52 protein-coding genes (2 of these 52 running past the window's edge) are annotated in these 57,671 nt (G+C 59.7%); 43 read left to right on the top strand and 9 right to left on the bottom strand.

Annotated elements, in window-relative coordinates:
* From MWL89_RS15670 to purB, 9 genes are all read left to right on the top strand, one after another.
* On the top strand, positions 1–84 hold the 3' portion of the coding sequence (locus tag MWL89_RS15670) for a hemolysin family protein (RefSeq protein WP_244387300.1). It extends 1,293 nt beyond the left edge of the window; 84 of the gene's 1,377 nt are visible here — the last part of the coding sequence; its start codon lies off the left edge, out of view; it ends in the stop codon at positions 82–84.
* A 74-nt stretch (positions 85–158) separates the two neighbouring features.
* Positions 159–1,271, top strand: a complete 1,113-nt coding sequence (locus tag MWL89_RS15665) for a PspC domain-containing protein (protein ID WP_244387298.1) — start codon at positions 159–161, stop codon at positions 1,269–1,271.
* Between the two features lie 9 nt (positions 1,272–1,280).
* Positions 1,281–1,709: a PspC domain-containing protein gene (locus MWL89_RS15660; RefSeq protein ID WP_244387296.1), complete on the top strand. Its 429-nt coding sequence runs from the start codon at positions 1,281–1,283 to the stop codon at positions 1,707–1,709.
* Between the two features lie 108 nt (positions 1,710–1,817).
* Positions 1,818–2,144 (top strand): PadR family transcriptional regulator, encoded by a 327-nt coding sequence (locus tag MWL89_RS15655; protein ID WP_244387295.1) that lies wholly within the window; start codon positions 1,818–1,820, stop codon positions 2,142–2,144.
* Complete coding sequence (locus MWL89_RS15650) at positions 2,141–2,500, top strand: DUF1048 domain-containing protein (RefSeq protein ID WP_244387294.1); 360 nt, start codon at positions 2,141–2,143, stop codon at positions 2,498–2,500. Before MWL89_RS15655 ends, MWL89_RS15650 begins: the two co-directional genes overlap by 4 nt.
* A gap of 457 nt (positions 2,501–2,957) precedes the next feature.
* Entirely contained in the window at positions 2,958–3,710 is a 753-nt protein-coding gene (locus tag MWL89_RS15645) for a CMP-2-keto-3-deoxyoctulosonic acid synthetase (protein WP_102380239.1), read from the top strand.
* Between the two features lie 141 nt (positions 3,711–3,851).
* Positions 3,852–4,526 carry a potassium channel family protein gene (locus MWL89_RS15640; protein ID WP_279611972.1) on the top strand — a complete coding sequence of 225 codons (675 nt, stop codon included), beginning with the start codon at positions 3,852–3,854 and terminating at the stop codon, positions 4,524–4,526.
* Positions 4,527–4,536: 10 nt separating this feature from the next.
* Positions 4,537–5,208 (top strand): potassium channel family protein, encoded by a 672-nt coding sequence (locus MWL89_RS15635; protein WP_102380237.1) that lies wholly within the window; start codon positions 4,537–4,539, stop codon positions 5,206–5,208.
* A gap of 144 nt (positions 5,209–5,352) precedes the next feature.
* Positions 5,353–6,696: an adenylosuccinate lyase gene (gene purB / locus MWL89_RS15630; protein WP_244387293.1), complete on the top strand. Its 1,344-nt coding sequence runs from the start codon at positions 5,353–5,355 to the stop codon at positions 6,694–6,696.
* A 152-nt stretch (positions 6,697–6,848) separates the two neighbouring features.
* On the opposite strand, the gene MWL89_RS15625 is transcribed toward purB, so the two are convergent.
* The 3 genes from MWL89_RS15625 to MWL89_RS15615 all read right to left on the bottom strand — a co-directional run bounded on the left by MWL89_RS15625 (position 6,849) and on the right by MWL89_RS15615 (position 9,781).
* The gene (locus MWL89_RS15625; protein WP_244387292.1) at positions 6,849–7,277 is read right to left on the bottom strand and encodes an RrF2 family transcriptional regulator; all 429 of its coding nucleotides are present in this window, start codon (positions 7,275–7,277) and stop codon (positions 6,849–6,851) included.
* A 300-nt stretch (positions 7,278–7,577) separates the two neighbouring features.
* Complete coding sequence (locus tag MWL89_RS15620; RefSeq protein ID WP_244387291.1) at positions 7,578–8,318, bottom strand: class I SAM-dependent methyltransferase; 741 nt, start codon at positions 8,316–8,318, stop codon at positions 7,578–7,580.
* A gap of 68 nt (positions 8,319–8,386) precedes the next feature.
* Positions 8,387–9,781: a twin-arginine translocation signal domain-containing protein gene (locus MWL89_RS15615; RefSeq protein ID WP_244387289.1), complete on the bottom strand. Its 1,395-nt coding sequence runs from the start codon at positions 9,779–9,781 to the stop codon at positions 8,387–8,389.
* A gap of 236 nt (positions 9,782–10,017) precedes the next feature.
* On the opposite strand from MWL89_RS15615, the gene MWL89_RS15610 reads away from it, so the two are divergent.
* The 8 genes from MWL89_RS15610 to MWL89_RS15575 all read left to right on the top strand — a co-directional run bounded on the left by MWL89_RS15610 (position 10,018) and on the right by MWL89_RS15575 (position 21,095).
* Positions 10,018–10,728, top strand: a complete 711-nt coding sequence (locus MWL89_RS15610; RefSeq protein ID WP_102380233.1) for a response regulator transcription factor — start codon at positions 10,018–10,020, stop codon at positions 10,726–10,728.
* Between the two features lie 11 nt (positions 10,729–10,739).
* Positions 10,740–12,422, top strand: coding sequence for a HAMP domain-containing sensor histidine kinase (locus MWL89_RS15605; protein WP_244387287.1), 1,683 nt, complete (start codon positions 10,740–10,742; stop codon positions 12,420–12,422).
* A gap of 88 nt (positions 12,423–12,510) precedes the next feature.
* Positions 12,511–13,383: a phosphoribosylaminoimidazolesuccinocarboxamide synthase gene (locus MWL89_RS15600; protein ID WP_244387285.1), complete on the top strand. Its 873-nt coding sequence runs from the start codon at positions 12,511–12,513 to the stop codon at positions 13,381–13,383.
* A gap of 100 nt (positions 13,384–13,483) precedes the next feature.
* Complete coding sequence (locus MWL89_RS15595) at positions 13,484–14,194, top strand: hypothetical protein (RefSeq protein ID WP_244387283.1); 711 nt, start codon at positions 13,484–13,486, stop codon at positions 14,192–14,194.
* A gap of 123 nt (positions 14,195–14,317) precedes the next feature.
* Positions 14,318–18,037: a phosphoribosylformylglycinamidine synthase gene (locus MWL89_RS15590; RefSeq protein ID WP_244387280.1), complete on the top strand. Its 3,720-nt coding sequence runs from the start codon at positions 14,318–14,320 to the stop codon at positions 18,035–18,037.
* A 145-nt stretch (positions 18,038–18,182) separates the two neighbouring features.
* Entirely contained in the window at positions 18,183–19,301 is a 1,119-nt protein-coding gene (locus MWL89_RS15585; protein WP_244387278.1) for an SLC13 family permease, read from the top strand.
* 149 nt (positions 19,302–19,450) lie between these two features.
* Entirely contained in the window at positions 19,451–20,110 is a 660-nt protein-coding gene (locus MWL89_RS15580) for a DUF6323 family protein (protein WP_102380229.1), read from the top strand.
* On the top strand, positions 20,073–21,095 hold the full coding sequence (locus MWL89_RS15575; RefSeq protein ID WP_244387276.1) for a DUF6179 domain-containing protein: 1,023 nt from the start codon (positions 20,073–20,075) through the stop codon (positions 21,093–21,095). Before MWL89_RS15580 ends, MWL89_RS15575 begins: the two co-directional genes overlap by 38 nt.
* Before the next feature lie 36 nt (positions 21,096–21,131).
* Here the strand turns inward: MWL89_RS15575 and MWL89_RS15570 are convergent, their stop codons facing one another.
* Positions 21,132–22,292 carry an Mbeg1-like protein gene (locus MWL89_RS15570; protein WP_102380441.1) on the bottom strand — a complete coding sequence of 387 codons (1,161 nt, stop codon included), beginning with the start codon at positions 22,290–22,292 and terminating at the stop codon, positions 21,132–21,134.
* Positions 22,293–22,943: 651 nt separating this feature from the next.
* Here MWL89_RS15570 and MWL89_RS15565 point away from each other — a divergent pair.
* The 14 genes from MWL89_RS15565 (at position 22,944) to MWL89_RS15500 (ending at position 36,646) form a co-directional block, all read left to right on the top strand.
* Entirely contained in the window at positions 22,944–24,041 is a 1,098-nt protein-coding gene (locus MWL89_RS15565; RefSeq protein WP_244387274.1) for a phosphate/phosphite/phosphonate ABC transporter substrate-binding protein, read from the top strand.
* Positions 24,042–24,151: 110 nt separating this feature from the next.
* On the top strand, positions 24,152–24,985 hold the full coding sequence (gene phnC, locus MWL89_RS15560) for a phosphonate ABC transporter ATP-binding protein (RefSeq protein WP_244387272.1): 834 nt from the start codon (positions 24,152–24,154) through the stop codon (positions 24,983–24,985).
* Positions 24,985–25,779, top strand: coding sequence for an ABC transporter permease subunit (locus tag MWL89_RS15555; protein ID WP_244387270.1), 795 nt, complete (start codon positions 24,985–24,987; stop codon positions 25,777–25,779). The genes phnC and MWL89_RS15555 overlap by 1 nt, the downstream gene beginning before the upstream one ends.
* Positions 25,776–26,765: a PhnE/PtxC family ABC transporter permease gene (locus MWL89_RS15550; RefSeq protein ID WP_244387268.1), complete on the top strand. Its 990-nt coding sequence runs from the start codon at positions 25,776–25,778 to the stop codon at positions 26,763–26,765. The genes MWL89_RS15555 and MWL89_RS15550 overlap by 4 nt, the downstream gene beginning before the upstream one ends.
* Positions 26,766–26,852: 87 nt before the next feature.
* Positions 26,853–27,287: a phosphonate C-P lyase system protein PhnG gene (phnG, locus tag MWL89_RS15545; protein WP_102380221.1), complete on the top strand. Its 435-nt coding sequence runs from the start codon at positions 26,853–26,855 to the stop codon at positions 27,285–27,287.
* The gene (phnH, locus tag MWL89_RS15540) at positions 27,287–27,937 is read left to right on the top strand and encodes a phosphonate C-P lyase system protein PhnH (RefSeq protein WP_244387266.1); all 651 of its coding nucleotides are present in this window, start codon (positions 27,287–27,289) and stop codon (positions 27,935–27,937) included. Before phnG ends, phnH begins: the two co-directional genes overlap by 1 nt.
* On the top strand, positions 27,937–29,133 hold the full coding sequence (locus tag MWL89_RS15535) for a carbon-phosphorus lyase complex subunit PhnI (RefSeq protein ID WP_244387265.1): 1,197 nt from the start codon (positions 27,937–27,939) through the stop codon (positions 29,131–29,133). The genes phnH and MWL89_RS15535 overlap by 1 nt, the downstream gene beginning before the upstream one ends.
* 8 nt (positions 29,134–29,141) lie before the next feature.
* A complete protein-coding gene (locus tag MWL89_RS15530) occupies positions 29,142–30,005 on the top strand; it encodes an alpha-D-ribose 1-methylphosphonate 5-phosphate C-P-lyase PhnJ (RefSeq protein WP_102380218.1) in 864 nt (287 codons plus the stop codon).
* Positions 29,992–30,966 carry an ATP-binding cassette domain-containing protein gene (locus MWL89_RS15525; protein ID WP_244387263.1) on the top strand — a complete coding sequence of 325 codons (975 nt, stop codon included), beginning with the start codon at positions 29,992–29,994 and terminating at the stop codon, positions 30,964–30,966. Before MWL89_RS15530 ends, MWL89_RS15525 begins: the two co-directional genes overlap by 14 nt.
* A gap of 134 nt (positions 30,967–31,100) precedes the next feature.
* Complete coding sequence (locus tag MWL89_RS15520) at positions 31,101–32,648, top strand: alpha-D-ribose 1-methylphosphonate 5-triphosphate diphosphatase (RefSeq protein ID WP_244387261.1); 1,548 nt, start codon at positions 31,101–31,103, stop codon at positions 32,646–32,648.
* Complete coding sequence (locus MWL89_RS15515; RefSeq protein ID WP_244387259.1) at positions 32,645–33,415, top strand: phosphonate C-P lyase system protein PhnL; 771 nt, start codon at positions 32,645–32,647, stop codon at positions 33,413–33,415. The genes MWL89_RS15520 and MWL89_RS15515 overlap by 4 nt, the downstream gene beginning before the upstream one ends.
* On the top strand, positions 33,412–34,335 hold the full coding sequence (locus MWL89_RS15510; RefSeq protein WP_244387257.1) for a PHP domain-containing protein: 924 nt from the start codon (positions 33,412–33,414) through the stop codon (positions 34,333–34,335). Before MWL89_RS15515 ends, MWL89_RS15510 begins: the two co-directional genes overlap by 4 nt.
* A 206-nt stretch (positions 34,336–34,541) precedes the next feature.
* On the top strand, positions 34,542–35,330 hold the full coding sequence (locus MWL89_RS15505; RefSeq protein ID WP_102380215.1) for an exodeoxyribonuclease III: 789 nt from the start codon (positions 34,542–34,544) through the stop codon (positions 35,328–35,330).
* Positions 35,331–35,533: 203 nt separating this feature from the next.
* Positions 35,534–36,646, top strand: a complete 1,113-nt coding sequence (locus MWL89_RS15500; protein ID WP_244387255.1) for a hypothetical protein — start codon at positions 35,534–35,536, stop codon at positions 36,644–36,646.
* An 88-nt stretch (positions 36,647–36,734) separates the two neighbouring features.
* Here the strand turns inward: MWL89_RS15500 and MWL89_RS15495 are convergent, their stop codons facing one another.
* Positions 36,735–38,675 (bottom strand): FAD-binding protein, encoded by a 1,941-nt coding sequence (locus MWL89_RS15495; protein ID WP_244387253.1) that lies wholly within the window; start codon positions 38,673–38,675, stop codon positions 36,735–36,737.
* A 251-nt stretch (positions 38,676–38,926) separates the two neighbouring features.
* On the opposite strand from MWL89_RS15495, the gene MWL89_RS15490 reads away from it, so the two are divergent.
* The gene (locus MWL89_RS15490) at positions 38,927–40,387 is read left to right on the top strand and encodes a helix-turn-helix transcriptional regulator (protein WP_244387251.1); all 1,461 of its coding nucleotides are present in this window, start codon (positions 38,927–38,929) and stop codon (positions 40,385–40,387) included.
* A 5-nt stretch (positions 40,388–40,392) separates the two neighbouring features.
* Here MWL89_RS15490 and MWL89_RS15485 read toward each other — a convergent pair whose 3' ends face one another.
* Positions 40,393–41,607 carry a molybdopterin molybdotransferase MoeA gene (locus tag MWL89_RS15485; protein WP_244387248.1) on the bottom strand — a complete coding sequence of 405 codons (1,215 nt, stop codon included), beginning with the start codon at positions 41,605–41,607 and terminating at the stop codon, positions 40,393–40,395.
* Positions 41,608–41,948: 341 nt separating this feature from the next.
* Between MWL89_RS15485 and MWL89_RS15480 the strand changes: the two genes are divergently transcribed.
* The 7 genes from MWL89_RS15480 to MWL89_RS15450 all read left to right on the top strand — a co-directional run bounded on the left by MWL89_RS15480 (position 41,949) and on the right by MWL89_RS15450 (position 49,602).
* Positions 41,949–42,989 carry a FecCD family ABC transporter permease gene (locus MWL89_RS15480; protein ID WP_244387245.1) on the top strand — a complete coding sequence of 347 codons (1,041 nt, stop codon included), beginning with the start codon at positions 41,949–41,951 and terminating at the stop codon, positions 42,987–42,989.
* Positions 42,986–43,858: an ABC transporter ATP-binding protein gene (locus tag MWL89_RS15475; protein WP_102380437.1), complete on the top strand. Its 873-nt coding sequence runs from the start codon at positions 42,986–42,988 to the stop codon at positions 43,856–43,858. The genes MWL89_RS15480 and MWL89_RS15475 overlap by 4 nt, the downstream gene beginning before the upstream one ends.
* Before the next feature lie 79 nt (positions 43,859–43,937).
* On the top strand, positions 43,938–45,059 hold the full coding sequence (locus MWL89_RS15470; RefSeq protein ID WP_244387243.1) for an ABC transporter substrate-binding protein: 1,122 nt from the start codon (positions 43,938–43,940) through the stop codon (positions 45,057–45,059).
* 70 nt (positions 45,060–45,129) lie between these two features.
* A complete protein-coding gene (locus MWL89_RS15465; protein WP_244387241.1) occupies positions 45,130–46,530 on the top strand; it encodes a nitrogenase component 1 in 1,401 nt (466 codons plus the stop codon).
* Complete coding sequence (locus tag MWL89_RS15460) at positions 46,527–47,915, top strand: nitrogenase component 1 (protein WP_244387240.1); 1,389 nt, start codon at positions 46,527–46,529, stop codon at positions 47,913–47,915. The genes MWL89_RS15465 and MWL89_RS15460 overlap by 4 nt, the downstream gene beginning before the upstream one ends.
* A gap of 66 nt (positions 47,916–47,981) precedes the next feature.
* Positions 47,982–48,836 carry a nitrogenase iron protein gene (gene nifH / locus MWL89_RS15455; protein ID WP_102380210.1) on the top strand — a complete coding sequence of 285 codons (855 nt, stop codon included), beginning with the start codon at positions 47,982–47,984 and terminating at the stop codon, positions 48,834–48,836.
* A gap of 82 nt (positions 48,837–48,918) precedes the next feature.
* Positions 48,919–49,602 (top strand): peptidylprolyl isomerase, encoded by a 684-nt coding sequence (locus MWL89_RS15450; protein WP_102380209.1) that lies wholly within the window; start codon positions 48,919–48,921, stop codon positions 49,600–49,602.
* Between the two features lie 115 nt (positions 49,603–49,717).
* On the opposite strand, the gene MWL89_RS15445 is transcribed toward MWL89_RS15450, so the two are convergent.
* Positions 49,718–51,271, bottom strand: coding sequence for a helix-turn-helix transcriptional regulator (locus MWL89_RS15445; protein WP_244387234.1), 1,554 nt, complete (start codon positions 51,269–51,271; stop codon positions 49,718–49,720).
* A gap of 350 nt (positions 51,272–51,621) precedes the next feature.
* Here MWL89_RS15445 and MWL89_RS15440 point away from each other — a divergent pair, with 350 nt between their 5' ends.
* Both MWL89_RS15440 and MWL89_RS15435 read left to right on the top strand, forming a co-directional pair.
* On the top strand, positions 51,622–53,292 hold the full coding sequence (locus tag MWL89_RS15440; RefSeq protein ID WP_244387231.1) for an FAD-binding protein: 1,671 nt from the start codon (positions 51,622–51,624) through the stop codon (positions 53,290–53,292).
* A 107-nt stretch (positions 53,293–53,399) separates the two neighbouring features.
* Complete coding sequence (locus MWL89_RS15435) at positions 53,400–54,065, top strand: cytochrome c3 family protein (protein WP_102380206.1); 666 nt, start codon at positions 53,400–53,402, stop codon at positions 54,063–54,065.
* 246 nt (positions 54,066–54,311) lie between these two features.
* Here the strand turns inward: MWL89_RS15435 and MWL89_RS15430 are convergent, their stop codons facing one another.
* Positions 54,312–56,147, bottom strand: coding sequence for a diguanylate cyclase domain-containing protein (locus MWL89_RS15430; RefSeq protein WP_244387229.1), 1,836 nt, complete (start codon positions 56,145–56,147; stop codon positions 54,312–54,314).
* A 231-nt stretch (positions 56,148–56,378) separates the two neighbouring features.
* Between MWL89_RS15430 and folE the strand changes: the two genes are divergently transcribed.
* Both folE and MWL89_RS15420 read left to right on the top strand, forming a co-directional pair.
* On the top strand, positions 56,379–56,954 hold the full coding sequence (gene folE, locus MWL89_RS15425) for a GTP cyclohydrolase I FolE (RefSeq protein ID WP_102380205.1): 576 nt from the start codon (positions 56,379–56,381) through the stop codon (positions 56,952–56,954).
* Between the two features lie 103 nt (positions 56,955–57,057).
* The gene (locus tag MWL89_RS15420; RefSeq protein WP_102380204.1) at positions 57,058–57,327 is read left to right on the top strand and encodes an ACT domain-containing protein; all 270 of its coding nucleotides are present in this window, start codon (positions 57,058–57,060) and stop codon (positions 57,325–57,327) included.
* 61 nt (positions 57,328–57,388) lie between these two features.
* Here MWL89_RS15420 and MWL89_RS15415 read toward each other — a convergent pair whose 3' ends face one another.
* Positions 57,389–57,671: the end of a helix-turn-helix transcriptional regulator gene (locus MWL89_RS15415; protein ID WP_244387227.1), read on the bottom strand. 1,187 nt of this gene lie beyond the right edge of the window; the window shows 283 of its 1,470 coding nt (coding positions 1,188–1,470); the start codon falls outside the window, past its right edge — the gene reads right to left on this strand; its stop codon occupies positions 57,389–57,391.

The following is a 57,671-nucleotide window of genomic DNA, read 5'->3' as shown; positions in this document are numbered from 1 at the left end:
GTGGATGCGGGGCCTGGCGAGTCAGCCTGCCAGGATGGCAAGAAGGCCGAGTCTGGCGACGAGGCCGTGAACCGTACCGAGTAGGGGGATGCTTCGCTTTCCAACGTTAAGGCGGCGATGCACCTTGAGGCCGCAAGACGGGGAAAGGAGGCTGTGCGGTGGCCGAGAAACGATTCTACCGTTCGCGCGATGCGCTGATAGGCGGCGTATGCGCGGGTATTGCCGAGTACTTCGACATCGATCCCGTCGTCGTGCGCATCCTTGCCGTGGTGCTTACCTTTGCAACCGCCGGGATGTTCGCCATTGCCTACATCGCCCTGTGGTTCATCCTCCCCCTTGCGCCCGATCCTGCCGAGCCGGTTGACGTGCAGCCCGAATCCGTCCATTCCGATACGTACGGACCCATCGATTACGAAGCGGCGAAGCGCAAAGCGCAAAGCGAGCATCGGGAGGCCGGTTCTGCTGCCCCGTTCTCGTCGGCAGGAAGCGCGCCGTTTGGCCCTTATCCGAATGCAGGCGCTCCTTTCACGGGTGCGGGACACGTGCCTCCCGAGCCGCCGCGACCGTACGCCGATGCGCATCAGACGCCTTCCGGCCAATCGGTTCCCCATGCAGCGCAGGCGCCGCATGTTTCGCAGCCTGCCTACACGGCTCAAACGCCGGGTTCGACCCAATCGGCGTATGCGGCCTATACGGCTCAGGCGCCCTATGGCGCGCCGTCTCCCTCATCCCCGCAGGGGTCTCCGACTGTCGCTGCCCAGCAGCCCGCGGAGCCGGTGTCGAAAAAATCGGTGCGAGCGGCCCTGTGGTTCGGGTTTCTCTGCCTGTTCATCGGATTCGCAGCAATTCTGAGCCAGTTCATCGAAGACGTATCCTGGTGGCAGTTTTGGCCGTTGCTCCTCATCATCGTCGGCATCGGCAACGTTGTCATACCCGCGCCGAGGGGCAAGCGCATGGGGCAGTTCGTCAGCGGCCTCATGACGATATCGATAGGCGTCGTGCTTTTATCCATGTCGCTTCATGCGATCAGCTATGCGAGTTTCGCTCCGATGATCGAGAATCTATGGCCTTTGCTCGTCATGATGGTCGGGTTCTTCATCATTTCGGGCGCGGTGAAAAACCCTCTTTTCGAGCTTCTGGCGGGTCTTTGCTTCGTGGCTTTCTGCGCTATCGGGCTTATGTGGTTCACCGTTCCGGGAACCACAGAGTTCATGACCATCGCGTTGCCGTTCAAGGAAGCCGTGATCATCGACGTCAATCCGTGGACGTAGGCGGTTGCGATGAACAAGTTCTCCCGGTATCCGAAATCTGCGCAGATCGCCATCATCGTGGGGGCGGCGTGCGTTCTGTTCGGCGTATGGAGGCTGTTCGGCGTCGCTTTCGGCTACGGCTGGTGGAATGCTCTGCAGCGCATGGTGGGTACGGTGTTTTCGTATCTGTGGCCCATCGCGCTCATTTGCGCGGGGCTCTATCTTGTGTGGGCTGCAAAATCCGGGCGCCTCAAAGGGGTTACGAACATCGATTGGAGAAAGCCGTTCGGACGTAGCGTTACCGATAAACGTATTGCCGGGGTGTGCGGCGGCATCGCGCAGTTCCTCGGTATCGATTCCACCATCGTACGGGTGCTCGTGGTTATCCTGTTCGTCATATCGCCCGCGTTTACCGTGCTCGCCTACATCGTGGCGGCTATCTTCATTCCAAGGCTTTAGCCGAAGTTCCCTCGTTTTCTCTTGACAGATTGACTACTCTGTGATGCTATATACTAGTACTAAGTAATACTGCATATCAGTCATACAGACTAGCAGGAGGTGAACGCAGTGCAAAATCTGACGGAAATGCTGAAAGGCGTACTGGAAGGCTGCGTCCTCGAGATCATCGGCCGTGAGGAAACCTATGGCTACGAGATCACGAAGAAGCTCAACGCGCTCGGCTTCTCCGATGTTGTCGAAGGTACGGTGTACACCATTTTGCTCCGGCTTGAGAAAAACGAACTGGTGCATACAGAGAAGAAACCTTCCGAGATGGGGCCTCCGCGCAAATTCTACACGCTCAGCGATACGGGTCGTGAAGAAGTACAGCGCTTTTGGCAAAAATGGGACTTCGTCTCGTCGAAGATCAACGAGCTGAAAGAAGGACGATCATGAGAAACCCCGTAGCTTATTTCAAGCAAGTAGCGCAGGAGAAGCGCGAATACCGTGAGGCCATGGATCGCGTGAAAGCGCTGCCCGAAGACTACCGCTACGTATACGACAAGATTCAACACTACATGTGGAGTCACGTGGCCGGCGACGGCATGGATATGACCGTAGTGCTCGCCGACTTGGTGGATCTGTTCGAGCAGGGCGCGGCAGAAGGCAAGGGCGTGCTGGAAGTGACGGGCGAAGATGTGGCCGCGTTCTGCGACGATCTGCTCGTCAACGCGAAAACCTATGCGGGCACGAAGCAGGATGCGCTGAACAACGCCATCAAGAAGAAGCTCGAACGGGTCGACGGTAACTGACGGTTCTGCAATCTGCGCGCTTCGGCCGAATGGCGAAAACGCAGATAACGGAAACGCCATCAGCCCGATCTCGGCATGCCGCTTGCTAAGATCGGGCTATTTTCGAATCGCGCGATGCTCAGGTCTGGTCGATGGGTTGGCAAAGTGCGATCAAAGCGAAAATATAGGATATTAAGCACCATAATTCGTTCGCGTTTTCCGTATGGGGGCGACCCTGCATTTATAGAACAAACGGTGGAGGAGCCTCCACATCTCGGCTCCGAAAACTTGGCTGTGCCGTTCGTTTTGGAGTAGAATACGACAAGTCAAAACAGCATAGAGGCTTCTCGACAGCAAACTCCCCCTTACAATTTACTACGCTGTCACCGCTCAGGCGGTTTAGTTTTGCGCCGTAAAACGAAAGGCTTTGAGGGCTTTGGCACTGAAACGATATAATAAATCGCGTAGGCGCACTGCAGTGTTTGCTGGTTCAGCGGCATGCGTAGTGGTGACCCTGTGCATTACGATTGGGATCGGCACATCGTTCGCCGGTGCCGGCGGCGTCAACACCGCTGGCTTCGGTGCAAGCGGTGCGGCTGCTTCCGAAGATGCCTCGCAAACCGAGTCGCTCGGCGCTGCCAGCGATACCGGCGTTCGCGAGAGCTCCCAGCTTTCCAATTCCGCCCAGCGCGATATCACTAAGGGCATCGAGACCATCGAGGCCAAGGAAGAGGCGGACCGCATTGCCGCCGAAGAAGCTGCTCGCGCCGAGGAAGAAGCCAAGATTCAGGCTGCGGCCGAGAAGCGCGCCGAACAGGAAGCCAACAATCCCCCCGCTATCGATTTGAGCGAAGTCGATTTCACCGTCGGCAAAGAAGCGTTCATTGAAGAATGGACCGCCCGGATCGATGCGTATCTCGCAGGTTCCCCCTTAGCCGGCCAGGGCGTCACGTTCGCTACGGCGGCATGGGACAACGGCGTCGACCCGCGCTGGTCGCCCGCCATCTCCAACACCGAAAGCTCGAAGGGCGCTGTGTGCTTCCTTCCGTATAACGCGTGGGGCTGGGGCGACAAGTCCTTCTCCAGCTGGGAAGAAGCTATCAACACCCACGTATCGGGTCTTGCGGCCGGCTACGGGCAGACCATCACGTACTGGGCGGCCAAAAAGTACTGTCCGCCGAACTACGATCATTGGTTCGAAAGCACGCTTTCCGAAATGCAGAGCATCTAACAACAGCTCCACAAACGAAACAAACAAGCCCGCTTTCGCGGGCTTTTGTATATCCTATACTGGATGCATGGTCAAAGCGCCTGCGGATGGGCGCGACGGCCGTAGGCGCACGGCACCGGACGGCATCGTCGGAGCCGCGCAATCGAAAGGACGGAAATGAGCAATGTCATCGTCGTCGGGTGCGGCCGCGTCGGCTCGCAGCTTGCGAACATGCTGTCCGACAACGGCAGCAACGTTTGCGTGATCGACCGCAATCCCGATGCGTTTGCAAATTTGGGGCGCAATTTCAACGGCTCGGTGCTGCAGGGCATCGGGTTCGACGAGGAAACGCTTCTCAAGGCGGGTATCGAGGAGTGCGATGTTGTGGCGGCTGTGACCCAGCTCGACAACACGAACCTCATGGTGGCCGAAGTTGCGGGACGCCTTTTCGGCGTACCGCACGTTATTGCCCGCCTGTACAACCCCGACCACGAGCGCGCCTACATGCAGCTCGGCATCGATTACGTATGCGGAACCTCGCTTGTGGCCGAAGACGTGTTCTCGAAAGTGGTTGCGGGGCATGGTAGCCACCTCGATACGTTCGGAGAATTCGAAGTGCTGCGGTTTTCTCTGAATCTCAACGGCTTGGGAAAGAAGACGATACGCGTTTCGGAAATGGAACGCGATCACGACGTGCGCATAATCGCTTTCGAGCGCGGCGACGGCTCTGCCAGTTCGATTCCCACGCGCGATAGCATCCTCTACCACGGCGATACGGTGCTTGCCTGCGTTCGCCATGAGCTAATCGAGTCGTTCTCCCAGTACATTCAGGATTAGGAGCCTTTCCATGTATATCGTGATCGTAGGAGGCGGCAAGGTGGGCGAGTATCTCGCCACGGTTTTGCTGCAGAGCGGAAACGATGTGGCGGTCATCGACGAGAACCTGCAGACGGCCGACCGCCTTTCGGTGACCCTGCAAGGCCGTTACCTGGTTATCCACGGCGATGGATGCGATTCGAAGTATCAGGAAGACGCGGGAATCCGTAAAGCCGACATCTTCGTTGCGACCACCGGGCAAGACGACGATAACCTTGTATCGTGCGAGATCGCTCAGCGCGTGTTCAACGTGCCGCGCTGCATCGCCCGCGTAAACAGCCCGAAGAACCTTCGCATTTTCCGCGAGGTGGGGATCGAATGCGTTTCCTCGACCACGCTCATCGCAAACCTCATCGAAGAGGAGGCGCTGCTCGGTAGCGTGAGCATCGCCTCGTCGTTGTCGCATGGCAACGTCATGCTTTCCGAGATCGCCGTGCCGCGCATGAAATACCACAGCAACGACGAGGGCATCGCCGTGGAGGATATACCGCTTCCGCAAGGCAGCCTCATCGCCGCCGTGTCGACGCCCGACGATGTGATGGTCGCAGTGCCGGGCACGCTTCTGTACCCCGGGGATAAGGCCATCGTCGTGGCGGACAGCGATATCGTCGACGAAGTCAGAATGGTGTTCAAAACCCTGTAGCGGTGCATGGTAGCCGGCGTTGCGCCGCTGCATGTACCGTTGGCGGAGGTCTGTCAAGCCGTCTGGGACGTTCGTGGAAATCTTCCGCGCCGACGGGCAAACGGGTATTCTGTATCAGGTTGGATCCGCAGGAAAGGGCAATACATGATTGGTCGTTACACGCGTCCTGAAATGGGCGCCATCTGGTCGATGCACAACAAGTTTTCCATCTGGAAGGAGATCGAGGTTCTGGCGTGCGAAGCGCAGGCCGAGCTCGGCGCATCCGGCATCACGAAGGAGGAAGCCGCGTGGATTCGCGAGCATGCCGATTTCACCGTGGAGCGTATCGACGAGATCGAGAAGGTGACGAACCACGATGTCATCGCCTTCACGACGAACATGGCCGAGCACATCGATGCCGACATCGAGCAGGGAGCCGAGCCGCCGAGCCGCTGGGTGCACTACGGCATGACCTCGTCCGACTTGGGCGATACCGCGCTGTCCTATCAGATAACCCAGGCGATCGACATCATCATCGCCGACGTGAAGCAGCTGGGCGAAACCTGCAAGCGGCGCGCTTTCGAATTTCAGAACACGCTCTGCGTGGGACGCACGCACGGCATCCATGCCGAACCGATGACGTTCGGCATGAAGTTCGGCAGTTGGGCATGGGCTTTGAAGCGTGCGCTGACGCGCATGGAGGAGGCCCGCGCCGTTGCGGCGTGCGGAGCCATCTCCGGAGCCGTGGGCACCTATTCGAGCATCGATCCGTTCGTTGAGGAGTACGTGTGCGAGAAGCTCGGCCTTGTGCCTGATCCCCTTTCCACCCAGGTGCTCGCCCGCGATCGCCACGCTCAGGTCATGGCGGCGCTCGCCGTGACGGCTTCGACGCTCGAATCCATCGCCATGCAGGTGCGTCTGCTCCAGCAATCCGACGTTATCGAAGCGGAGGAGCCGTTCACGAAGGGGCAGAAGGGCTCGTCCGCCATGCCTCACAAGCGCAACCCCATTACGGCCGAGCGCGTGTGCGGGCTGGCTCGTGTGGTCAAGAGCAACGCCCAGGTTGCCTTCGACGATGTGGCGCTGTGGTACGAGCGCGATATCTCGCATTCGGGTGCCGAGCGCGTGGCGCTTGCCGACAGCTTTATCGCCTTGGACTACATGTTCGGCAAGATGCAGTGGATGCTCGACGGCCTGCAGACCTATCCTGCGAAGATGGAGCACAACTTGTGGCGCACGCGCGGCCTCATCTTCAGCTCGAAGGTGCTGCTCGCGCTGGTCGATACGGGGATCTCGCGCGAAGACGCCTACGTGATCGTGCAGCGCAACGCCATGAAGGTGTGGGAAGACATCCAGAACGCCGTCGACGGTCCGACCTACCGTGAGAACCTCGAAGCCGATCCCGAGGTGAATTTGGCGAAGGAAGTGCTCGATGAGATCTTTGACCCTTGGGATTTCCTCACCCGCAAAGATGTGGTGTTCGATCGGTTGCAGAAGCTGGAGTTTTAGCCGGTTTCATTCGATACCATGCATGTGTAGGGCCTATCTGCGCTCGCAGGTAGGCCCTACACTACGAGGACCCCGAACGGGCGAGCGGTATCGCCATGGTGCGGGGTCCTGTGCTGTTTACAGCAGTTGCGCCGAGGCGGTCGGCTGGGCGCCTACGCGGTTGCGAACTCGGGTTGCGGTATCGCTTTTTTCTCGGCTATCTGCTCGATGGTCGTGCTGGCGAGGGATTTTTCAAGCCCTGTTTGGAGCATCTGATAGGTTCCCACGACCAGCTCTGCGGCGCCTTTGTCGGTCACTTCGCAGAAGCTGTCCTGCCCGGGAAGCGCCGGCTCGTCTTCCATGGCGCTGACTACGTCGTACAGGGTTATGTCGGCGGGCTTCTTCATGAGCGAGTACCCGCCGTACTTTCCGCTTTGGGCTGCGAGGATCGACGCTTGTCTCAGGCGAATGGCTATCTGTACAAGCAGGTCGCGGGGGATATGCATGGCTTCCGATATCTCGCGTGAAGAGCATTGCTCTCCCTTGACCGCAAGATAGAGCACCGCTCGTATTGCATAGTCTGTCGTGGCCTTGATCCGCATTGGTTTTCTCCCTTCTGCGCGAGTATGCGACCGCCGCGCATTCGGGCAGCGGTGTTTCGTCGTGCTGCCGCGGGATGCGAGCGGATGTCGCTCGGCGTGCCGAAGCCTTCTGGTTCCTCGCTTTGACATATGCCGTGAATACGGATTATCAAAGTTGCTCCATTATCATTACCTTATTGTATACGTATTCAGTAAGGTTGTGTCAATACCAAGGAAGTCAAGAATGCCGAAACGAGCACATGGGCGGTCGGTTCGGCATTCGGGAACAGGGCAGTGCGCGTCTATGCGGTTTTGCGGGGGTTATGCGAGGGGCTTGCGGGCTTTCACGAGGAGCATCATGGGGCGGCGCAGCTCGTCGCTCATTTCGGGTACCGAACCCAACAGGTCCGCCGTGGGCTTCGGCTCGACGACGGCTTCGATGACGAAACCTGCTTCGATAAGGCCCTGCAGGTAGGTGGCAAGCGTTTTGTGGTGCTTGACCACCTGCTCGCCGAGAAACACCGCATCGCGCCACCCCTCTGAAAAGTAGCGGTCGACGGGCCAGTGCAGCTTGCTGCCGTCCGCGCCGTAAACCCAATCCTGGGTTCCGTATGCGGTGAAGATGGGGTGTTCGACGGAGAAGACGAAGGTTCCGTTGGCGCGCAGCCATTCGTATGCGGAGGCGCATACGGCGTCGAACGACTCGACGTAATGGAGGGCGAGCGAGCTCACGACCGTATCGAAGCTTTCCGGGCCGAACGAAAGATCCTCGATTGCGGCCTGCCTGTAGGTTACCTGCGGGTACTCGGTCGTCTCACGGGCTTTGGCGAGCATCTTTGCGGATAGGTCGGTGCCGAGCACCTCGGCGGCTCCCTGTTCGGCGGCGTAGATGCAATGCCATCCGAATCCGCAACCCATATCGAGCACCCGCTGGCCGGCAAAATCCGGAAGGAGCTTCTTGAACTCATGCCATTCGCCTGCTGCCGTCAGGCCTCCCACGGAGCGGGGAAAAGCGCTGTACTTCTCGAAAAACGCCTCATCGTCGTATTTGTTCTCTTTCACAAAAGCCTCCTTGCGGCTATTTGGGCGACGGCATCGAACAGGGTGCTGCGGAAAGCTCCCAGCCTGCGCTACGACAGGGCGACGGGTGACCAAACGCGCACGAGGCAGAGCTTTTTGGTCGTGCCGTCGACCGCCGTATCGTTGATGTTGGTATAGGTGACGAACGTCGATGTCGCGCCGGTGGTGGCAAGGTAGTCCCCGTAATCGTCGCAGCCACTTTGGATGGGCAGGGCGAAATAGGTGAGCGATCCGATGTCTATGCCGCAGACCGACTGCTTCGATTTCACGATGAACCAGCCGTTGCTCCAGGCGGGAGCCGCAGTGGGCGCTCTCTTGAAGCTGTACCACGAAAGCCCGTCGTAGTCTTCGGTTCCATGGGTTTGCGCGGGTGTGTAGGTGCCGAGGTTGGCGATGCCGCCCCCGTAGTTGTAAATGGCGTCGAAGGAGAACGTGAAGCCGTTATCGCCGTAGCCTGCCTCGAGCGGTTTCATGGCGGTGGGCAGCACGACTTTGTCGCGAACCTCGCAGGTGTCGGCATCGAGCAAGGTGAGCTGGTAGTTTACCGTCGAGGTATTGGTGCGCGGAGTGATGACGAGGCCGTCCGCCAGCGGATAGGGCGGCGTGCTCATGCGCCCGGTCGAAGAGAATACCGTTTCGGCTTCCGAGCCGGAGCCGAAACGAACCCGCTTCAACAGGGAGTCCTCGCCGGTGTTTTCGCCGCCGAGCGCCGGCAGCACCTGCCAGAACGCGTTCATGCCGACGGCGGCGATGGTGGGCGTTTCCCAACCCGTATTCCCCTCGTCAACGAGTGCGGGGGAGCCGAGTGCGCCGTTGTTGAGCGATGCGGTGTATACGCGCCAGATGCCGTCGAGGATATTGGCTTCGGTCCAGATGAGACCCTGCTCGCTTGCGCGTACGTCGTAGATGTCGAAGCCCTCGGCCTGACCGATCGCCTCTTCGAGCACGATGGGGTATTCGCCGCTGCCGAGATAGAGCAATGCCACCTGTGTGAGCGGGCGAGCCGATTCCGACGTGGGCAGCAGGCATGCGGCAATCGAATCGTTGTTCGTCCACAGAAGCGTGCCGTAGGGAAGCTCGAAGTTGCCCACGAGGCTTACGTAGTTTCCGAGCTCGTCGCTGCCGATGGCCTCCTGGTCGGTGCCGAGGGCCGATACGGCGTCCTCGGGCACTTGAAGGACGGTAATCTCTTCCTCGGCATCGTTGGGTTGCGCTGCGCTGTAGAGAGCGAAGCCGCCTCCTGCAAGCGCTGCCGCAGCGCCGACGCCGAGGGCGCCGTAGAGAAAATGGCGACGCGTGATCAGCGTTTGGCCGTGCGAGGACGATGGGGTTCTAGCCGCGGGGGCCTTGGGGGCTTGCTTCGGCTTGCTCCTCGTGTACGCCCGCTTCGCGTTCATCTGCTTGGCGTGGGCGCGCTTCGCATGTGTGGGTCTGCGTTCAGGCACGATTCGACTTTCCTATACAACGGGGATCATGTGAATTTTGCGCAGGTTCCGCGTTTGATCTCGGCAAATGTCCCCGTACAACGTTTGCGTTACTTTGCACGTTTATTGTGTCATTTACCATACAGCTTAGAGGCCAAAACACATCAATTGCTACAATAAACGCAAACACGGTCCCGCATTCGTACTCCAGCGGATTAGGCGGAAATGACTGAACCGATGAGCTTGAGGAGATATCCATGAGCAACGAAACGCGACGTATCCTATTGGTCGAAGACGAGAAGGCCATCCGCGATGCGGTAACGGCTTACCTCGAACGTGAGAATTATTGGGTCACGGCTGTCGGCGACGGCCAAGAGGCCTTGGAAGAGTTTTCAAAGCACCATTTCGATCTGGTCATCCTCGATCTGATGCTGCCCCGCGTGCCGGGCGAGCGCGTATGCCGCGCCATCCGCGACAACTCCGATGTGCCGATCATCATGTTGACGGCCAAGGGCGAGGTCGAGGATCGCATCATCGGACTCGAGCTCGGTGCCGACGATTACCTGGTCAAGCCGTTTAGCCCGCGCGAGCTCGTGGCGCGCTCCCGTGCGCTTCTGCGTCGCGTGCATGCCGATTCCGAGCCGCAGCGCGAAGTACTCGAGTTCGGCGAGCTCACGATCGATGTGTCGGGCCACAAGGTGCTCGTCAACAACGAGGAGATCGACCTGACGGCCAGCGAGTTCAAGCTGCTCACCACGCTGTCCCGCTATCCCGGGCGCGTGTACTCCCGTATGGAGCTCGTCGAGAAGGTGCTCGGCTACGATTTCGAGGGCTACGAGCGCACGATCGACTCCCATGTGAAGAACCTGCGCGCCAAGATCGGCGACAATCCGCGTAATCCCAAGTGGCTCCACACGGTGCACGGCGTGGGCTATCGTTTCGAAGATCCTACTAAAGCTGGTCAGTAAGCACATCTTCGGTGGTCAAGAGAGAGCATACAGCCGTCGATCCCGATGGCGGCGCACGTCGCCCCCGTATCTGGTCGGACCTTACGTATACGACTCGCCTGACCGTGTCGTTTGCTGCGATCGCCGCTATGACGGCGCTCGTGGCTATCGGCGTGCTCTCGTTCGTTTGGGAGCAGCATTTCCAGAGCTACACGAGGGCGAACCTCGAAACGACGGCGACCAACATCGCCTCGAAAATCGCCACGCGCTACGCCGAAACCGGTGAGTTCACCGACTACACGGTTGCTCCGGCTCAGGAGGTATACGGCGATTCGAAGGGCGTCGGCATCGTCGTCAGAGACAAAGACGGCAAAACCATATGGGACAGCACTCTTGACTACAGCACCGGCGGGGAAGACGATTCCGCCGGCACGGCAGATCCCAAAGGGCAGGCGCAGGTTCCCGACGGTACGCAGGACGGAGAGCCGGTCGATCCCGCCACGGTCGATCAGGGCGATGCTCCGGCCGCAGACCAGGACGCCGCGCAAAACGGCAGCCAGGGGGAAGGGGCATCGAGCGGCGAACCCGCTGCTTCGGTGGATGCCCAAGGGCAATGGAACTCCCTTGCACCGCCCGATGACAATCTGGTGCAGGTGTCGATCAAGGTTGACAAAGAGAAGGTCGGCACGGTTTCGGTGTGGGTGTACGGCTCCAACACGCTGCTGTTCCCGAAAGACATCGAGTTTCGCGAGAAATCCTATCAGGCCATGTTCTTCGCCGCGGCCATTGCCATCATCCTGGCGCTCTGCATCGGCTTTTTATTCGCGCGCAATCTCGTGCGGCCGATCAACCGCATGACTTCGACTGCGAAGGCCATCAAGGAAGGCGATATGTCGGCGCGCACGAACATGCACGGCGACGACGAGATATCCCGTCTCGGCGAAACGTTCGATGCCATGGCCGAGTCGGTTGAGAAGGACCGCGAGCTCGAGCGCCGCCTGACCACCGATGTGGCGCATGAGCTGCGTACGCCGCTCATGGCCATCCAGTCGACGGTAGAGGCCATGGTCGACGGCGTGTTCAAGGCCGATACCGAGCGCTTGGAAACGGTGAATTCCGAGGTGCAGCGCCTGAGCCGTCTCGTCGACGCACTGCTGAAGCTCTCGCGTCTCGAAAACCGTTCGACGCCCATGAAGGAAGAGGTCGTCGACGTGGGATCCCTCATAGCGGGCATCGTCTCGACGCACGATGCGTTCGTGACCGATTCGGGCCTTACGATGGAGTTCAACGCGCAGCCGGGCGTGTACGTATACGGCGATGCCGATATGATCAGGCAGGCAACCGCGAATCTCATCTCCAATGCCGTGCGCTACACCCCCGAGGGCGGCCATATCGCGGTCAACGTGAAGAAAGGCGACATCATGGCCTCGATCGCGGTGAAGGATACCGGCATCGGCCTTTCGCCCGAGGAGGCGAAGATGGTGTTCTCGCGTTTCTGGCGTGCCGATGCGGGCCGCAACCGCGAAAGCGGGGGCCTGGGAGTCGGCCTCGCGGTGGTCAAGGAAATCGTCGATCGACACGGCGGATGGGTGCACGTCGAGGGCAAACCCAACGAGGGGGCGACGTTCACGATCTACATCCCGCTCTATGATGAAAACAGGGTGAAAAACCGAGCCAAAAACAAAGAAAAGTCGAAGTCGCGCCCGAAGAAGTAACCCATCATGCTATCGTGTCCAATTGTGTTGGATTTTACATTGGCCTAGCCGGTAGTAAACGGAGCTTTAGGAAGGAAGTTCAAGCGACATGACCGGAATCGACATCTCACCCGATGCGCAGGGGAAAGTGCGCGACCTGTACGATCTGGGCGACAGGCTTTTGCTCGTTGCGTCGGATCGAATCTCGGCGTTCGACTACATCCTCGAAGACGAGATCCCCTACAAGGGCCGGGTCCTCACGCAGCTTTCGTGCTTCTGGTTCGAATTGCTCGATGGTGTAATCGAGAACCACCTGATCTCCGCCGACACGAAAGACCTACCCGAGCAGTTCAAACCCTACGAGGACTACCTGCGCGGTCGTTTCATGCTCGTGAAGAAAGCCGATATGTTTCCGGTCGAGTGCATCGTCCGCGGATACCTTGCTGGCAGCGGGCTCAAGGAATACGAGCGCGAGGGTACGGTGTGCGGCATCGAGCTGCCTGCCGGTTTGGTGAATTCCTCCAAACTCGAGAACCCCATCTTCACGCCTTCGACCAAGGCCGAGATCGGCGATCACGACGAGAACATCAGCTTCGAGCGCACCGCCGAGCTCATCGGCGAAGAAGCGGCTACCGCGCTGCGCGACCTGTCGATCAAGGTGTACAGCACGGCGCGCGACCATGCGGCCGAGCAGGGCATCATCATCGCCGATACGAAGTTCGAGTTCGGCACGATCGGCGGGAAGATCATTCTCGCCGACGAGGTGCTCACGCCCGATTCATCGCGTTTCTGGGCCGTCGATTCCTACGTCGAGGGTCAAGAGCAGCCGAGCTTCGACAAGCAGTTTGTACGCAACTGGCTGAACGAGAACTGGGATCGCACGGGCAACCCGCCCCGCCTTCCGCAGGATGTTATCGAGAAGACGAGCGAGAAGTACATCCAGGCATACGAGCGCATCACCGGGCGTACGTTCGAGAAGTAAATACCGCCGAAACCTTCGTCCGGTACGCTGTTGAGCATGGGACGGGGCGCGGACAAGAGCACGACGAGGAGTAAATAGCGCAATGAGCCAAAGAAACCCGATGAACGACCGTTACACCACCGACGACCGCAAGGGTCAGACGCGCAAGAGCGCGGCAACGATGAAGCCGAAATCCAAAGCGGCTTCGACGGTGCACGTGCAGAGCACGACGAAGACCAAGCAGCAGAAGAAGGCCGAGCAGAAAGCGGCTCGCCAAAAGCAGTCTCAGGTGGATCGCAAGTACTACAACCCACCGACCGAGCAGTACAAGAAGCTCCGTCGTATGTGGTGGATCCTGCTCGTGGCGGCTATCGCCATGACGGCGTTCTCGTGGCTTTCCCGCTCGTGGTTTCCCAACAACGAAATGGTGAGCTTCATCGCCCTCGGACTTGCCTATGTGCTGATCATTGCAGCGCTCTACGTCGACTTCTCCAAGATCCGCAAGGTGCGCCGCGCCTATCAGGAGGAGATGGAGTCCAAGAAGACCAAAGAGATGCGCGCCATCGAAAAGAAGGCGAAGGCCGAGCAGCAGAAGAAAACATCCGGGAAGGGCGAGGAGGCCGAAGCGCCGGCTGTGGAAGCGCCGAAGAAGCGGAGCCTCTTCGGCAGCGGATTCAGGCTTTCGAAAGCAGAATCTGCAAAAGCCGCCAAGAAGGCCGACGCGGTTGAGGTTGGAGCGGATGGGGCCGGCGGGAAATCCGATGCGGCCGAGGGCAACAGCATCATCGACAAGGTCAAGAAGGAAAACGCTACCAAGGATTCGGCGAAATAACAGATTTTCCGAGCTGAGAAGCGTTTAGGCGAGGAAGGCCGAGGGAGTCGCCACCCGGGCATCTGCCGAGCCTCGACGCGCATTCGCATCGGTTTGCATGACGAGGAAGGTAGGAACTCATTCATGGTTTCTCGTGTCTACGTGGAGAAGAAACCCGGTTTCGACGGAGAAGCCCAGCAGCTTCTCTCTGAGCTGACGAGCATTCTCGGCATCGGTCAGCTGCGCGGTTTGCGGCTTGTCAACCGCTACGATGTCGAGGGCATCTCAGGCGAGCTGTTCGCTCAGTGCGTACCCACGGTGTTCAGCGAGCCGCAATCGGATATCGCCACAACGGAAATGCCCGAGACGCGGGGCGCGCATGTGTTTGCGGTGGAGTACCTTCCCGGCCAATTCGATCAACGTGCCGATTCGGCGAGCGAGTGCATTCAGCTCATCTCCTGCGGAGAGCGCCCCGAGGTGCGCAGCGCGAAGGTGTACCTGCTCGAAGGCGAGCTGACCGAGGCCGATGTCGAGGCCATCAAGCGCTACGTGATCAATCCGATCGAGGCGCGCGAAGCATCGCTCGACGTGCGTTCGACGCTTCATATGGCTCAGCCGGTTCCCGCGATGGTGGAGACGGTCGAAGGATTTCTCGACCTCGACGAAGCGGGACTCGCCGCCTTCATCGCCGAGCGCGGACTTGCCATGGATCTTGCCGATATCGCGTTCTGCCAGCAGTACTTCGTCGAAGAGGATCGCAATCCCACGATCACCGAGATCAAGATGATCGACACGTACTGGTCGGATCATTGCCGCCACACCACGTTCGGCACCGAGCTCGCCGTGCAGGCGATCGATGACGAAGCGGTGCAGGCTGCGTTCGAGAAATACCTCGCCATGCGCCATGAGCTCGGACGCGACGAGAAGCCCGTGTGCCTCATGGACATGGGCACCATCGGCGCGCGCTACCTCAAGGCGAAGGGCATCCTTACCGGGCTCGACGAATCCGAAGAGATCAACGCCTGTACAGTCAAGTGCACGGTGGACGTGGATGGCGAAAGCCAGGACTGGCTCTACCTGTTCAAGAACGAAACGCATAACCATCCCACCGAGATCGAGCCGTTCGGCGGCGCAGCCACCTGTGTGGGCGGTGCCATCCGCGACCCGCTTTCGGGACGCAGCTACGTGTACCAGGCCATGCGCGTGACGGGCGCGGCCGACCCGCTCGTGCCCGTATCCGAAACGCTTCCCGGCAAGCTGCCCCAGCGCAAACTTGTGACCACGGCGGCGGCGGGCTATTCTTCCTACGGCAACCAAATCGGCCTTGCGACCGGGCAGGTGGACGAGCTGTACCATCCCGGCTATGCGGCCAAGCGCATGGAGATCGGCGCGGTTGTGGGCGCGACGCCCGCCGACCATGTGCGCCGCGAGACGCCGGCCCCGGGCGATGTGATCGTGCTGTTGGGCGGGCGCACGGGCCGCGACGGCATCGGGGGAGCGACGGGTTCCTCCAAGGCACACAACCTCGAAAGCCTCGAGAGCTGCGGTGCCGAAGTGCAGAAGGGCAATGCGCCCGTGGAGCGCAAGATCCAACGCCTGTTCCGTCGCAAGGACGCGTGCCGGCTCATCAAGCGCTGCAACGATTTCGGCGCGGGCGGTGTTTCGGTTGCGGTCGGAGAACTTGCCGACGGGTTGCATATCGATCTGGACCGCGTGCCCAAGAAGTACGACGGGCTCGACGGTACCGAGTTGGCCATCTCCGAAAGCCAGGAGCGCATGGCCGTGGCGTTGGCGCCCGAGGATGTCGATGAGTTTCTCGGCTATGCCTGCGAGGAGAACCTCGAAGCCACGCCGATCGCTACGGTGTGCGAGGAGCCGCGCGTGCGCATGGAATGGAACGGCGAGACCATCGTGGATGTGAGCCGTGAATTCCTGAACAGCAACGGGGCGCCGAAGCATCAGGACGTGCGCATTTTATCCGGGGGCGCCTACGAGCGCACATGGGGCGACGAGCAGGCATCGCTGATCGAGCGCATGCACGCGCTCGTAACCGATTTGAACGTGGCCTCGAACAAAGGTCTTTCCGAGCGGTTCGATTCGACCATCGGCGCGGCATCCGTCCTCATGCCCTTCGGCGGTTCGCGTCAGCTCACCCCGAACATGGCCATGGTGGCGAAATTCCCCGTCGCGGGAGAAACGACCACGTGCAGCGGTATGGCTTGGGGATTCAACCCTTATCTTACCGAAGCGAACCAGTATACGGGAGCGTATCTCGCCGTGGTGGAAAGCGTGGCGAAGCTCGCTGCGGCGGGTTTCAGGCGCGAAGCCATGTATCTGACTTTCCAGGAGTACTTCGAGCGCCTGCGCAACGAGCCCGAGCGCTGGGGCAAACCCGCAGCCGCGGTGCTCGGTGCTCTCATGGCGCAGATCGATCTGGGAATCGGATCGATCGGCGGCAAGGATTCCATGTCGGGCAGCTTCGAAGACCTCGACGTGCCGCCCACGCTCGTAAGTTTCGCCACAGCTGTGGGCTCGGTCGATCGGGTCACGTCGGCTGAGTTCAAGCGAGCCGGCAGCACGGTGATCGCCGTCAAGCCGCGCTACGCGGATCTGATTCCCGAACCCGAGGGCATGCGCGAAGCGCTCGCCATCGTCGACGATCTGATCGGGAGCGGAAGCGCGGCCGCCGTATCGACGCTCGGCTACGGATGCGCTGCCGAAGCGCTGTTCAAGATGTGCCTCGGCAACGGCATCGGCATCGAGATGGACGAGGGCGTTCGTGCCGACAGCCTGTTCTGCCCCGCGTACGGCACGTTTATCGTCGAACTTGCCGAGGGTGCCGAACCTCCTGCATCGACCGACTGGGTAGATGTGGTCGATTTGGGAACCACTACGTCAGACTACGTGTTCGCGGTTGCGGGGGAGACGATCGATCTCGTTGAACTGCAGGAAGCGTGGGAGGGCAAGCTCGAACCCGTATTCCCGTACCGCGGCGAAGGCGCCGAGGTCGAGACGGTGAGCTATGCCGACACGCTGCCGCTCACCTACGGCGGGGTTATCGCGAAACCGCGCGTCGTCATTCCCGTGTTCCCGGGAACGAACTGCGAATACGATACGGTGCGTGCGTTCGAGCGCGCGGGAGCGGTTGCCGATGTGCTCGTGGTGAACAACCTCACGCCCGACCGCGTTGCCGAAAGTACCGAGGCGCTTGTGGCGGCCATCAAGAACAGCCAGATCATCATGCTTCCCGGCGGCTTCTCCGGCGGCGATGAACCCGACGGCTCCGCTAAATTCATCACGGCGTTCTTCCGCGCTCCTGCCGTGACCGAAGCGGTGCGCGACTTGCTCCAGAACCGCGACGGGCTCATGCTCGGCATCTGCAACGGCTTTCAGGCGCTGGTGAAGCTGGGGTTGGTGCCGTTCGGCGACATTCGTCCTATGGACGAGAGCTGTCCGACGCTCACCTACAACACCATCGGGCGTCATCAGAGCCGTCTCGTGCGCACGCGTGTGGCTTCGAGCCTCTCGCCGTGGCTTTCGCGCTGCGAGGTGGGAGATGTGCATACCGTGGCCATCAGCCATGGCGAAGGCCGCTTCGTCGCTTCGCCCGAACTCGTCGAGCAGATGAAAGCGGCGGGGCAGATCGCCACGCAGTACGTCGACGTGAACGGCGTGCCGTCGATGGACTTGGATGTGAACCCCAACGGATCGGTACTGGCCATCGAGGGCATCACGAGCCCCGACGGCCGCGTGTTCGGCAAGATGGGGCATACCGAGCGCAGCGGGAACGGCCTGTACAAGAACGTTCCCGGCAATCTGTACCAGCCGCTGTTCGAAGGCGGCGTCGGTTACTTTACCGACTGAATGGCGAAAGCGCGTTCTTCGCACAGCAAGGGGGCCTCGTGTAGACGGGCCCCTTACTGTGCGTTACGAAAACACGAACAGATGTTTCACGTGAAACATTGCGATTGCGGTGCGTGCGCATGCGAGCGGAAAGCGGTTCTCATCCATGCTCGATAGGCTGATCTCGTTTTTCCGCACTGAAGCGGTGCTGTGCATCGCTGTCGTTTGCGCGCTCGCATCAATGGCGTTCGTGGCGCCTGACGGAGCGTACGCCTCCTATATCGACACGCGGGTGCTCATCTTGCTGTTCTGCCTTATGGCGGCGGTTGCCGGCCTTAGGGAATGCGGGCTCTTCTCGGTGCTCGCCCAGAAGCTGCTCGAGGGGAAGCGGCCGTTGCGCCTGGTGGTCCTCACGCTCGTTGCGCTGCCGTTTTTTGCGTCGATGCTCGTTACCAACGATGTTGCGCTGATAGCGTTCGTGCCGTTCGCGGTGCTCGTGCTTTCCCATGCGGGCCAGAAGCGGCACCTGGCGTGGGTGATCGTACTGCAGACCGTTGCGGCGAACCTTGGCGGCATGGTAACGCCGATCGGCAACCCCCAGAACCTGTATCTGTACACGTACTTTTCGATTTCGCTTGGCGATTTTCTGCGGGCGCTGCTTCCGTTTGCTGCGCTTTCGCTTGTTGTGCTGGCTGCGGCATCGGCTCTGACGGGAAGGGGCTCGGCAAACGTGGTGCTTCCGCTTGGACGCTCGGACATCGACGGCAAACGCGTTGCTCTTCACGGCGCACTGTTCGCGGCGTCTCTTTTGGCGGTGCTTCGCGTAATCGATCCGCTTGTCCTGCTTGCGGTGGTCGTGTGTGCGCTTGCAGCGTGCGACCGACCGGTATTCAAGCAGGTTGATTACGGACTGCTGCTCACGTTCGTATGCTTCTTCGTATTCGCCGGCAATATGGGGCGCATCGAGGCGGTGCGCGATCTGCTCGAGGCGTTCATGGGCGCACATCCTCTGGTGACTTCGGTGGCTGCCAGCCAGGTGATCAGCAACGTACCCGCTGCTGTGTTGCTTTCGGGCTTCACGGAAAACTGGCAGAGCCTGCTTATCGGGGTGGATCTCGGGGGCCTGGGTACGCCCATCGCTTCGTTGGCGAGCCTCATATCGCTGCGCATCTATCTGCATGTCGACGGGGCGCGAATCGGAAGGTTCATGCTCGTGTTCGGGGCTGCGAACGCCGCGATGCTCGCCTTGCTGCTGGGTTTGTATGCGGTGTTGTACGTGGTGTAGCATCTGGAAATCAAAAAAAGGAGAATTGTGTAATTCTCCTTTCCGTCTGGGAATATATTACCACAAAACTCGTCAAAAATCGAGTCCTGTATGTTCTGCGCGAGAGGTGTATTCTTCCATCCTTGCGCGATAAGGGTGAGGTGATGTAGGTGGATATCGGTTCGATGATGATGGTGCCGGCGGCGTACGGCGAAACGGCGAGGTCCGATCTGGCGATCTGCAACGCGAAAGGCGCGCCGTTCGGGCTTGCGCTCAACGATGAGCAGATGCGCGGTCTTGCCGAGCGGCGCGTCGAATCGCTGCGAGCGACGGGACGCGTGGAATTCGGCAGGGGAGTGTTGGTGGAGATCGTTGCTGCGTTCTGCGATTCCCCGTTTCTATCCCAGGAGACCTACGACGAGACGCTCGCGGAACTTCAGGATGCGTTCTATCAGCTGAAGGAGGATTCAGACGAGCAGTTATCCGACCAAGAGCTGATCGACGCCATGCGCCATGCGTTCGATGGCGAGGCCAACGGCTCAACCGACTATCTGGGAGGTATGCCGGCAAAACGCTTCGTTGAGATCGTCCAGGGTGCGCGAGGCGACGAGAACGAGGATTGGTCGGAAGCGGAAGCGTACGAAGACGGCGAAAGCGAGAGTGATGCAGATGGAAGGAGCGTCCGTGACGAACTCGACCGCGTTTACGAGGCGGACCGATTCGACCGCCCCGACGAGAGCTACGCCGCAGGATTCTACGACGGTTACAACGAGCTCTACCGGATCGGATTCGATGCCAACAGCAGAATCGGAGGCTCCTCGATGCGCTGAGGTGGGTGCGTGCTCGGATGCCGGATCCGGTCGGGGCCCTTCGGTTGTAGCCGATGCGCGGCAGGTTGAGGCTACTTCGTCCTCTGCGCTTTTGGCAGAAGAGCTTGCTCCCGACGAACAGATGGCCTTTCAAATGGGGCTGTGGGAGCTTCTTTCTCGACGCACGTCGCTTTACACGATGGGCGAGAGCAGCTCGGTTCCCGAATCGATCGCGCAGCGGCTGCTCGCTTCAGCGTGCTTCACGCTTGGCATCGATAGGGAAGAGCCGGATCCCGCTGCAATCAGACGCCTGCTGGCTCAGGGGATCGACACGGCGTTTGGCGAGGGCATGGCGCTCGTCGAGCGTAAGGCGAAGCGCATCGGGGGACTCTGGGAGCAGGTAGCCCTCACCACGCCGCTACTGGAAAGCGTTGCGCTCAAGGGTACGCTTGAGAGCTTGAGAGAGTTTCCCGCTCGCTACGACTACCGTTCTTTTGCCCATGAAATCCCGAGCGATATCGATTACCCGCTTGCGCATCCTGTGTCCGAGAGCGTGCTCGGTGTCGACTACGTGACCGAGTACCTCGAACGTTTGCTGATCGAAAACGATTTTATGCAACGGTTCGACCTAGGGCTTTGCAAGGCGCTTTTGCGAGCGGTACACCCAGCGTACCGCGAGCTGCTCATCAACCTGTACGAGCCCATCGCTGTAAACGCCGTGGGCCTCGCGTTGGCGGGAGTTGGCGACGTGCGGCGCTTGCGGGCAGCCGACGAGGATAGGGCGCGCATTGCCGAAGTCGTCAAGGGCAAGCCGGCAGCGGAGGTTTCCCGCCTGCTTGGCGAAGCGGCCGCCGACGTATGCGAAAAGCTTGGAATCGAGGACGATCAGAGCAGGGGCTATCTTGCGCGAACGGCGACAGACGTACGACCGCGCCTCATGAGGTTCGCGAAGTCGGGTGACGCCCGCGTGAGCGGCGGTCTTGCCGGGGTGTTCTTGGAGTTTTAAGCGAGCGGTGTTGCGGCGGCACGGTTCGCTTGCCGCCTACTTCCCCTTGCCTGCGAGCATTGCCCCCAGATCGCGGCCGAAGCGATGAAGTACGACTTCCGAGAGGCGTCGTATCGCATCGGCGAGAATGGTCCGCGCAGGTTCGCCGGTGTTCTTGTTCGCGTCCATGAGCAGCTGCACGGTCTTTGCGCCGCCGCTCAGGATGTCGGTGGCATCTTCGGCGCCCGATGCGGCGACTGCTTCGAAGATCGCATCGACGACGACGGCAAGCTCGTCGTCGGAAAACGAGCTGAGCCATTCGGTCATCACCTGATCGGTGAAGCGGGCGCTCTCGGAAATACGGTCGGCGAACACGAATCGATCGCCATCGAGCTGCCACGTGAATCCGCTGTGGGCGTTGATTCCCTTGGCGTCGCTTGCAACCACGCGATAATCTTCGTGCGATTCCATGAGCATGCCCACGATCGAGTCGACGGGCACGATCTTGACGATGCGGTTCTGCAGATTCGCGTATTCTTCACCGGTGAAAACCGAGGGTTTGAACCCTGGCCCATCGAAGTCGTATACGCGCTCGATGCGCGCCTGCACCTTGGGGTCGGCGTTGATGGCAGCGTAGACGGCGAGGTTTCCGCCTTTGGAGTGACCGCCGAGCATCAAGCGCTTCGGTAGGCCTCCCGCCGCTGATTCAACATAGCGGACGGCATGGTCTTGAGCGGGAACCGGGCACGTGAAGGCCATGTTGAAATCTTCCTTCCAGCCGGTAAACGAGCTGTCGGTACCGCGGAACCCGAGAAAGGCGAACTCGCGTTTATGCGAAAACGCCATGGCGGCGAACTGCGTTTGGCGCTCGGTGTCGAACAGGCTCAGGTAGTCGCGGATGACGATATCGCGGAATCGGGGGCTGGCTGCAAGGGCAATGAGCAGGTCTTTCGTGCGCTTTGGCACAAGCCCGATAAACATGCGATCGAAGCATTCAGCCCGTAGCGCATCGCGAAACGTCACGCCTCGGCCGCTCGGCGAGAACAGGTTCTCTACGATCGTGGAGATGTCGGCGAAAAGGCCCTTGCCCTTAAGGCCTGGAACGATGTCATCGAAGCGGGCCATGCAGATTTCCGAGAGGATGAGCGCATCGACCTCGCTGAAAGGCTTTTCGTCGAAGGTGGCGAACTCGGTTTCCAGGTAGTCGAGTATGTTCATGAGCGTTTCCTGACCTTTGCACGATACGGCGACGCCGAATGCATCGGCATGGCTTGGACCGGCGGCTTGCCCGCACACTTGCAAGCGGGCGTTCGAATGCATTGGCGACGCAACGCTTATGATGACACAATTGAAGGCAAAAATCTTGAGGTTGACTCGCACCCTTCACGCGCCGATTGCAGTCTGGCGGAGGATCCCCTGGTTTGCGGCGGAAAAAAAGAGCACTTCGTCGCCAAAGAGCGAGGGTTGCATGCGGGGGATCGCTCGTATTTCACATGGATGTATTGCGCCGGATGAACGAAGCGCTTGCTGATGCGATTTCCCTGAACCAGCCGACGCGCGACGAAAACCCTTCGTTTTCTGCCATCCGAGAAGCGACGCATCGGCGCTTTGTCAAATACGAAAGCTCTCATTGCACCAGCAGCTTTACCTATGTATGAACAAACCATGATCCAGGGTTTGCCCAAGATTGACCGAAGCTTGATGCGCGCCTGACGAGCGCCGAACAGAGCATGCTTAGCATGGGTTTCGCAGCGATCGGCTCGAAGGCGACAATCCTTCTTCCCATTCCGTAGATCGAATTTTTTTCGGCCTTCGGCATTTCGCTGCATACCGAAAACTACAAAGTACGCTTGAGAGAAAGAGGCTTGTATGGTAGAAGGTGCGATATCCCGGCGTCGGTTCGTCATCGGAGGTGCTTCGGTGCTTGCGGCAGGAGCGCTGGCTCTGATGGCGGGTTGTTCGGCAACGGGCACGGCGGCAGGGGCTTCAGGCTCTGCGGGTGCGGCAACGTCTGGCGAAACGCAAACGCAGACGGCGGCGGAGAAGATCACCATGGTGTGGCTCCCCGACAACTCTTCGGCCGATCTCACCTCTTCTCGACAGGCAATCGGCGATGCGATCAAAACCGCGTGCGGAGCCGAGGTCGAGCTTATGACCACAACCGACTACAACGTGGCCATCGAAGCGATCGCATCGGGCAGTGCGCAGATGGCGTTGCTCGGAGCAGAAGGCTACGTGCAGGCGAACAAGAAGAACCCTCGGGTGCTTGCAGCGTTCACCAACAGCGATGAAGAGGGCGGCCTCGATGGGGCGTGTTATTACAGCCGCATTTGCGTAGCCACCGAAAACGCCGACCAGTACAAAAGCGGCAGCGGCTATTCCCTCGAGGGCGTCAAGGGCACATCGTTCTCGTTTGTTTCCGCTACGTCCACATCCGGGTTCAAGGTTCCTTCGAGCGCTATCGTCAAGGAGTTTGGTCTCGATTCCTCCGACGTGCTGCTCGAGGCGGGAGCGTTCTTCTCCGAGGTCCTGTTCGGCAACTCCCATGCGGGTTCGGCGGTCAACCTGCTTTCCGGCGATGCCGATGCCGCGGCGTTCGATGATGTCGATGTGGATATGTATCTCGATCTCGTGTCGGGCGAGGCGAATACCGTTGGTGCCGTATACAAGGCGAAAGACGATGCCGAAGCCCCCTTCGATACCGTACGCGGCAAGCAGTTCACCATCATCGCGATCACCCCGGTGCTCAATGCGCCCGTGTGCTTCAACGAAGATGCAATCGACGAGGAAACGCGTACCAAGATCGTCGAATACTTCTGCTCGGATGAGGTTGCCGATAACAAGGAAATCTTCATCGACCCCGACGACGAAAGCGCTAAGGGCATCTTCGAGAAGGAATCCGACAAGAGTTGCTTCGTCGAGGTAACCGACGATTGGTACGAACCCATTCGAAAGCTCGGCGCCTAGGACCGACGCTTCGTTTCTGAGCTCGCCGGCAGGCTGCAACCGTCCGGCGAGCTTTCATGCTGCGATACGGGTGCGGATGCGCCGCACCTTCCCGGAAAGGCGATGGATCAATGGAACGGCAAGCATTACTGAACATCGAATCGGTGTCGAAGAGCTACACCGGCAAGGCGAAAGCGCTCGAGGGCGTTTCGCTTACGATCGAGCGCGGGCAGTTTGTCTCGATCATCGGATCATCGGGTGCAGGGAAATCCACACTACTGCGCTGTATCAACCGCTTGATCGATCCGACGAGCGGGCGCGTGGAATTCGACGGCAAAGAGGTGACGAAGCTCGGCAAACGCGAGCTCCGTCAGATACGGCGGCGCATCAGCATGGTGTTTCAACACTATAATCTCGTGTACCGTTCAACGGCGATCGAGAACGTGCTGCAAGGTCGGCTCGGCTACAAATCGAGCATTGCGGGCATTCTCGGGCTGTACACCGAGGACGAGAAAGCCCAGGCGTTCGGCATTCTCGATCAGCTGGGCCTCGCCGAATTCGCCTACCGCCGTTGCGATCAGCTTTCCGGCGGCCAAAAGCAGCGCGTGGGGATCGCCCGCGCCCTCGTGCAGGATCCGCTGCTTATCCTTGCCGATGAGCCCATTGCGAGCCTCGATCCCAAATCGTCGCGTGCCATCATGGAGCATCTCAGGTGGGCGGCCGACGATCTGGGCATCGCGTGTTTGGTGAACCTCCATCAGGTCGATTATGCCATTGAGTTCTCCGATCGCATCATCGGCCTCAAAGACGGTAAGCTCGTGTTCGACGGTACGCCGGCCGAACTCGATGCCAAGGCGATCGCCGACATCTACGGCACTCCGTATGTCAAAGAGCATGCTGTGCGACCGCAGGGTTTTTCCGATGCGGTCGAGGCCGATGTTATGGCTGCGGCGGGGGTTGCCTGATGGAAGCGGTCGGTGGGCAGTTTTTCCGTCGGCGCAGTCTTTCGATCGTTGCGGTTTTTCTCGTATTCGTGATTGCCAATGCCTTAGCGGGCGGGTACGTGGGGTTCGATTTCGTTGCGTCGATCGCCGATATTCCCGCAGGTATTGCGTGGATGGCCTCGAACTTCGTACCTTCGGTGGAATCGTTCGAAAAAATCGGTCAGATTCTCTCGTCTCTCGGTTCGACCGTGCTCGTGTCGATCGCGGCAAGCTGTACTGCTGCGGCGCTCGCGTTCGTGTTCGCGGTACTCGGATCGCGTTCGGTGGGCATCGGCGGCCCCGTTTCGGTTGCGGTGCGCGCCATCGCCTCGCTGTTTCGCAATATCCCCGTTGTCGCATGGGCGTTCATCTTGCTGTTCTCGTTCAAGCAGAGCGAGTTCACGGGGTTCTTCGCTCTGTTCCTCACGAGTTTCGGATATCTGACCCGCTGCTATCTCGAAAGCATCGACGAGGTGAGCGGCGGTTCGGTCGAGGCGCTGCGCGCGACGGGTGCGGGTTATTTCCCGATCGTCGCTCAAGCGGTGGTGCCGATGTCGATCACGTCGGTCATCAGCTGGGTGCTCTACATGATCGAGACGAATATCCGCGATGCTACGCTGATCGGCATTCTGACCGGCACGGGCATCGGATTCGTGTTCGACCTGTACTACAAGAGCTTCCGCTACGACATAGCCGGCCTGGTCATCGTGATGATCGTGATCGCCGTAATCGTATGCGAAGCCGTTTCTAATTACGTTAGGAGGCAGATCATATGACGAATCGGGAGAAAAATCCCGCGCTTGCCGGGGCGGCCGCCCCCGGGGCGTCTGCCCCCGAGACGGCTGCGGCTGGGACGGCCACCCCCGGGGCGGCCGTCACCGAGGCGGCTGCGGCGTGCGTTTCCGCTCTTTCGGAGCATGCAGCCGATCTTCCCTTCGCTCGCCGTACGCGCACAGGGAAGATCAAAACGCGCGTCATGGGCAAGCAGAACGCTGCCGTTGCGCTCGCGCTCGGCATCCTTGCGGGGTTGACAGTGTTCTCGCTCGTCACGATGAACTACGGCAAGGTGGCGTTCTTCACGGCGTTCGGGCAGGCGGCTGAAGATTTTCTCATGATGATGCTGCAGCCGGGCCTTGCGGGGCACTTCACGCTCGCCGATGTGGTGACGGGGCTGTTCGTCTCGATTGCGCTTGCGGTTCTCACCACGTTCATCGGGGCGGTGATTGCCTTCGTGCTGAGCCTGTTCGCAGCGGTCAACTTGTCGAACCGCATGCTGAGCAACGCAATCAAGGCGCTCATGTCGTTCTTCCGCGCCGTGCCGACGATCCTGTGGGTGCTCGTGTTCACGGTGGCGATCGGGCTCGGGCCCGAGGCGGCGGTGATCGGCCTTTTGTTCCACAGCGTTGCCTACCTCGTGAAGGCGTACTCCGAGAGCTTCGAAGAGGTCGATCCTGGCGTGCTCGAAGCCCTGCGTTCGTGCGGAGCCTCGTGGTGGCAGACCGTTTTCGCCGCAGTGGTTCCCGTAAAGACGAGCGAGATGCTCTCGTGGACGTTCATCCGTTTCGAGATCAACTTCGTAAACGCGGTGGCAGTGGGTGCGGTTGCCGGAGCTGGAGGCATCGGCTATCAGCTCTTTTTGGCCGGAAACTTCTACTACAACATCCACGAAGTCGGGCTGATCGTGTATCTGTGCCTCGCCGTTGCGGTTGTGCTCGAAGTGGCGGCAACCAAGCTGCGCAAACGATACATCGTCCATTCGTAAGCGTTGGGTGCACGCAAAAGTGCGCTCGGCAGATATACCCGAATGCGGCCGAACAAAGGTCGCGAGAAGATTACTTGAGGAGCTAGTGTGAACCGATACGAACGAACGCGCGTGCTCGTCGGGGGAGATCCCGGTGTCGCGCAGGCCATAGCGGCTGAGATAGAAGAGATCTGCGAGGTCGAAGTGCTCGATGCGCCGCGCGAGGAGCTCGTGATGGTAAAGGTACGCGAAAGCGCGCGCAACAGCCTGTTTTATCTGGGCGAAGCGCTCATGTGCTCGTGCAGGGTGCGGATCGCCGACGCGATGGGTTTCGGCTACGTGCTTGGCAGCAAGCGCAACGCGGCGTACAACCTTGCGCTCATCGATGCGGCTTTTTCTTCGGGTGAGGAATTCGAGCGCATGCCGAAATGGGAGGAGCGCATCGAGAAGGAAGCGAAGCGTCAGCGCGACAAGCGGGCGAAGAACCGTGCGCTCATCGAGCGTACCCGCGTCGATTTTTCCACGATGGACGGTGATGCGTAATGGACGCGACATTGAGCGAGATCCATCGCGTGCAGCGATCGTTTCGGGCGGTAATGGATGCCATGGCTCGGCCTGGTCGCCCCGAGGCGATGCCACTGGCAACCGGAAGCCAGACCCGCTATCCGGGTATCGGCAAGCCGCTTGCCACGCTCATCGACATGCTCGTCGATCAGGCGACGACATTTTCTCTCGCCCAGGGCTGCGACGACGCACTTGCCCGGGCCATAGCGTCTGAAACCCATGCGAAGAGCGTTATGCCCGACGCGGCTTCGTTCGTCATCGTCCCCGAGCGAGCCGATGCTCCGTGCATCGAGATGGCCATCGCCCACGCCACGGCGGGGTCGCTTGCATCGCCGGAGCAGGGTGCAACGGTACTTGTTGGGTGCAGCCGCATCGCAGGTCAGGATGAGCGTCCGGGCTCAGTCGACGATGATCGTCCCTTGCATTGGGTTTCGATCGAGGGACCTGGCGTGAGAGACGCCCATGTGTTCGGCGTCGATCGCATCGATTGGGCATGGGCGCGCAACCGCCGTGAGGACGAATTCCCTTGCGGCATCGATATCGTGCTGGTAGACGGGCGCGGAGTGGTGGTCGCCATCCCACGCACGTCGTTCGTCTCGCTGTTGGCGGTCGGAAAAGGGGTAAAGTGATGGGCTACGTTGCCGTGCGCGGTGGTCAGGAGGCCATCGAAGAGAGTTTGAAGCTGCTCGAATGGGAGCGCGTCCGTTCTGAGCGAAGCGTCGATATCGAGAGCATCCAGGCGGCGTTCCCCGATCTGATCGACCAGATCATGGGCGAAAGCTCGCTGTACGCGCCCGAGTTGGCGGCGCTTGCGCTCAAGCAGGCGCAGGGTTCGCCCGAAGAGGCGGTCTTTCTGCTGCGTGCCTTCCGCTCCACGCTCGAGCGTCCGTATGTGTCGAGGACGGTCGAACCGGAAACGATGGCGGTCGATCGACGCATTTCAGCCGCATTCAAAGACGTGCCCGGCGGACAGGTGCTCGGTACAACGCGCGACTACACGCATCGCCTGATCGATTTCAACCTGCGCGAGGAGGACGGCGATTCGCTTCATGAAGCGAGGAAGCGCCTGAAGCGCGAGTGGAGGAAAAAGGCACTTGACGAGGCGTTTGCGACTGCTGGCAGCAGTGCCGCTTCGGCGGGCTGCGAGGCGCTTTGGGAGGAATGCGCGGCGCACGCGCTGCCCAAAGTTGCGGAATACCTGCGCGAAGAGGGCCTGCTTGTCGAGCACGAGCGCAACGACGAAGAGCCTATCGACGTGACGATGGAGCCGCTCGCGTTCCCTGCTCCCCGCTCCGCTCGCCTGCAAACGCTTGCGCGCGGCATGACGCAGGCGGTGAGCGCGCTCGGCTACGCGGCCATTCGCGGGTTCGGGCCGGCGCATCCGACGGTGGCCGAACTGCGGCACGGCACCGTCGAGGTCGCCATCGACCATCCGCTCGGATCGGGCGACGAAAGCGATGCGTATTGCGTGGGAACGATGCCTGTGACCGAGGTCGAATCGCTGTTCGAGGTGGAAACCGAGGATGAGGCGGGCGAGAAAGGGCTTGGTTTCGAGTTGGGCTACGGCATGGTGATGGGCCGTGGCGAAACCAAAGCCATCGCTATGAGCGTGCTCGACAACTGCCTCGAACGGGGCGATAAGCGCTTTCCCACGCAGGATGAGGAATTCGTTTTGTACCACGTCGACGGCATCGAGGCGACGGGCTTCATCTCTCATCTCAAGCTGCCGCACTACGTGACGTTCCAGTCGAAGCTTTCGAGCGTGCGCAAGACGAGGGACGGTGCCGGCGGCGTCGAGCGCTCGAGCACTACGGAAACGGAATGAGGGCAACCATGGAACAGCTGTACAATTTCGCCTTTTTCGACGAGGCATCGAAGCGAGAGATCAGGCGCGCCATCTTGAAGGGCATCGCCATCCCGGGATATCAGGTTCCTTTTGCTTCCCGCGAGATGCCGATTGGCCGCGGTTGGGGAACCGGCGGCTTGCAGGTGACGCTTGCCATCATCGGATCGGCCGACGTACTCAAAGTGATCGACCAGGGATCCGACGAAAGCGTCAATGCCGTCAACATCAAAAAGCTCGTATGCGCGACGACCGATGTCGAAACCACCTCCGAAACGGTGCGTGCGAGCATCATTCAATCACGCCATCGTATTCCGGAAGAACCGTTGCGCGAAGATCAGGTTCTCGTGCTTCAGGTGCCCACGCCCGAACCTCTGCGCGATTTCGAGCCGAGCGAGGCCGTGACGCGCAGGCTTCATGCCGAAGCCGACTACACCGGGGCATGGCTTGGCCTGTTCGACCAGATCATCAGGTACGGATCGACCACGACGGGAGCCGATCATCCCGTGAAGGTGAACGGGCGCTACATCATGGCGCCCTCGCCGATTCCGCGCTTCGATACGCTCAGACTCCATATGAGCGATAACCTGACGCTTTTTGGAGCGGGGCGCGAGAAGAAGATCTACGCGGTTCCGCCCCACACGACGGTCGAACCTCTCGACTTCGCCGACTACCCGTTTGCAGTCGAAGATTTTTCCGGCAAGGCGTGCGCGCGTTGCGGCGCTACCGATACCTATCTCGACGAGCTGGTCGACGAGGAAACGGGGGATACGTATTACTGCTGCAACGATACTGCGTTTTGCGCATCGCGCGTGGAGCGTGCAATGGGAGGTGCTGTTCATGGAAAGCGCTAAGGAGGCATTCGCCGAATGCGAAGTCGGGGTAACGGGCGAGGCGGTTGCTGTGCCGAAGCAGGAATCTCATCGGGTTTCGCACGTTCGTCCGGTACAGCCGAGGCCGAGCATTCGTTCGCGGCGCATCGAGGAAGATCCCTGCGTAAAGGTCCAGGGCCTTTCCCGCAGCTTTGGAAACGGATGCGCATACTGCTTGGACCCTCGTGCGGTGCTCGAGCGCAACCGATGTCCGCGATGCGGCACGGTGCATGCGGTGCGCGACGTCGGGTTCGAGTTGTATTCGGGCGAGATCGTCGGCATTGTCGGGGAGTCGGGCAGTGGGAAATCGACGCTCATGCAATGCTTGTATTTCGACCAGACCGCCAGCAGCGGCAGTATTTTCGTTAAACCCTACGATGGCGGGCACCGCAACATTCTGGAGCTTTCTTCGCAGGAGAAGCGCCGTATCCGCAACACGGTGTTCGGCATGGTATACCAAAACCCGTACCTTGGCTTGCGCATGGATTACTCGTCGCTCTCCAACATTGCCGAGCAGATGATCGCCTCGGGCGATCGTAGCGTGTTCCATATGCGCTCGCGGGGAGAAGAGCTGCTCGGGCAGGTGAACATCCCCACGGTGCGTGCAACCGATCCCCCGCGGACATTTTCGGGCGGTATGCAGCAGCGCGTGCAGATCGCCAAGGCGCTTTCGAACAATCCGCCGGTGCTCTTGCTCGACGAGGTCACGACAGGGCTCGATCTTTCGGTGCAGGCGAACGTGCTCGATCTGATATTGCAGATCAGACGCGATTTCAATGTAAGCATGCTCGTGGTGAGCCACGATTTGGGCGTTATCAGGATGCTTGCGGATCGCACGTTCGTGATGCTCGACGGGCGCGTGATCGAGGAGGGGCTTACCGATCAGATACTCGAAGACCCGCAGCACGCCTATACCCAGCAGCTCGTGTACTCGCTCCTGTGAGGGTACGGCGCTCCTCGTTGCCGAACGCCGCTGCGCCGCTCAGCGAGCGCGGACGTCCTGCTCGAACGAGGCGACGGGCGGTGAACCGTGCTATGCCGATAGAAGAAACGATACGAAAGAAGGAAGCAAGCTTCATGAACGATACGACTCTTATCATATCCGGGGGAACGGTGATCTGCGAAGATGCAGTGCTGCCTGAACATGATGTGTTCGTGCGCAACGGTCGCATTGCGGCCATCAGGCCGAGTGCCGGATACCGCTCTGCCGACGGCGAGCAAGCCCTGGGCAATTCGGCGCTCGAAACGAATCCCCGGGGACTTGTCGACTACGCGCAATCGATCATCGACGGGCACGATTCGGGCGGGCATGCGCACGGCGGGCATCGCGCGGATGCCGTTGCGGGGCTCGCTGCCGACCGTGTGTCAGATGCCGCTCCTGCTGCGCACTCCGCGGCCGATGCGGCAACTCCGACGCTGCCTGTGGTGATCGATGCGCGAGGCGCCTACGTGGCCCCCGGCATGATCGACATTCACTCCGACTTCATCGAGACGGTGGCAAGCCCGCGACCGAGCGTCGTTATGGATCTGCGCACCTCGCTCTACCAGGCCGAGCGGGAGCTCGTTGCCCACGGTATCACGACGATCTACCATTCGCTCTCGGTGTACGGCGAGACGATCTTCGATCACAAGCCGATCCGTAACTTCGACAACGTCGTGCGCCTGATCGACGAGGTGGCGGCGATGCGCGATGCGGAAGAGCGCGAGCACCTCATCCGGCATCGACTCCATCTGCGCATCGAAATCGACGCGGTCGGGCATTACGAGCGGATCAAGGAGCTCATCGCTTCGGGCGCGGTCGACATGATCTCGTTCATGGACCATACGCCCGGCCAAGGTCAGTACAGCGATCTCGAGATCTTCGGCGACACGCTCAAGGGCTACCGCGATATCAGCGACGAGGAGGTGGCGCGCATCGTACGGACGCAGCAGCAAAGCGACAAGCTTTCGCTTGCGCAGATGACCGAGCTGGCCCGTCTGGCGCAGAGCCGCGGCATTTCGGTCGCCTCGCACGATGACGATTCGATCGAGAAGCTCGATCGCATGGAGTCGTTCGACGCGGCGATTTCCGAATTCCCCATCACGATGGGGGTTGCGCGCAGCGCCCGCGAACGCGGCATGCATACGCTCGCTGGGGCTCCGAACGTCATGATGGGCCATTCCCATTCGGGCAACCTTTCGGCACGCGAGGCGGTGCAGGCGGGCGCTATCGACATGCTGTGCAGCGACTACTATCCCGCCGCTATGATCGGCGCGGTGTTCATCCTGCATAAAACGGTAGGCCTCGATCTTGCCGAGGCGTTCGCGCTCGTAACGGCCAACCCGGCCCAAGCTGCGGGTGTCGACGACGAGGTGGGCTCCATCGCCGTCGGCAAGCTCGCCGACATCGTGGTGGTGCGAAAGCTTCCTGTGCGTGGTACAGCCGACGAGCCCGCAGTTCCCGTAGTGACCGATTCGTTCGTGGGGGGACGCTGCGTCCATCGCAGCCTCTACCCGCTGTTTGCGGACGAGGCGCGCGGTTGCGAAACGAGTGCGGCGTTGCTCGGGTATGATGTCGATGTCGATGTCGAGTGCGACGTTGCGTCGGCACCCGCAGCGCGCAGGGAAGCGCAGGTGCTCCGATGAGCGCGAACGGACAGTGCGCGCAGGCCGTGCAGACTGCGCGGGCCGCGCAGGTCGAACAGGGCGAGCAGACGCCGATGCTCAAGATCACGGGTCTTACCAAATCGTTTACCATCCATGCCGTCGACCGCCGTATCCAAGGATGCTCGAATATCGACCTTTCCATCATGCCGGGCGAATTCGTGGGCATTACGGGGAGGAGCGGCAGCGGCAAGTCGACGATCCTGCGCTGCATCTATCGTACGAATCTACCCGAGTCGGGCTCGATTCTCTACGATTCGGCAGCGTTCGGCAGAATCGATCTTGCGCAGGCGACGCAGCGCCAGATGATCTATCTGCGCACCCATGAAATCGGGTACGTCTCGCAGTTTTTGAGCGTGCTGCCCCGACGCAACGCGTATGATATCGTCATGCAGAGCGCCATCGAGACGTACGGATGCAACGCCCAGGCGAAGTGCCGTCGCGAAACGTCGGCGATGCTGCGTCATTTCGACCTTGCGGAGGACCTATGGGACGTGTATCCGCGAACGTTCTCGGGCGGCGAGAAGCTCAGGCTCAACATTGCTGCCGCGATGATCAAGCAACCGCGTCTCTTGCTGCTCGACGAGCCGACCGCTTCGCTCGACAACGCCTCGAAGATCAAGGTTCGCGAACTGATCGAACGGCTGAAGGGGCAGGGCACCACGATGCTCGGCATCTTCCACGACCTCGAGTTCATGGAAGGCCTGTGCGATAAGGAGTTCAACATGCAGGAAGGCATGATGGTATGAAGCACGACGTGAAAGATGGACGTGCGGCCGGCCGGCCGGTCTCTTGCTTGCAGCAGGCTGCGCGCAGCGCGAAAGCCGCAGGGACTGAAGCGCTTCTGCGACACCTTGAGGATGCCGATGCGTCGAAAACCCGCTCTGACCTCCATGTGCATACGACCGTTTCCGATGGATCGGACACCTTTGCCGAAGCGCTCGCCCAGGCGAAGGAGCAGGGCGTTTCGCATATCGCGTTCACAAACCACGATACGACGGCGCATCTCGACGAGGCGATTGCGCTCGGCGCAGATTTCGGCGTCGAGGTCGTCGGCGGCGTGGAGATCAGCGCATGGGATAGCAGCCGGAAGCGGAAAGCGCATATCCTCGGATACGGCCTTTCCGCCGAATCCCCCGCGGTCGAAACGCTGTGCGCTCCCGTGCTCGCGCGGCGCAACGACAGCTCGCAATGGCAGCTCGACCGCCTTCTCGAAGCGGGTTACGATATCGATATCGACAGGGTGCATGCCCTCGCGCTCGCTTCGACAGCTCTGTACAAGCAGCATCTTATGGCGGCGTTGACCGACGAGCCGTACGCTTCAGACGCCTATCAGGATCTGTATCGCTCGCTGTTCAAGGGCGAGGGGATATGCGTGCGCGATATCGAATACGTCGATGCGTCCGATGCGGTACGGGCGATCGTGGAAGACGGGGGAGTTGCGGTCCTCGCCCATCCCGGTCAGCTCGATAGCTACGCCCTGGTAGACGAGCTGGTGGAATGCGGGTTGCGCGGTATCGAGAAGTACCATCCCGATCACGGGCTTCGCGATTGGGCGACGTGCAACACGCTGGCCGACCGCTATGGGCTCGTGCGCACCGGCGGCTCCGACTACCACGGCCGTTTCGGTCGCGTTCCGCATATAGGGTACCGTGCTGCGAATCGATGACGCGATTCCCTGCAATGCGTGAAACACGAACAAATGTTTCACGTGAAACATCGAGCGGTTTGCACCGAACGGTCCACCCGACAATCGCGTGCGCTATGGTTTCTGGCAACTGAAACCATAGTCTTCGAAGACCCCCGTACACTGCAGTTTCGACCGTTCTTCGGTATACTGGGTGCGATCACTGAAACCGATTGCGGGAGAAGCACATGCGATTCGTCTCATGGAACGTCAACGGACTGCGCGCCGTTATGAAGAAGGGCTTCGAGGAGATATTCTCCGAGTTCAACGCCGATGTGTTCGCGTTGCAGGAAACGAAGCTCCAAGAAGGCCAGATCGATCTCGATCTGCCCGGTTACCACGATTTCTGGAGCTACGCCGAACGCAAGGGCTATTCGGGTACGGCTGTGTTCACGAAGGAGGAGCCCCTTCAGGCGATCCACGAACTCGGTATGCCCCATCTCGACACCGAGGGGCGCGTAGTGGCCCTTGAATTTCCCGAACTGTGGTTCGTGGACGTGTACACGCCCAACGCCCAAAACGAGCTTGCGCGCATCGATCACCGCATGGAGTGGGACGATGCGTTCCGAGACTTCTGCAAGGGACTCGAAGCGGGCAGCGTGCCAGCGGGTGCGCAGACGGCGAGCCCCAAGCCCGTGGTCATGTGCGGTGATTTCAATGTGGCGCATCAGGAGATAGACCTGAAGAACCCCGGCCCCAACCGCGGCAACGCGGGGTTCTCGGACGAGGAGCGGGCTAAGTTCACCGAGCTCATCGAAGCGGGTTTCACCGATACGTTTCGCCATACGCATCCCGACTTGACGGGGGCGTACTCGTGGTGGAGCTACCGGTTCAACGCCCGTGCCAACAACGCGGGATGGCGCATTGACTACTTCCTCGTGAGCGACGAGCTGGTGCCTCGGGTGAAAGCCGCTTCCATCTACGACGAGGTATTCGGCAGCGACCATTGCCCGGTTGCGCTCGAACTCGATATTTGAGAACGGGAATACGCTGCCTGTTTGTCGACGCTCGGTGCATCTCAATATGCGCCTTCAGCTGACGCGCTCGTATCTTGATGGCGAGTGTCCAAGAACCTCTTGCCCATCCGTTGAATATCATGAAATTCTGCGATTCACCCTGCTCGGGTGTGCTCGCGACGAGGGCATTTGGGCACAATGGGGTACGGAAGCGAAGGGAGATCATGAAGATGAAAACCAAAAGTACGATTATGTATATCGCTCTGCCGTATGTCATGAATGAAATGAAGTACGATCGGCATGTGCAGGTTGTCGGTGACAAGGCATCTCGAATGAAGTATCTCGATGCACTCGAAGAGGAGATCCGGATCACTGCCGAGGAGTATGAAAGCACTTGCTTTGAAGCCGTCCGCATAGGGGGCTCGAGCCCAAGCGTTATGGATCCGGATCGCATAGGGCGCATGCTGCAGCTTACGAAGAAGCTTTATGCGGTCGACCCCCGTGCTGAAGTTAGCATCAAGGCGATTCCCAATACGGTCTGTACGCCGAGCTTAACCGGATGGGCGTACGGTAATCCTACCCGCATGAGTTTGAAAATCGATTCGCTCAAGTCAGAGGAACTGCGAGCGCTTGGGCGGCCGTGGACGGTGCAAGATGTGCAGAATGCCATTCTCTTTCTTGATAAGTTCCACGTTGTGAATATCGACGCTCAGCTCATGTATGGCATTGATGGCCAATCGATAACAAGCTGGAGGCAGACGCTGCGATCCGTTCTCGATCTGGAGCCACTGCATGTTACTGTCTTGCCGATGCTAAGGAGTGGAAGTGTCGATGACGGCTCGGGTAACAGTCGGGATTTCTACGACGCTGCGCTCGATATTCTGATGCAACACGGGTTTGAGCATTATGCTGTCGGACGATTTGCGAAATCCGATCATCGTGATCTTTACCATAGCGCCTTGCTTGAAGGAGCCGATGTTGTCGGTTTCGGTCTGGGTGCTCGTTCGTTGAATGATGGGTTTGCCTATGCGAATACACCAGAATATGGCAAATATGTCGAAAACGGGAGTGATCCGTCTATGGCGATCGTCGATCCCCTTGCTTTAGAAGCCGAAGCACAGTTAGCGATACACGTTGATCGACGGGTGCGCTTAATGGACGGTTTTGATCTTGCGGTGATGGCGAATGATTTCGGCTGCGCGTTTCCTGCCAAGCTCAAACGAGGGATCGAAGCGTGGGTTGCTCGCGGATGGATTAGGGAAAGCGATACGATCATTCGATTGACCAATGAGGGAGCTTGCGCATGCAACGGGGGCGAATCCCTGCTTCGAGCATAAGGCTTTTTGCCCATACGGTTCGATGCCGCAGAAAAGGCCGCGATTAGCGGCCTTTTCTGCGGAGGACATTGTTAGATGTCGGATGACGCTATAAAGCCGCTACCGTATGACCGGCGAGCCATCCGTGGGTCATTGCCATGCCGACCGAGTTTCCGGCGAAGGGTGTGGAGTAGCCGATGCCGTAGCGACCGCCTAAGCAGTTGCCTGCAGCATAGAGCCCCCTGATTGGCTCCCATTCGGTGGTGAGTACATTCTGAGTCTCGTCGGCGACAAGGCCAGACATGGTGACCATGCGTGGCGAAGACCCGTGATCAAGTTCGGAGGTACCGCCGTAGAACGGAGGAGTCTCGATGGGGATCATGAAATCCTTGTCTTTGCCGTAATCGGTATCGCCTTCTGCTGCATGGCAGAGTTCGTTGTAGTGCGCGATGCTATCAAGGAATTCCTGCTTGGCCTCCCCTGTATAACCGAGGAGATCGGCGAGGCCTTCAAGGGTCTCGGAGGCGTACACCGTGGCCTGCATCATTTTGCGTTCTGCCAGTTTGGCCTGCGTGACCTGACTGCCCTCTTTGTTGTCGAGCTCAACGGCATCCATCGAAGCTTTCAGGCGATCCATGTAGTCATCCATGCCGAAGTTCGGGGCACCGTGATCAAGCGGAGCCTTGCCGATTGTTTCCTGCCAATTTGCGTCCGTAACATAACAAGCTAATCCAGCAGGCTGACGGAGGCATGTCTGCTGAAACTGGGCGATAGAGCCTTCGTTCATGAAGCGCTTTCCCTTTGAATTGAGCATCAGGAGCGGGGCTACGCCCCAAGGCCCCGACGCGCCGCCGCCCAAACCCATCCAGCCGCGTGGCGTTGGCTCAATCATACCGCCTGCCCAACAGCCCATCTTGTGGCCGATTCCGGCGCGTGAACCTTCGACGGTCCAGTCTTGGTCGGTAGCACCGGAACGCTCGCCCCATTCCATGCTTTCGTTCAAAAGCGCCCAGCACATCGCCGGATTGCCGATGAAATCGCCTGCGCACAGGATGACGCCTTTGTTCGCACTGAACTTTATGTATGAGCCATCAGCATTTTGCGCGATGAGCCCCGTAACCTCGCCTGCATCGTTTTGGACAAGTACTATACCGGTATGCTCGAAAAACCACTCGCCGCCATTCTCTTGCGTGTGCTGCACGATGTATTTGTGGATATACTCGATGTTGTTGCCCTGATATCCGTAGAATTGGATATTGCACGGCCAGGTTTTGTAACCGCCGCATTCGATAGGGTAGGACACATCCGCGCCGCTCCAGGCGGCTTGCGTGTTGCACAGCGGGTACTCGAACATGTTCGACATGTCGAAAGTGCCCTCGTCAGGCACATCCTGATCGGGGAGGAGGACGAGTGTGTCTTTCATGAATACGGCGCTGTCGTTAGCTTTGCGCTCGCTTTCGTAGCTGTCGTATATCTCTTTGTATCGATTGACCATCGCGCCGGAATTCTGAACAAACGAGCGCACGATGTCAGGGTTCACGCGTCCGGCGGAACGCTTGCAGAACTCCGAAACGATTTCGCCGGTGTTGTACGGACCGAATCCGCGTTCGATCAGAATGTTGGAATTCACGTGGCCGATATCCTCGCCGTACCATCCGCCCATGTTTTGGCCGGTTCCTTCTAGGTCGACAAAGCTGCTCCAGGGCTGCTGCTCGATAACGGCTACTGTGGCGCCTTCGTCAACAGCACCGCACGCCGCCATAAGGCCTGCATGTCCTCCGCCGAGCACAACAACGTCGAAGATTTTTTCTTCTGCGATGTCGGAGTCGGCGATAACGGGCGCTTCGCCGAGCCAATCGCCTGGGCCGCAGTATCCGTTAACGCGTGCGGATGAGTTTGCGGCACCCGTGTTGCCGGTTTCGCCAGCAGATGCTTCTTGTGCTTTCTCAGCTTGAGGCGAGCAGCCTGCAAGCCCCAGTGCGGCCAAGCTTCCTACGCCCGCAACGGTAGCGGCGTTCCTCAAAAAGCTTCTACGTGTCAATTCGCCCATGATAAACCCTCCTGTGTTTCCCTTGTTTGCCAGATGCTTGCCTATGCGTTCTAGGCGATTCTCACCATCGCATACGGTGGTATCGCGCGCTTCACCCTGGCGGTACGCTCGCTTTCGAAACAGGCGATTCACCCGACTGGGGTGAATCGTTGTGAGGCGAGATTCGCCTCTGCGTTGCAGGCGTTTACCTTAGAACAGCTGTGCTAGAATTGCGGGCAGACCGTGGCGGGCTATTATGCCGGGAGGGTTCAATGGGAGGGAAAACGAGTGCCTTCGTGAAAGGCAGCTTGCTACTCGATATATGCTCTTGTCTGCTGCTCTCGCTTTTCTGGGTATGGAACTGGGTTGCTTTTCAAAGTCCGACAAGCCTGCCGCTTGTGTTTGACGAGGGCTCGGTGACGATACCTTCGAGGGCGGTCTCCCTTCTGGCGTTTGCTCTCACCGGCTTCGGTTTGTTCGCTTGGCATAGGTTCAGGCCCGTGCGGCGGAGCGGCACGATATCGCGCATACTCGTGTATGCCGTTCCAGTTGCTGCTGCATGCGGAATGCTTGGGTTCGATATAATCGACGGTTTGTTCGATGGCGAATATACGAGCATCAATTTTCTATTTGCCGATGTTTGCATGGGGGTCGGGGGCGCGCTTCTTTACATGGAATTCGGCCTTTTCTTCAGTACCTTGGGGGCCAAGCGGTATAGGTTCGTTGTTATTTGCTGCATCGTTTCCGTTGTTGTATCGGTTCCCGTCTCAATGTCGCTTTTTGGGCGTGGAGTGCTCCGACAGGTGCTGACGGCGTTGATTTTGATCGGATCTGCACCGGCGCTGGCTGCGCTCTACAAGCGCTATCCTCTTTATCGAGCGACGGTTGGCGAAGTATCACGCATACCCGTTAAGTTCGTCGTGACGCTTCTGCTTGTTGGGGCTTCATATGGGCTCATGCAGGGTTTTTTTGCTGAATGGAATGCGGTCAGGATGATGAACCCCCTTTCAGCAACGGGCTTTGTGGTTGCGGCGGTTATCATGGCGTGTGCAGTGTTCTTATTCAAATTCGATTTCAACAGGCTTGTGTATCAGCTGGGTTTTCCGATTTTCGCATGCGGTTTTCTCATTACAGCGCTTGGAGAAATGCCAGGCCACATTGAGCCCTTTTTCGGCGTTTTGCTTTCGGTTGCGGGATATCGGTTCATCGAAATAACCATGTGGGTACTTTGCCTGTACCTCGCTGCCAATATGAAAGGACCCCTGAGGTGGTTTTTTGCGCTTTTGGGAGGAGCGCTGGCTTTCAGCGAAGCCGTCGGTCTTATGGTGTTCGAGCTGTCACCTGTCGGCTTCGCCTCGATGGAGTTCACGCTTGTCGCCTCGGTTTTGCTGGTAAGCGCTCTGTACCTTGTGACGGGTAAAGTTTCCTACGAGGACTGGGGTATTGTCAAACCAGGTTCATGGCAGCAAAATGACGAGGTTGCTCAGGCGTGCGATCTGCTGGCTGTGGAGTATTTCCTTACTGCTCGGGAGAAGGACGTATTCCTGCTTTTGGCTCAGGGGCGTAATCGGAAAGCTATCTCGGAAAAACTTGTGCTGTCTGAAAACACCATCAAGACGCACGCTTCCAATATCTACAGCAAGCTTGGCGTTCACAACCAGCAGGAGCTCATCGACGCAGTCGAAGCGCGCGAAGGTGCGAACGCCAAGCCAAGCATAGGTGGCGAAATCTAACCGTGCTACGCTTCCTCGATGAACTCCTCGCCGCGCAAAAGCTCCACCTCGAGCAGGTCGCCTTCCTGCCATCCCGCTTCGCCGATGGGCGAGATGCGCTGGGCGTTCGACACCATGCATTCGGCAAGCTCGCCTGCTTTGAAGTTGTGGAAACGGACTTCGTAGCCGTCCTCGGTGCGGAAGAGATCGCAGCGCCCGATGTTCGCCATTTTGGGTACGCTGCCCGAGGTGGCCGAAGCTTTTGCGGTGACCGTCGGACGCAATCGCCGGGGGATGCCGAGGATGCGCGCGGTGATGGCCTGCAGGCACCATTCGCATCCGTAGTAGGCGGCGAGCGTGGGTCCGGGCAGATCGACCACCGGCTTTCCGTCGGCAACCGCCATCATAAGCGGACGTCCGGGGACGGCGGCGATGTAATGGTGCACGACGGTGCCGCGCTTTTCGATCATGCGCACGTTGAAATCCTCTTCGCCGATTGCGGAGCCCCCGTTGATGACCACGGCGTCGGCAACGGCGAGCGCCTCCTCGAAAGCGCGCTCGAGTTCGGCGGGATCGTCGTGGACGATGGGGAACACGATCGGTTCGGCTCCGAACTCGATGAGCATATGCTTGACCATGAGACTGTTCGTGTCGACGTTCTGGCCACGGCGCGGTTTGGTACCTGCGGCGACGAGTTCGCTGCCTGTGGGGATGAACGCGATGCGCGGCTTGCGGCGAACGGGCACCATGGTGGCGCCGCCCATGGCGAGTGCGGCGAGATCGGTCGGGCGAATGACGGCTCCGGCGCTGAGAAGCGGAGTTCCCGCTTTGAGCGTTGATCCTGCTGGGCGCACACCCGAGCCGGGCTCGACTTCCACGTCGTCATCGAGGATGACGGATTCGTCGGGTTGAATGGCGGCTTTCTCGATCATGATGACGGCGTCGAATTCATCGGGGAAATCGTCGCCGGTATCGGCGCGCACGTAGTCGATACCGCGCTTCCAGGCGCTCGTATCGGGCAATCCGTCCTTGAACGCCGCTGACTTTACCGCGATGCCGTCGAACGACGAAGCCCGTACGACGGGTAGCGTGTTGGTTGAAACCATGTCGCGAGCAAGCACCCGCCCAATCGATTCGTCGAGCGTGACCAGCTCCGTTGCCCCTTGCGGCTCCCATGCCTCGAAGAAATCGGCAAGCGCCTCTTCCCGCGACGGAAACCCGTCCATGATCTTCTCTCCCACAATTCCTCCTATCGTCATGCGCATCGGCAACTCGATGACATCAAGCAAGGATACTCCAAATTTGAGAATAATTCATCTTGAAATATTATACTCATCACGATATATTATCCTAATCGAAAGATAGATTTGAGGAACCGCAGGAACCTGTCCTTTCGGTACAGGGCGCGAAGTGCAAGGCTCGAGTTCACGTTGGACGCCGCGCTGCGCAGGTTTGCATCATGCTCAGCGCGAATCGGTGCGGGATGTGCTCTGTTCGGCACAAGGTGCTGCTGCGGTTCGTTGAAGGCAGGTTCGCGCAAGACGGGAATGCCGCAACCGGTCGGGAGATGAGTTTGGGGATTGTGAAGAAACATTCGGGGGGAAGGGGCGGATTTAAGGGCGCTCCGATTATCGCCATTCTGACGATAATCCTTGTTGCCGCCGTGCTCGTATCGTTTACGCTCGGCCGCTACGACATGACCGTGCTCGACGTGCTTAAGGTCGCCGCCAATCAGCTGTTCGGGATGGAGACGTTTTCCGAATCGACGCATATTACCGTTGTTACGCAGGTTCGCTTCCCCCGCGTTATAGCCGCGCTCGTTATCGGCGCCACGCTGGCGGCTGCCGGCGCCAGCTATCAGGGGCTCTTCAAAAACCCGATGGTGTCGCCCGATCTGCTGGGCGCGTCGGCGGGCGCCGGTTTCGGTGCTTCGTTCGCGCTCTTGATGGGCGGCAACATGTACGTGGTGCAACTCTCCGCGTTCGTGTGCGGTATCGTGGCGGTGCTGCTCACCTACTTCGTAAGCACGGCGGTGAGCAAGGGCGATTCGATGACGCTCACCCTTGTGCTCACCGGCATGGTCGTAACGGCGCTGTTCCAGGCATTCATTACGATGACCAAGTACGTTGCCGATCCCGACGACAAGCTTCCTTCGATCACCTACTGGCTCATGGGCGGCCTCTCTTCGACGAGAATTGAGGATTTGCCCATGCTCTTGGCCCCCGTTATCGTCGGCATCGTTCCCATGCTCTTGTTCCGCAACCAGCTCAATGCGCTTTCCTTCGGCGACGAGGAAGCGCGTGCGCTCGGCGTGAACACGAAGTTCATCCGGGCGCTGTTCATCTTCTGCGCAACGCTCGTCACCGCTGCTTCGGTCGCAGCGGCCGGCATGGTGGGCTGGGTCGGTCTCGTGATCCCGCATCTTGCGCGCATGATCGTCGGGCCCAACCACAAAGTGCTGCTTCCCGCGTCGCTTCTGCTCGGCGCTCTGTACGTGCTCGTCATCGACGATCTGTGCCGCTGCCTGTTCGCCATCGAGCTGCCTTTAAGCGTGCTCACGGCGATCATCGGCGCACCGTTCTTCATCTATCTGCTCACGCGGGGAAAGAAGACATGGACATGAGAGAATTCGCACTCGAAAACGTAACCTGCGGGTACAAGGATGTGACCGTGCTTTCGGACGTGTCCTTCTCCATCGGGCCCGGCGAGGCGCTGTGCCTGCTCGGACCGAACGGAGTGGGCAAGACCACGCTCTTTCGCAGCATGCTCGGGTTCTTGAAGCCGTTCGGCGGCAGGATCACGCTCGACGGCGACGACATAGCAACCTGGTCGTCGCGTACGCTTGCGAAAAGAATAGGCTACGTGCCGCAGAACCATACGCCGCCGTTCGCCTACCCGGTGCTCGATGTGGTCACGATGGGCAGGCTTTCGCGCATCAGCCCGATCGCTTCGCCCTCGAAGCGCGATACCGAAAAGGCAGCCGAATGCCTCGAGCGCTTGGGGATCAGCCACTTGGCCGATAAGCTCTACACCCAGATCAGCGGCGGCGAGCGCCAGATGGTGCTCATCGCGCGCTCACTCGCTCAGGAACCCGAGGTTCTCGTGATGGACGAGCCGACCGCAAGCCTCGACTACGGCAACCAGGTCAAGGTGCTCCGCCAGATATCGCATTTGGTGAAAGAAGGCATCTCGGTCATCATGACCACCCATTTTCCCGATCACGCGTTTCTGTGCGCCACCAAGGTGGGCCTCATCACGCGCGATTGGGTGCGCTTCGGAACACCCGATGAGGTGGTTACCGAGGATTCGCTCAGGGAAACCTACGGTGTGGACGTGCGCATCGTCAAAGAGCACACGTGCACATGCGGAACGCTCAAGGGATGCGTGCCCATCGTCGAATTCGCCGCAGGCGATACGTCGGGGGAGCGTGCGCGGCTCGAGCACGAGAAGGGCACCCCACGGCAGCGGAGTCATGTTGCCGTGTGTGCATAAAGCCGAAGACGGCCCTCGTGCAACAGCGTAGGGTCATGCATCGGAAGCACTACCTACAGGGAGAGATGAAAGGATTTCTATGAAACGCAAGATAGTAGCGCTCATCATGGCGTGCATGCTGGCGCTTCCTCTGGTTGCGGGTTGTTCGAGCAACAACGAGCAGCAGCCTGCGGAAAACAAAGAGGAGCAACAGCAGCAGGCGGAGCCGCAAGCCACCGAACGTGAGATCACCGACATGGCGGGCCGTACGGTAACCATTCCGACCGAAGTGAACTCGGTGTATTGCGCCGTGCCGACCGGCGAGGCCATGGTGGCCACGCTTTCGCCCGACAAGATCATCGGCTGGGTGAACGAGCCGACCGCAGCGGCCATGGAGTACCTGCCCGAAGAGCTTGCTTCGATGCCCGTCATCGGCGGCTGGATGGGTCAGCAGGTAACGGCCAACATGGAAGATATCATCACGCTCGATCCCGACGTCATCATCTATGTGGGCACCGACGGAACTCTCGGCAACGACGATGTTCCCGATCAGATCCAGAAGGAAACAGGCATTCCGGTCGTCTGCGCGTCGAGTGCCCTCGAGCGTACCGCCGAGGTCTACCGCACGCTCGGCGATTGGATCGGCGAAGCGGAGCGCGGCGAAGAGCTCGCGACCTACTACGAGACCAAGCTTGCCGATGTGGTGAAGAAGATCGACGCCATTCCCGATTCCGAGCGTCCGAGGGTGTACTACGCCGAGAACTCCGATGGCCTTGCCACCGACCCGACCGGATCGTCGCACACCGAAGTGCTCGACTACTGCAAGGTTACCAATGTTGCCGACGTCGAAATGAAGTCGGGCCAGGGCCGTACCGAGGTTTCGATCGAGCAGGTTATCTCGTGGAATCCCGAGCTCATTTTATGCCATTCGGGTTTCGTGCTTGCCGATGACATCATGGAGAACCCGCAGTGGGCCGACATCCAGGCCGTGAAAGACGGCGAAGTGTACACCACGCCCGCCGTGCCCTTCAACTGGTTCGACCGTCCGCCGAACGTCATGCGCCTCATGGGCATCCAGTGGTTCGCAACCGTGTGCTATCCCGATATCGACATCGACATCGAACAGGAAGTGAAGGATTTCTACAAGCTTTTCTACCGTGTCGACCTGTCCGATACCCAGGTAACCTCGCTGCTCAACCAAGATCAGCTGAGCTTCGAGTAACCGCTGGGGATCGATGGAATCCAAACCATTGCAGCAAACCGATGAGCCGCCCTGCCCGACAAGGCGGCTCATGGCCATTCCGGGTGTCTTCTACGGAGGAGGCTGCTCGTACATGGCATGCCGCGGGCTCATGATGAGCGGTATCGAGGACGTGCTGCTGATAACCCACGGCCCGGTGGGATGCGCATACTTTTCGGGCATCAACGGCTATCGAGGCGCGGATGGGGCCGAGCGCCCCGCGCATATCGCGCGGACCTTCTCGACGCATATGGATGAAACCGATGTGATCTTCGGCGGCGAGGAAAAGCTCGCTCGCGCCATCGACGAAGCGGTCGAGCGCTATGCACCCGAGGCCATCGCCATCTGCGCGACGTGTCCGGTCGGGCTCATCGGCGACGATATCGAGCAGGTCGCACGCGATGCGGCCGAGCGAAACGGCGTCGATATCCTGCCGCTTTCGTGCGAGGGATTCAAAAGCGAGCCGGGGTGGCTGCACGGAGGCAAGCAGATCCTCGACAATTGGGTTGGGCGCGAAAGCCGCAGGACGGGCGAGTTCCCCATCCATTTCATGAGCGAAGCGTGCGGAGACGATCGTGCGCGGGAGATGAAAGACATCTTCGGGCGTGTCGGCTACGACGTGGTGTGCTCGCTCATGGGCATCACCACCTACCGTGATATCGTGCGAAGCCATGAAGCGAAGCTCGTCGTGCTCGATTCGGGCAAGGCGATCGACGAGGTGCCGCTCATGTACCGAGAGCGGTATGGTTCGGGGTTCATGCGCGTCAACCTGACCGGTATCGGCAACATCGCTGCATCGCTTCGTGCGATGGCGGCGTTTTTCGAAGACGAGGGCTTAGCCGAGCGAACCGAGCAGGTTATCCGCGAGGAGTGCGCGCGCATCGAACCGGTGCGTGCGCGGTGCCGCGCCGATTTCGATGGCATGAGGGTCGCTGCGTTCGAGGACATCTTCCGCAGCAACGATTTTGCGGTGCTCTCGAGCGAGCTCGGCATGGATGTCATCATGGTCGCTCAGGATTACGAGGCCGAGGTGTATACCGAAGAGGGCTTCACCGTGCATGTGCCGTGTTCGTTGGCGGACGAGCTCGGCAAGTCCGAGTTTCGCGCGTTCGGGTTCGACGATGCCCAAACGGTAACGCGACTGCCCGGATGCCCCGAGATCGACTATCCGAAGCGGGCCTTCGCCTGGCTGCGCGTAAAGCTCGATCGCGCACAGGTGAGCACGCTCATTGCGCTGCTCGCCCCCGATCTGTGCTTTGCTGGAATCGGGGAGCGGTTCGGCTACGCGAGCGCCACCATGCGCTCGGAGAAGTTCCTTTCGGATGAGCGGGGGACCGACTACATGGGGTTCGACGGCTTCGAGCGGTATGCGAGGGATTTGGCGCAGGCGCGCGATCTGTCGCATTGGGTGTTGGATCAGCCGTCGTGGATGAGGGGATGGGAAGCACGATGACGGGAAACGCTAGCCAACCACGCTCGCTCTGCATCGATCCGCTCAACCCGTGCGCGCCCATCGGGGCCATGTACGCCGCTTTCGGGGTGCATGGCGGATTGCCGCTTTCCCACGGTGCATCGGGGTGCTGCCGTTTCCAGCGCATGGAGCTGGCGAAGCACTTTCAGAAAACCGTGCACGTGCCCTCGACGCTTTTACGCGATCGAGCGGCGATGTTCGGGGGCGAACTCGAGGTTGTCGAGGCGGTGGAAAACGTGTTTCGCCTGTACGATCCCGAGGTGCTCGTGATAAGCACCACGTGTTTGTCCGAGACGATCGGCGACGATATGGGCGGCATCGCAGACAGGCTCGAGGTGCCAAAGAACAAATCGGTCGTGTGGGTTTCGACGCCGGGGTACGCCGGCTCTCAGCTTGCAGGCTACGGTGCAACCGTTGCGGCGCTCATCCGCCAGCTCGGCGGCAGCGCGTCGTCGGTTGCTGCGACATCCTCCGCACCGGCTGCTGCGTCTGCGCGCCGCCTGTGCCTGCTTCCCGGGTGGCTCAACCCGTGCGACGTCGATGTTGCCGTGGGGTATGCCGAAGCGTTTTTCGACGAGGTGACGGTGCTTCCCGATGCGCGGGGCGTGTTCGATTGCAAGACGCCCGACGACCCGTCGTGCTATGCGCCCGGCGGTACGCCGCGCACGGAGATCGAACGGGTTTCGCAGTGCTCGTGCGGGTTGGCGCTCGGCTACGAGGCAACGGCGGAAAGCGCTTGCGCGCTGCGCGAGGTTGCGCCCGCCACCACCGTGGCCGAACTGCCGCTTCCCTTGGGCATAACGGCGACCGATCGCATGATCGCAGCGCTCGTTGATCTGTCTGGACGAGAGGCGCCCAGCTGGATCGTGCGCGAGCGGAAGCAGGTCATCGATTGCTTGATGCAGGTGGCCGATCAGCTCTACGGCAAGCGCATCCTCGTGTGCTGCGATGCCGATCAAGCTGCGGCAGCGGCTTCGTTCGCTGTCGATGCGGGTATGGTGCCGAGCTGCATTGCGGTTGGCGATACGACGGCTGGTTTCGAGGATCGGTTGCGAAGCGAGGTGGCCCTGCCGAAGGATTGCGCGGTGCTTACGGGCGTCGATCGCCAAACGGTCGAAGAGCACGTTGCTTCGAATCCCGTTGATCTGGTGCTCGGCGATACGCGCAACAAGCGGCTGGCTGCGCGCGAGGGCGTTGCGCTTGTGAGGATCGGATTTCCCGTAGTGGATCGGCCTCTTTCCTATACGGAGCCGATTGCGGGGTATCGCGGCGCGCTTGCGCTTTTACGGCGCATCGCCTGTGCGCTTGTCGACGCGGGGGAGCGCGGCATGGCACCCGAGGATCTCTCGATCTCACGGTATTTTTAAGCAAGGCGTATGCGCCGGATGCTCAGCATAACCGGCGCACGGTAGGACGAAAGGCAAGGATGCGCAATGGGAGAACAACTGCTTCGACAGATCGCTTTCTATGGCAAGGGAGGCATCGGTAAATCGACCACCAGCCAGAACATCGCCGCGGCGCTCGGCGAAGCGGGACTAAAGATGCTCGTGGTGGGATGTGATCCCAAGGCCGATTGCACCTCGCTTTTGACCGGCGAGCTCTTCCAGGAAACCGTGCTCGAGAAAGTGCGATCGCAATCGCGCAACGCGGCCCCCAATGCGCCCGTCGAGGGCATCGTCCATACGGGGTTCGCCGATATCGCCTGTGTTGAATCGGGCGGACCCGAGCCGGGCGTGGGGTGCGCGGGACGCGGTATCATCTGCGCCATCGAGCTCATCGAACGGCAGGGCATCATCCACGACGGGCTCGACTACGTGTTCTACGACGTGCTCGGCGACGTGGTATGCGGCGGGTTCGCCATGCCGATTCGCGAAGGCAAGGCGCAGGAGATATACCTGGTAACGAGCGGTGAGATGATGGCGCTTTACGCGGCGAACAACATCGCGACGGGCATCCTCAAGTTCGCCTCTTCGGGACGCGCCCGCTTGGGCGGCGTCATCTGCAACTGCCGAAACGTGGCAGGCGAGGTGGAGCTCGTGCAGACGTTTGCCGAGGAGCTGGGCACGTCGGTTGTCGGCGTGATCCCGCGCGACAACATCGTTCAGCAAAGCGAACTCAACAAGCAAACGGTTATTCAGTATGCTCCGACAAGCGAACAGGCCGATGCCTACCGCGCGCTCGCGCATGCGATCGAGGTCAACGAGCGGTTCAGCGTACCCACGCCGCTTTCGCGCGAACGCCTGCGCGAGCTCGCGTTGAGCATTGCCGAGCGGGCGGCGGGCAAATAGGATTATCGATCCGATGTGCGCCGCGGCATGTGGCGGTAAGGTTCCCTGGCAAGGAAAACCGTGTGTTTGAGGGAGGACCGTCATGGCACAGATCATCAAGCCGCTCTATACGCCGCGCTACGTTCCGTCGGGCGAGGAGATGGCCGTTATCGATACGAACAAGGGCACCATCCGCGTGCAGCTCAAGGGAAGCGACGCGCCCGCTACCGTAGGCAACTTCGTCGAGCTCGCCTGCAAGGGATTCTACGATGGGCTGAACTTCCACGGTCGCAAAGAGGGCGATGTGGTGGTGGGCGGATGTCCGATCACCCGTGCGCTTCGCCCGCAGCAGGTTCGCATGGCAGTGCGCGAGCAACTGCGCGGCATTCATCCGGGTGTGGGAGATCCCGGCTATGTAATCAAGGATGAATGGGAGCTCAACCCCCGCAACCGTCACGTTGAGGGTGCGCTTTCGCTCACCCATAAGGCGAAACCCGACAGCGGCAGCTGCCAGTTTTTCTTCTCGCTTGCCGACCATCCCGAATACGACGACAAATTCACCGTGTTCGGAAACGTCGTCGAGGGGCTCGACGTGGTGCATGCTTTGAGGATCGGCGACGAGATCAGAAGCGTTACGATCGAGGGAGCCCACGAACTGCCCGATGACGGTCTGATTCCCGAGACCGTTACCGTGCAGGGCGACGAGGGCGAAGAGGCGGTGCCGAACCCCGATTACCTCGCCATGCGGGCGCTCGGCGAGCTTCTGGGCAAAAAGGCTGCCATCTAGCTGCCGCGCAGAGCGCAGCAGCCCCCGTTCGCAGCGGGCGCTCTCGAAAGCGCTCTCGAGGTAGTGCCGGCCGGTCGATGCGCGCTGTTCGGCGCAGTCGGCCGGCCGTTTCGTTTTACTCTGCCGCCCGCTCCTGCAAGGCGATTTCGGGCTCCCACTCCTCCACGTAGTCGATGAGCTCCTGTTGCTTGTGGATGCCCGTTTTCTGGTAGATCTTCTCGATGTGGGTGCGGGCGGTGTTCTTCGCGATATGCAGATCGCGTGCCACGATCGAAAGGGTTCTGCCGCGCGCGAGAAACGTGAGCACTTCTTCCTCGCGCGGCGTAAGCCCGCATTCTTCGGCGATGCCGTTGCACTTCGCCTCGAGGGTGATGGCCGGCATCGTTTCGTCTTCGGCTTCTTCTTTGGGTGCTTCCGATTTCTTGCTGGGTTTCTTGATAGAGAGAATGGAGGCAACTGCGCTTTCGGGCAACACCATGAACGCGACGACGGCAAGGCAGAGGACCGAAATGAGGGCGACAGTTCCGATCGTTACGTCCCCGGCGTTTACGAGCGGGGTCAGCACGGCGCTGAGCACGTATCCTGCGGCCATGCCTATAAAGGTAAACGTCACGCCGATGCCGAACACGTAGGGTGCGGCGTTGCGGCCTATCCTGCGGGCGATTTCGCCGAACAGCACCCATGAGAGGATGTCGAACAGCTCGTAGCCGACGCTCACGGCCAAGACGGAGAAATAGGTGCGTTGTTCGAAGAGCAGAGCCATCGCTATCAAGCCGGCGATCATGATGGGCACCGAGAGCCGGTAGGCGAACGATACGTTCATGCGGTCTTTGAGCAGAAACGAGATGGCGAGGAATATGGCGCCCACGATTACAAGGCTGAACGCGCCGCTGCCGCCGACCATGGCGAACGGGTCGTCGCCGCTTATGGGAAAGGCGTCGAATATCCGAACGAGGAACGAGAACACCATGATCGACAGCATGAGCTTCGCGGAGTCTTTGCCGAGCCTCATGCGGTCGCGCAGCACGCCGTGCTCGTCGGGGCTGATGATCGAATCGGCCACGTCGTCTTCTACCATGCCTTCGGGCAGCCCCGTTTTCCATTCGATCTTGCATCGCTTGCATTCGAGTACGAGCAGCAGGAGCGAGAGGATCGGGATGACGACGAAGGTGAGTTGGTTATCGGTTGAGGACATGGCGAGCACGATGCCCGTGACGATGGCGGCAGCCGGCGCGCAGGCGAGCGAGAAGAACAGGTTTTGAGCGGCGAAGCGCTCGCCCCAGATAACCTGGAGCAAACCGGCTCCCGCACCGCCGATGATGAGCCCAAGTAAAAGCAGAGTCGACGAATCGAGCCACGCTGCGGCCGGTATGCAGACGGCGGAACCCAATATGAGCCCTGTCATAACATCGGTCAGACGCTCGTGCATGCGCGGCAGGCTGCCGACGAACCGCGTCATGGCCATGGCGGTCAGCGATGCCGAAGCCGCGCCCGCCAGCAAGAACACCCAATCGGTCCGCGGGCCGAAGCTCGCAACCGATGCCGAAAGGCACGATACGATCCATGCGCGGCAGAGGCCGAACCCCACGATCACCATAACGTAATCAACGAGGTCTCCCTTGATGCCGAGCAGTTTGGCGCCCGCGCTTTGCTCCCCTTGTGATCCCATGCTCTCCCCTGAAAACAAACGTAGTAAGTGCAAGCCTATCGACGTCTGGCACGGTAATCCCAACGATTACCAGATCAGTTTACTATACCTACCTCGATGGCTTGGGCATGATACTACCTTCATCGGCGAAAATAATCACTCGGATTATCGATCCGATTGACGGGTAAAACCCCAGTTCAAAAATCAAAAAATAAAATAATGGAAAATCACATCCATTATACGGTGCTTCTTTTCGGCGCCCTTCCTACAATGACCCCCGCTGTCGGGCAGATTGTCCAACAAGGAGGAGGACGCCGTCGCGAGGGAGTGACGATCACTAGTGGTCTGCCCGTCTTATCCAAGGAGGAACTATGAGCGAAGGATTGTCTCGTCGTAATTTCCTGAAGGGTGCCGCTGTCGCCGGTGCTGCCATCGCCGGATCCGCCGCATTGGCGGGCTGCGCGTCGGGCGCTTCGGGATCTGCGGCGCCGTCGGGTGATTGGCTGCCGAGTTCGTGGGACTACGAGACCGATGTCGTCGTCGTCGGATACGGCGGAGCGGGCATGTGGTCTTCTCTCGTCGCCGCCGACGAAGGCGGCTCGGAAGTCATCATTCTCGAGAAGGCTCCGGTTGAGGGCGGCGGGAACAGTCGCATCAACAACGGCGAGTGGACGGTCATCAAAGACGAGAAGGTATTCCGCGATTACTGCGTTGCGTTCGGCCACGGCCTCATCGAAGAGGATATGATCGACGCCTACATCGCCGAAGCGGTTCGCCATACCGAATACGCCGACAAGTACGGCATGACCTACGAGGTCGCCGAGCAGGCGCTTGCGGGGACCATCCCCGAGTACTGGTTCCTCGATGACGGCAAGTACGCCGGGTGCATCGGCGTTTCGAGCGTCGACGGCTTCGGCATGACTACGTTCCACGAGCTCGAGGCAACGCGCGCCGATCTCGGTCTGCCGATTCAGATCCTGTTCGGCTGCACCGAAGAGCATCTGATCCAGAACCCCGAGAACAAGGAAATCGTCGGCGTGAAGTTCCTCGAGAACGGCACCGAGAAGACGGTTAAGGCTCGCAAGGGCGTCTGCATGTGCACGGGCGGCTTCGAGTTCAACGAAGAACTCAAGAACACCTACCTGAGCATCTACCCCTTCAAGTTCGAAGGCTGGGAGTGGAACACCGGCGACGGCATCCGCATGGTCGAAGAAGTGGGCGCCAAGCTCTGGCACATGAACATGGTCATCTCCACGACCGCCATGTGGACCCGCGATCCCGACTACGATTTCGCGATCTTTGCCGGCCCGCAGTCCGATGCGTTTTTCACGGTGAACCGTCTGGGCAAGCGCTACCAGAACGAATCGAAGACCGGCGGCACCGCGCACAACGGCTGGCATACGCTCATGTCGTTCAACGATGCCATCGACGATTACGACCGCATCCCCTCGTGGCAGATCTTCGACCAGAAGGGCATCGACGGCGGCCCGATGGGCAGCCAACAGGGCGGTTGGTTCGAGTGCGGAAACTACACCACCGACCTTCCCGACGAGCTGCGCGCGTGGGACGGCTGGTCCGACGACAACCAGGTCGAGATCGATCGCAAGTGGGTGCTCAAGGGCGATACGCTTGAGGACCTCGTCAAGGCCATCCAGGAATACGACCACTGGATGGATCTCGACAACCTGAAGGCCACGTTCGAAGAGTACCAGGCCTTCTGCGACGCCGGCAAAGACGCCCGCTTCGATCGCGAGCTCACCGTCGAGGACAACAAGCTCACCGAAGAAGGACCCTACTACGCCATCTCGATCTACCCCGGTTCCTGCTCGACGCTTGGCGGCCCGAAGAAGAACGCGAACGCCCAGGTGCTCGATCCTGCCGGCAACGTGATTCCGCGCCTCTACGCCGCGGGCAGCTTCGGCAACTTCCAGGCTCACAGCTACGGTATCACGGGCGGCAACAACTCCGAGAACATGGTATGGGGCCGCATCGGCGGACGCCACTGCGCCGGCCTCGAGCCGTGGGACGCTGCCTCCAAGTAAGGCGTTGTACGAACGGACCGTTGCATTACCAGGTTTAACGGCCAAGCGATGAGCGAAGGTTCGGCCGGTCGTCAGATCGGCCGAACTTCAAGCATGATAGGAAAGCAATGACGAACGCAACAACGAAAACCACCAACAAGGCGCTCGCGGCAATGGCCGTTACGGTCATGGTGCTGGCGCTGACCGTTGTTCTCGGGCTGGTTGTGGGATGCTCTCCGCAGGAAAGCAAGCCGAGCTCTTCGGACGAGCCGACCCAAAAAGAGGATCCGATGGCAACCCAGGCAGTGGATTGGACGATGGACATCGATTGCCAAACCTGCCATACGACCGAGTCCGGGAGCATGGCCGATGCGGGCATCCCGCAGGCATCCGAGCATGCCGATCTGCAGTGCGTGCAATGCCATACCGAAGAGACCGTGCTGAAGACCGCGCACGAAGGTGTGACCTACGCGGACAAGCCCGCTTCGAAACCGACGGTCATTACCGTCGACGCCGAGACGTGCCAGAGCTCCGATTGCCATGGAACGATGGAGGAGATGGCGGTGATCACCGCCGACAACCAGGATTTCAAGGACGAAAAGGGCAAGGTTCAGAACCCGCACGACTATCCGAGCAACGAACAGCACGATACGATGAACCCGACGTGCACCGATTGCCACAACATCCATTCCAAGGATCTCCAGAAGGATGCGATGATGTGGTGCGCTCAGTGCCATCACAAGGGCGTGTTCCAGTGCGGAACGTGCCATGAGCTGCGCGAGCGTGCAGTATAGCGGTTAACCGCAAAGCAAAGGCTTGATAGCTGCTATTCGAGCCCGAAACAAGAACTACCCCTCGCGAGAGACCCGGCAAGCCCTCCCTTCTGCCGGGTCTCTCTATTTGGGCGAACGAATCGGCATTGTTTTATGTCGGGTTGTTCGCCCTGGCTTCTGCTTTGGCAGGATATAGGGGTTTGCGCGATAGGTATATCGCCTGGCTGCATCGTCCTTGAACTACCGTCGCCGAAAGCAGGTTTGACGCTATTCGGCGGTTTGCCGGGTCCGATGCTTTTCGGTGTACATTGCTTGATCCGCGCGATGTACGAGATCGTTCAACGTGAATGGAGCCTCGCTCCAGCAGCAGCCGACAGCAGCGGTTGCCGTGATCTTGCGATCCTCTGCGAGCGCGTCCATGTGGCTCTTCCATCGCTCGACGAGCTTGGGCAGCTCGTCCTCTTCGCCGTTGCATGCCACGACAAGGAACTCGTCGCCGCCGTAGCGGTAGCCGTGAATGCGATCGTCGGTTATCGACAGGATGCTGTCAGCTACGATCCGCAGCAGCGTATCGCCCTGATCGTGTCCTTGCGTGTCGTTTACGGTCTTGAGGTGGTTCACGTCGAAGAACAAAACCCCGCAGGAGGAGAGCACCTGATACTTGCTCGCTTTCATGCGTGCGAGCTTTGTTCGATTGAACAGCCCGGTCAACTCATCGTGTTCGGCCATTTCGCGCTCTTCGGTCGCCAGCTGCTCGGTCAAGTCAGTATAGTAGCCGCTGAGCAGCAGATTGTCATCTCGATCGTCGGTAACGCGATAAAACGCTTGCATGGGAACGTAACTGCCGTCGCCACGGATGAGGCGAAGGCGCAGCGTTATCGTTTCACGGGTGGTGATCAGCCTTTCCAATGCCGCCTTTGCCATTGCGTTATCGTCGGGATGGACGCCTGTGAAACCGTCGGTGCTGTAGAATTCGACGCACTCGTCGTGGCTCATACCGCTCATGCGGCAGAACTCCTCGTTGATGAAAATCGGCACCGTTCTACCGTCGGGGCTGACCCTCTGCTGGACGAATCCTCCGGGCATGTCGTTCATGATGTCCTGTAGGACGCGGTTGTCGTGGAGTATCTGAGCCTCGCTATCGCGTCGCTGGAGTATGGCTGTTATGTAATCTCCGAGACTTGCAAGGTGATTGACGTGCGTGATGTTTCGTGCAGGGTTGTCAACGCCCATGAAACCGATGAGCTTCGTACCGGTTAAGAGCGGAACGAGAATAATGCCGTGTATACCCTGATCGGTGATGATGTTGCTTTCGTTGAGGCCACTCGTTGCTATCCTGTGCACATTGTCAAGGCTGATGGTTCCACCCGCTCCTAAAACGTTCAGGGCGTACTCCTGAAGAGAATACGGCACGTGTTGCAAACCGTCCTTTACCGAGGGCACGCCTTGTGCGCAGGATTCGTAGGTGTTGTTTGACTCCTGATGCGCGTCATCGAGTTCGAAGATGTACGCTCGATCGCCATCGAAGTACTCGCGTGTTTTTTCAAGCGTCTGGTGAATCGCATCGTCTGAGTCGGTGGTGCCTACCAGCAGGTAGCGGGAGGTTTCGTTGAGGAACCGAAGCTGCTCGTTTGTTTCCTGCACCTGCGCTTCTGCTCTGCGCTGGTCGGCAAGGGCGACGCTCGGAACATCGCCGGCTGGCGCGCAGGAGCTAGCGCGGCGCAGGGCGTTCTGTATGCGGGTGCGTGCAAGCCGAGGGCTGGTGGTTTTGGCGATAACGTCCTCGGCCCCCTGATCGAGGGCTGCGCATTGTGCTTCTTCGCTGCCCGTCGATTCGAGTGCGAGGATCGGAAGCCGGGCAAGGCTCTCGGTGCTTCGCAGGTTTTCAAGGAGCTTGGGGCACTCTGGCGCCGAGAAGTCGCAGAAAATCGCGGCAACCGGTTCGTTGCGCACAATTTCAAGTGCGATATCGACATCTGGTGCATACTCCGTGCAGTAGTCGGGTTCGAGCATATCGCGCATGGCTTCGTAGTCAGTCGGCGGGCAGCATGTGAACAGCAGTACCGCTCTCGGACTTTCTTCGACCGCGTTTACGCCGATCATATCTACCCTCTTCTTGCTGTGGCTCGGATAATGTTGATCCAATTATACATAGTTAGGGCCTTCGGATACCCTTGGGACAGCAAGTAACGCACGCTGCGCGATACCGGCTATCCCTGCGCATACGGTTGGGCGTGGAGTTGTTCCCCACGGGTGTATGCTGGTGTACTGCCGGTGCGTGGTATGATGCTCGGGTGCAATGGGAGCGACGGAAAGGAATCGAGCGAGTCGATTATGGATGCAGCGAAGATAGAACAGGGAGTGCGGCTGATACTCGAGGGAATCGGGGAGGATCCCGATCGCGAGGGATTGCAGAAGACGCCGGAACGCGTGGCGAAGATGTACGAAGAGGTGTTCGCGGGCATGACGGAGGATCCCTCCGAGCATTTTGAAACGCTGTTCGACGAGCATCATGAGGAAATGGTGCTGGTGCGCGACATACCCTTCTACTCCATGTGCGAGCATCATCTCGTGCCCTTTTTCGGCCTCGCCCATGTTGCTTACATTCCCGCGGCGAACGGTCGTATCTGCGGGTTGTCGAAGCTCGCTCGCTTGGTCGATGCATTCGCGAAGCGCCCTCAGGTTCAAGAGCGCCTGACGTCGCAGATAGCCGACACTCTGGTCGAGGAGTTGAACCCGCAAGGAGTGATCGTGGTGCTCGAGGCCGAGCACATGTGCATGAGCATGCGCGGCGTGAAGAAGCCCGGTGCTCGCACGACCACAAGCGCCGTTCGCGGCGTGTTCGAGCGCAGTCAGGCAACGCGCAACGAGGCGCTCTCGCTCATCTTTGCGCCGCACCGCTCGATGTAGGCGCCTTTGCGTTTGGTGTGCGCCGCAAAGAGCGCGCCGTGTCGTATGCCGTTTTGCGGTATAGTGAATCGGAATTCTGCAGCATCACGGAAAGGGTTTTGGTATGAAGTGCGTCGTATCGGTTTTGGGCAAGGACAGAAGCGGCATCGTTGCCGCGGTTTCGAACGTGCTCGCGCAGTGCGGGGCAAACATCGACGACATCAGCCAGACGATCCTCGACGACATCTTCTCGATGACCATGCTCGTGACGCTCGATACCGAGGTTGCCGACTTCAACACGGTGCAGGAGCGCCTCGAGGCGGTCGGCGAAGACCTTGGCGTGCAGGTGATCACGCAGCGCGAGGACGTCTTCCAGTTCATGTACAAGGTGTAGGCCTAGCCTTCATTTTTCTGATAGTTTGCTAGGGCGGTTTGGCGTGCTTGCAGAAATCGGCCTATTTCCGATTAGCCGTGCTTAACCGTTTCTCTTCGGTTCCGATTGCATCCTGGAGCTCTCGCTTGTTGTGGACGTCAAGTTTGGCATACGTGCGCTTAACGTGTGTTTTGACGGTGTCTTTGGACAAGAAGAGATCGTCGGCGATGCTTGCAATGCTTCTTCCACGCGAATACCTGCCGATAATATCCTGCTCTCGTGCGGTCACACCATATTTTTCACAGAGCGATGCAAGCGCCCTATCGGTTTGGTTTTCGGAGACGGATCCGACCGTACCGGTTGAA

Origin of the sequence: Raoultibacter timonensis (assembly GCF_022845715.1) — a bacterium.
Classification (GTDB): domain Bacteria; phylum Actinomycetota; class Coriobacteriia; order Coriobacteriales; family Eggerthellaceae; genus Raoultibacter; species Raoultibacter timonensis.
Note: the sequence above shows the minus strand (reverse complement) of the source record. Positions and strands in the feature narration are given on the sequence as shown.

Bases quoted from the DNA above. Each gene is read 5' to 3' on its own strand.
- MWL89_RS15440 (WP_244387231.1), top strand. From the start codon at position 51,622: ATGAGCGAAGGATTGTCTCGTCGTAATTTCCTGAAGGGTGCCGCTGTC.
- MWL89_RS15590 (WP_244387280.1), top strand. From the start codon at position 14,318: ATGGTTTCTCGTGTCTACGTGGAGAAGAAACCCGGTTTCGACGGAGAA.
- phnH (WP_244387266.1), top strand. From the start codon at position 27,287: ATGGACGCGACATTGAGCGAGATCCATCGCGTGCAGCGATCGTTTCGG.
- MWL89_RS15635 (WP_102380237.1), top strand. From the start codon at position 4,537: ATGTATATCGTGATCGTAGGAGGCGGCAAGGTGGGCGAGTATCTCGCC.
- MWL89_RS15470 (WP_244387243.1), top strand. From the start codon at position 43,938: ATGAAACGCAAGATAGTAGCGCTCATCATGGCGTGCATGCTGGCGCTT.
- MWL89_RS15650 (WP_244387294.1), top strand. From the start codon at position 2,141: ATGAGAAACCCCGTAGCTTATTTCAAGCAAGTAGCGCAGGAGAAGCGC.
- MWL89_RS15445 (WP_244387234.1), bottom strand. From the start codon at position 51,271: ATGGGATCACAAGGGGAGCAAAGCGCGGGCGCCAAACTGCTCGGCATC.
- MWL89_RS15525 (WP_244387263.1), top strand. From the start codon at position 29,992: ATGGAAAGCGCTAAGGAGGCATTCGCCGAATGCGAAGTCGGGGTAACG.
- MWL89_RS15490 (WP_244387251.1), top strand. From the start codon at position 38,927: ATGGGAGGGAAAACGAGTGCCTTCGTGAAAGGCAGCTTGCTACTCGAT.
- MWL89_RS15555 (WP_244387270.1), top strand. From the start codon at position 24,985: ATGGAAGCGGTCGGTGGGCAGTTTTTCCGTCGGCGCAGTCTTTCGATC.
- MWL89_RS15450 (WP_102380209.1), top strand. From the start codon at position 48,919: ATGGCACAGATCATCAAGCCGCTCTATACGCCGCGCTACGTTCCGTCG.
- MWL89_RS15495 (WP_244387253.1), bottom strand. From the start codon at position 38,675: ATGGGCGAATTGACACGTAGAAGCTTTTTGAGGAACGCCGCTACCGTT.
- MWL89_RS15595 (WP_244387283.1), top strand. From the start codon at position 13,484: ATGAACGACCGTTACACCACCGACGACCGCAAGGGTCAGACGCGCAAG.
- MWL89_RS15535 (WP_244387265.1), top strand. From the start codon at position 27,937: ATGGGCTACGTTGCCGTGCGCGGTGGTCAGGAGGCCATCGAAGAGAGT.
- folE (WP_102380205.1), top strand. From the start codon at position 56,379: ATGGATGCAGCGAAGATAGAACAGGGAGTGCGGCTGATACTCGAGGGA.
- MWL89_RS15550 (WP_244387268.1), top strand. From the start codon at position 25,776: ATGACGAATCGGGAGAAAAATCCCGCGCTTGCCGGGGCGGCCGCCCCC.
- MWL89_RS15520 (WP_244387261.1), top strand. From the start codon at position 31,101: ATGAACGATACGACTCTTATCATATCCGGGGGAACGGTGATCTGCGAA.
- nifH (WP_102380210.1), top strand. From the start codon at position 47,982: ATGGGAGAACAACTGCTTCGACAGATCGCTTTCTATGGCAAGGGAGGC.
- MWL89_RS15460 (WP_244387240.1), top strand. From the start codon at position 46,527: ATGACGGGAAACGCTAGCCAACCACGCTCGCTCTGCATCGATCCGCTC.
- MWL89_RS15585 (WP_244387278.1), top strand. From the start codon at position 18,183: ATGCTCGATAGGCTGATCTCGTTTTTCCGCACTGAAGCGGTGCTGTGC.
- MWL89_RS15660 (WP_244387296.1), top strand. From the start codon at position 1,281: ATGAACAAGTTCTCCCGGTATCCGAAATCTGCGCAGATCGCCATCATC.
- MWL89_RS15475 (WP_102380437.1), top strand. From the start codon at position 42,986: ATGAGAGAATTCGCACTCGAAAACGTAACCTGCGGGTACAAGGATGTG.
- MWL89_RS15510 (WP_244387257.1), top strand. From the start codon at position 33,412: ATGAAGCACGACGTGAAAGATGGACGTGCGGCCGGCCGGCCGGTCTCT.
- MWL89_RS15610 (WP_102380233.1), top strand. From the start codon at position 10,018: ATGAGCAACGAAACGCGACGTATCCTATTGGTCGAAGACGAGAAGGCC.
- MWL89_RS15575 (WP_244387276.1), top strand. From the start codon at position 20,073: ATGCCAACAGCAGAATCGGAGGCTCCTCGATGCGCTGAGGTGGGTGCG.
- MWL89_RS15570 (WP_102380441.1), bottom strand. From the start codon at position 22,292: ATGAACATACTCGACTACCTGGAAACCGAGTTCGCCACCTTCGACGAA.
- purB (WP_244387293.1), top strand. From the start codon at position 5,353: ATGATTGGTCGTTACACGCGTCCTGAAATGGGCGCCATCTGGTCGATG.
- MWL89_RS15500 (WP_244387255.1), top strand. From the start codon at position 35,534: ATGAAGATGAAAACCAAAAGTACGATTATGTATATCGCTCTGCCGTAT.
- MWL89_RS15465 (WP_244387241.1), top strand. From the start codon at position 45,130: ATGGCCATTCCGGGTGTCTTCTACGGAGGAGGCTGCTCGTACATGGCA.
- MWL89_RS15430 (WP_244387229.1), bottom strand. From the start codon at position 56,147: ATGATCGGCGTAAACGCGGTCGAAGAAAGTCCGAGAGCGGTACTGCTG.
- MWL89_RS15600 (WP_244387285.1), top strand. From the start codon at position 12,511: ATGACCGGAATCGACATCTCACCCGATGCGCAGGGGAAAGTGCGCGAC.
- MWL89_RS15565 (WP_244387274.1), top strand. From the start codon at position 22,944: ATGGTAGAAGGTGCGATATCCCGGCGTCGGTTCGTCATCGGAGGTGCT.
- MWL89_RS15505 (WP_102380215.1), top strand. From the start codon at position 34,542: ATGCGATTCGTCTCATGGAACGTCAACGGACTGCGCGCCGTTATGAAG.
- MWL89_RS15625 (WP_244387292.1), bottom strand. From the start codon at position 7,277: ATGCGGATCAAGGCCACGACAGACTATGCAATACGAGCGGTGCTCTAT.
- MWL89_RS15435 (WP_102380206.1), top strand. From the start codon at position 53,400: ATGACGAACGCAACAACGAAAACCACCAACAAGGCGCTCGCGGCAATG.
- MWL89_RS15515 (WP_244387259.1), top strand. From the start codon at position 32,645: ATGAGCGCGAACGGACAGTGCGCGCAGGCCGTGCAGACTGCGCGGGCC.
- phnC (WP_244387272.1), top strand. From the start codon at position 24,152: ATGGAACGGCAAGCATTACTGAACATCGAATCGGTGTCGAAGAGCTAC.
- MWL89_RS15530 (WP_102380218.1), top strand. From the start codon at position 29,142: ATGGAACAGCTGTACAATTTCGCCTTTTTCGACGAGGCATCGAAGCGA.
- MWL89_RS15420 (WP_102380204.1), top strand. From the start codon at position 57,058: ATGAAGTGCGTCGTATCGGTTTTGGGCAAGGACAGAAGCGGCATCGTT.